Consider the following 56,896-nt stretch of genomic DNA (forward strand, 5'->3'; position numbering starts at 1 on the left):
AGGGTGCCCGCATGGAACCAGTTCAGCGCGGTTCGATACGAGACACCCTGCTCACGTGCCCACTCCTTCAACTTCACGCGCAAAGTTTAGCACGCGTTGACACAGACTTACTCGGAACCAGGAACAGTCTCCAACCCCCGTCATCACTACCGCCGAAGTCTAGTTGCAATTCATTTGCAACAGTTGTTTGGCGGGGTCGGTGCTCGTGGCAGCGCCGCAACCACCCACGCGGAATTCGGGCAGCCCGAGGCAGGTCGTCTACTTCGGACGGCCGTGGGCCGGCACCCGGACGTCGGTGGGTGCCGATTTCAGTGCCGACTTCGCGCGAAATCGGCGAGAGCCCCCTCCCCGCGGGCCGGTCACCGGGCCAGGCGGCCGAGGAGGGCCGAGGCGATGCTGATCATGGTGCCGGCGGCGACGACCAGGACGGCGAAGTCCAGCGACAGGTGGTCGGGCGTGCCGATCAGGAGGCCGCGCAACGCGTCCACCTCGTAGCCGAGCGGGTTCGCGTAGTTTGCCACCTTCAGCCACTCCGGCATCAGATCGACCGGGTACAGGGCGTTGGAGGCGAAGAACAGCGGCATCGTGATCGCCTGCCCGATCCCCATCAGTCGATCCCTGGACAGCACCAGTCCCGCGATGGTGATGGACAGGCAGCAGAAGAACGCCGAGCCGAGGACCACCACCACGGCCATCGCAAGCAGGTTCACCGGGTTGGCGGTGAGGCCGACGCCGAGCAGCGCGGCCAGCACCAGCACCACCAGCGCCTGCACCAGCGCGCGCACCCCGGCGGCGAACGCCTTGCCGGTGACCAGGGCGACCCGCGGCGTGGGCGTGACCAGCAGCTTCGCCAGCACGCCGGCATCCCGTTCCCAGATGATCTGGATGCCGTAGAAGATCGCGATGAACAGCGCCGACTGCGCGAGGATCCCCGGCGCCAGGTAGTCCAGGTACGGGATGTTCCCGGTGGGTATGGACCGCAGCCTGGTGAACACCTCGCCGAAGATCAGCAGCCACAGCGCGGGCTGGATGGCCCTGGTGAATAGCTCGGTCCGGTCGTGCCGCAACTTCTGCAGCTCGACCAGGCACATCGCCGCCACCCGCGCCAACAGCAGGCCCGGCAGACTGCGCCGCACCGGTTCAACCGAGGCGGCTGGAAGTACGTCGGGCCGCGCGGACATCTCGCATCCCTTCCCCCGTTTCGGCGCCGAAGGCGTCGTCGCTGATCGTCCGGAAGACATCGTCGAGCGTGGCGTCCGGCCCCACGGCGGCCTTGAGCTTCGCTGGAGTGCCGCGCGCGCGAATCCGCCCGCGGTGCATGAGGGCGATCTGCTCGCAGTGCTGGTCCGCCTCGTCCATGTAGTGCGTCGTCACCAGCACGGTCATGCCGGTCTCGGCACGGATCTCGCGGATCCGGGCCCACACGCTCTCCCGGCCGATGGGGTCGAGGCCGATCGTGGGCTCGTCCAGCACCAGCAGCTTCGGCCCGCTGACGAGCGCCTGGGCGAGTTCCAGGCGGCGCACCATGCCGCCCGAGTAGGTGTTGGCCAGGCGCTCGGCGGCATCGGCGAGCCCTGCCGCGTCAAGCGCGGCGCGCACCGCGGATCGCCGTTGCGCTCGGGGGACGTCGAAGAGCCGGGCGAACAGCGCGACGTTCTCCCGCCCGGTCAGCGACCCGTCGGCCGAAAGCTGCTGCGGCACATAGCCGATCAGCCGTCGCGCCGCCAGCTTGTGGCGCGCCACGTCGACGCCGAAGACCTCGACCGTTCCCGCTTTGGTGGGCAGGAGCGTGGTGATCGCCCGGATCGTGGTGGTCTTGCCTGCACCGTTAGGCCCCAACAATCCGAACACCTCGCCGGGCCGGACGTCCAGATCAACCCCGTCGACCGCGATCTGGTCGCCGAACGCGTGCCGCAGATCCCTGCACCGCACGGCCATCCGCTCGGTCACCGGCGCCACCTCCTTCCAGGACCTCGACCAACGCGTGCAAACCGCGCAGCGCACCGGAAACCGCCTCCTGGTCTGCTGTGGACAGTTCGGCGAGCGCATCGCCAACGAGGCCGGTTCTCGCCTGCCGCCAGGCCGCGAGCCGATACGCGGCAGTGCCGGTCAGGTTCAGCCGGATCGCGCGGCGGTCGTCGGGATCGGTTTCACGGCGCAGCAAGCCGACGCGGGCGAGCTGGTTGACCAACGTGCTGACGGAGTTCGCCGCCATCCGCAGGTGCAGGGCGGCGGCGGTCACGCTGATGCCCGGCTGCGCTTCGACGACCCGAAGCAGTTCGACCTGGGCACCCCGCAGGTCTGCCGTCGGTAGCTCGGCGCGAAGGCTGCGCCGCACTGTCCGCCGCAGCGCCGCGATCACGGTCATCAGCTCGTCGGCGACGACCCGCGCGTCCACATAGCCCACACGACCACGTTACCTCGCATTGAGAGGTATTCGCGCAAACAAGCGTTTTCCAGCCTCAGCTCGAATAGCGGTGCAGGTAAAGGCGCAACGCGAGTTGCAGAAGTGGTTCTTGTTAAACCGAGGAGAAAATTGGCCAGTGGTTAAGCGTTTCCGAACACCCTGAAGGTCGCAGAGTTGGCTCGGCGCGCTGCCCTTCGCCCTGCTGGGCTTGGTCGTCGGCTTCCAGGCCGGGCCGAATGCCACGGCGGCCACGACCGGGGCTGGCTCTGACAGGTCGCGTGCTTTTGGTTGCTACAGGGAGTGGCTTGTTGTTCCACTGCGCTTGGGATCCTGGAGCAGGGGTTGTTGATACGCCGAACAGGTGGTTGCCGGGACGCTATTTCCAAGCGGTATCGGCTAGCTCTGGCAGGTCCACTGCGCGGGTCTGAGGAGGGCGCTTATATTAAAGCAACTGTCGTACCGTGTGGAGCCGGTCATCGGTTCTGGCTGAGGGCATGGCTGCGGCGTAGCGCTGTGCCCGTTCGATAGCTTCGCGGGCGGCGTCCAGATCACCGGTTCCGGCGTAGGATTCAGCAAGCCACGAAAGATAAAGTGCTACCTCCCTAGCATGATCGGGAGGGTAGTTCGCGACAGCGTTCGACAGGAGTGGTTCGGCATCGTGGGGCCTGCCCAGCTCGATCATGCAGCGACCCGCCATGATGTCGATCTCGGATCGGTTGAGCCAATAAACCCATTCTGGCTCAGGTCCGTCGTCGCCTCGTCGTTCGTATGAGTCGTTCACGGCACCAAGCGCCTGCCAGGTGCCATGGATGTCTTTGGCCTTGACCGAGGCCCATGCCAGGCGTTCGAGCAGGAGTGCGCGAACAACGGGCGTTGCCCCGTCTGCACCCTTCACCGCAGTCCGAGCCAAAAGCACCGCATCCCGTGGGTTACCGACGTTTGCGACCTGATAGCTCAGGCTCGACAACAACTGGGCTCCAAGAACGCGATCGGGCGCTTCACCGGCCGCACCCACGCCTGAGATGTACAGCCGCTGCGCTTCGGCGTAACGGCCCGCATCGCTTGCGATCCAGCCAGCGAGCTGGGCCAGTTCTCCAATGGCCGTGAACAGACGTTGGCCCACTGGCTCTGAGAAGCTCGCCGACCGCACAAGCCTGTCGGCTTCCCCCAGTTCTTTCGACACAGCAGGCAAGAGATCCTGGCTGCTCACCACATCATCGAGATGACGAAGCTCGATCACGCGGGTTTCCAGCTCCTCCGCCAGAGAATCACCCACCCGCCGACCGGAGCGGAATTGAACGGCAATCGGTGACTCGGAAACCAGCCATTCATGGGCGATCCGCAACGGATCACTCGGAGCGGGCCGCAACGGCACGCCGAGCACCTGTTCGTAGGCGTCGACCACATCCGGCGCAACCGACCTTTTCCCGGTTTCGACCATGCTCAAGTACGACTTGGCGAAGTGCGTGCGATGCGCCATCCGAGACAAGCTCAACCCCGCAGCATCGCGCGCAGCCCGCAAGTCCGCGCCCGTCATCAGCCTCGCCCCCGTTGTGAACACCAGTGAACAGCCAAACCCTACCGCTTACTGTCCGTGCCTACGAAACTACTTACAGGCAGTCCTCGCTGATCGTTTCACTTTCAGCGTTTTCCTCCGGAAGTGTTCCCCCGACCGATTGGCGGGGACTGCCCCACCAACTGAGCATCGCGAAGCAACGACCGACGGCACCACGAATAGAGGCTCCCATGACGACGACGCAGGCAGCATGGCTGCGCTACTTCTGGCGACCAGTTCCGGACGACACGAGTACCTACGGCCTGGTTCGGCATGCGTTCTTCGGCGCCAGCGCGAACGCGGGCCCATCCGCGATATCCGTCTGCGACGAGAGTTTCGCCCTCGCTAAGCCGTCCGAAATCGACTGGATTCACGCTCCGACCTGTTCGCGTTGCAACGAGGCCCTGAAGGAGATGAAGGTTCATGCGCCGATGACGACGCATACCTTCCACCACCATCGTGGATGACTGAACATGTTGGAATGGGCTGATATCTCTGCCGTGGCCGTGCCGGAGACCGTTACTTTCCACAACGGGAAGTCGATCACGGTTTACCGGATACCCGCTATGCGGAAAGGGCCGCTGATGCGTCGGGACCGGCGCGGTGCGTACCTGGTTTACCTGTACTCGTCGTCCGTATTCCGCTGGTATGCAGGAGAAAGCACTGTCCGGATCTACCACGGCGACATCGATTGCTCCGACGAGTACCCGCTGCCCTGGACCGTCGAGATCGACACGGCCTGGGACCCCACCACCCTCACCCACCGCGCTGCGCAGTGGGTCCGAGCCCACTGCGCGCAGTTCGAGAAGAAGAAACGAGGCTGAAATGCTCGGCGACGACCGCTGGACCGACCCCGACGGCACTGTGCACATCATCCGGCCCAACACCAGCCCGGCGCTCACCGTGTGCCGTCAACTCGCCGAAGGCGAACCCGCTCGGGCCCGCATCGGTTGCGATGCCTGCGTGCTGACCACCGCTGTGGAGCTGGAGAACCAACGACTGGAGCAGATCCGGACCCGGCTCGTGCAGGAACGCGAAGCCGTGCTCAGCGAAGGAGCGTGAGGGTGCCGTTTCGGCTGGCATCAGGTCCCGTGAGAGCTTCTGAGGGCCGTTGAGGTTGTCTTGGAACTGGCCCTGCCGGGCGGTTCCGCTGCCCGCCCTAGCGGGAGTGGTCTGGCTCTGCCTGGCCAACCGGTGTGAAGCGAACGGCCTGTCCACTCAGGTAGGTGACACGAACGGTCCGTTCGCTCCGTTCTAGGCGCCCTACCGGGTGTCGCGCGGATGCGGACGTGGTGTCAGGGCCGCCGCGAGGGGCCTCGTCTCCTCGTTGGCCGCGCGCACCGCGTCGGCCACGATCTCGTGGTCCGGCGAGAGGATGCAGACCGGGTCGGTGCGGGCGGCGTCCCCCGTGAGCAGGAAAGCTTGGCAGCGGCAGCCGCCGAAGTCGATCTCGCGACGGGGGCAGCTCCGGCACGGCTCGGGCATCCAGTCGGTGCCGCGGAAGCGCTGGAACACCGGCGATTCCGCCCAGATCCAGGCGAGCGACTTCTCGCGCACGCTCGCGCGCGGCAACGGCAGGGTGTGCGCGGCGGGGCAGGGGAGGACGTCGCCGTTGGGCGTCACGGTGAGTTGTCGCCGTCCCCAACCGTCCATGCAGGGCTTTGGATACTGTGTGTAGTAGTCGGGGAGGATGTAGATGATCGTTGTCTTCCCCTCCAGGCGCTTGTTCGCTGCGCGCACGACGGCCGCCGCCCGATCGATCTGCTCCCTGCTGGGCAGGAGCGCGGAGCGGTTGTGCAAGGCCCAGCCGTAGTACTGGGTGTTCGCCAACTCGATGCGGTCGGCGTGCAACCGCTCGGCCAGGGCGATGATGTCGGCGATGCGGTCGATGTTCATCCGGTGCAGGACGATGTTCAACGTCAGCGGCCAGCCCAGCTCCTTCACCAGCCGAGCAGCCGCGATCTTGCGCTCGAAGGAGCGCGTGCCCGCGATGTTGTCGGACGCGGTTGCCTCGTGGGCCTGGATGCTGATTTGCACGTGGTCGAGACCGGCAGCCCGCAGCTGTTCCGCGCGGCGCTGCGAGAGACCGATCGCGCTCGTGATGAGGTTCGTGTACAGGCCCAACTCGTTGGCGCTGCGCGCTATCTCCACCACGTCCCGGCGTTGCAGCGGCTCGCCACCCGACATGTGGACCTGCACGACGCCCAGCTCGCGTGCCTCGGTCAGCACCCGCCGCCACTGCGCCGTGGTCAGTTCTTCCCCGTAGTCGGCCAGGTTGAGCGGGTTGGAGCAGTACGGGCAGTGCAGCGGGCACGCATACGTGAGCTCGGCCAGCAAACCGAACGGGCTAGTCATCGTCGACCTCCACGTACCGCTTGGCGGCGAGGCGCGTGAGGAAACCCAGCACCTCGTCGCATGCCACGTGGTCGGACTGGCCACGCAGCTCGGCCACGATCTCGGCGACCGTTCGCCGCCCGTCGCACAGGCCCAGCACGGCCGCGCCGGTCGGGTTCAGGACCGATACTGACTCCGGTGCCAACAGCATGTGCCGCTTGCGCACCTGGTCGAAGACCAGGCGCACGTACGACGCCATCCTGGGGCGGCTCGCCGATTCCACTGCCGTGCTCATAGCGCTCCCGCATCGCCGGAGTCGGGAAAAGCTTGGTCGATGGCATCGAGGACGCTCCACAGAACTTCGCACTTGAATGACAGCGCCGCCACGGCGCGCGCCTGCTCGTCGGCCGAGCGGCAGTGCTCGGTCACCACCTGCAAGGCGTGTTCGGCGTCGCGGGGCGCTTGGGCCAGGCGGGACCGGAAGTAGCCGAGGCCGTCGCGGTCGATCCAGGGGTAGAGGTGTTCGAACGCGGCGAGCCGGTCGGCCATCAGCTCCGGTGCGAAGAGCTCGGTCAGCGAGGACGCCACCGCCTCGACCCACGGCCGCGTGCGGGCGAAGGTCACGTACGCGTCTACGGCGAACCGCACCCCGGGGACGAGATGGCGCTCGTCGAGCACCTCCGCCCGGCCCAGCCCCACCGCCTCGGCCAGACGCAGCCAGGCGCCGATGCCGCCTTCGTCGCCAGTCGTGCCGTCGTGGTCGAGGACTCGCAGGACCCACCGCCGACGCACTTCGCGGTCCGGGCAGTTGGCGAGGATGGCGGCATCTTTGCGGGGGATGTTCGCCTGGTAGTAGAAGCGGTTGGCCACCCACCCCCGGATCTGACGACGGCTCAGCCGCCCCTCGTTCATCTTGACGTGGAACGGGTGCTGGTCGTGGTAGCGCCGCGACTGGGCACGCAGCTGCGCGGTGAAGCTGCCGGTTCCGGTAAGCGTCGTCACGCCACTCGCACCTCCAGTCCGTCCGCGGCCACTTCCATGCCGCGCTGCTCGACGGCACGCCGCTCGGGTGCGTCGTCCAGCAGGATCGGGTTGGTGTTGTTGATGTGGATGTAGATCTTGCGCGCGATGGGCAGCGGTGACAGCTGTTCGAGGCTGCCCCCGGGGTCACCGATCGGAAGGTGCCCCATGTCGCGCGCCGTCTTCCGGGCCAAGCCGAGCCGGATCAGCTCGTCGTCGTGCCAGCAGGTCCCGTCGACGAGCAGGCAGCTGCAGTCGTCGAGCTCCGAGCGCACTTCGGCGGTGAGCTCCTGCACCCCCGGCAGGTACACCACCGCCCGGCCGCTGGACTCGCTGGTCAGCCGGTAGCCCACGACCCGCCCCTGCTCGCGGCCTGCCCTGAATCGGGGCGGTTTGCTGGTGGGGACGTTGAAGGCCCGGTAGGAAAGCCCGCCCTCCAAGGGCACGTCGGCGCCCGGAACGACCGGTCGCCAGGTGACCTGGCAGTAGGCCTCAAGCGTGCGCAGCACTGCTGTCCCATCGCACAACGTCTCCTGCACCGCGGGCGTGGCGTGCAGCTCGATGGCTTTCGCCTCCCGCAACAGCAACATGCCGAGCGTGTGGTCGATCTCGGCGTCGGTGAGCAGCACCGCGCGCAGCGGTGTCGCCCGCCCGCCACCCGGCTGCAGGGCGGCGAAAACCTCGATCTGGGCCCGGATGTCGGGAGATGCGTTGAACAGGAACCACTTCCGGTAGTCACCGCTCACCGCGATCGCCGACTGGGTGCGCGGCCGGCAGGGCCGGGAACCGTCGCGGACGGCGCGGCAGTTCGGGCAGGCGCAGTTCCACTGCGGAAAGCCGCCGCCCGCTGCCGATCCGAGTACCCGCACCCACATTCCGCTCCTCCGCCCATGCATTCGGAACCAGTGCCGATCGCGGCTGTGAGCTTCTGGCCTGTAGCAACCCAGAAGCCTCACGACCCGGGCGCCGGACTCGACCCCGGCGCCCGTGCCTCAGCCACCGGTCCTCCGGCTGCTAGTCCTCCCATCGCGCGACGTACATGTACATCGTCACTTCGGATGTGCACTGGAGCTCCTCGAACTCCGGTGGCTCCCAGTCGACTTCGGCGAACTCGGGGGGCTCCCATTCAAGAGTTGGCCGAGTTGCAACGGATTCCATGACTGCACCTCCTCCCTGCGGACGTCCGACCCGAATCCGGGACTATTCCTGCGGAAGCGCGAAGGCGAAGAGGGCGTCCCCGTGGGGAGCCCCGAGCATCCCGGGGAGGAATCCTTCGACCCATGCGCCCCACCCGACCGGCACGGCCAGGTACTGCCTGCCGTCGATGCTGTAGGTCGTGGGGTTGCTGTGGTGGCCGCAGCCAGTCTGGAACTGCCACAGCAGCTCGCCGGTGCGCGCGTCGAAGGCGTTGAACTCCCCGGTGGGTTCGCCCGCGAACACCAGGTCCCCGCCGGTGGCCAGCACCGAACCGCACATCGGCACCTCGTTGCGCCAGCGCCACACCTCGTTGCCGTTGGACAGATCGAATGCCGATACCGACCCCGCCATGTCGTCGGAGTCCACGGTGACGCTCGCACCCCAGTAGGGGATGCTCTCCTTGAACTCCCGGCGCCGACGCGTGACCGCCGCGCCGACGTCTTGGACCGGGACGTAGCACAGCTGCGTCCGCGGGCTGTACGCCGCGTGCGTCCATTCCTTTCCGCCAGCCGGTCCCGGCCAGAAGTGAACCTCTTCCCCTTCCTTCTCGGGATAGACCTTGGGCGTCACCTTGCCGTTCGGGTCGATCTCGCCCCACGTGATGCGGTCGACGAAGGGCGCCACCCGGACCAGTTCGCCGTTCGTGCGGTCGAGGACGAAGAAGTACCCGTTCTTGTCGAAGTGCGCCAGCAGCTTGCGCCCGTCCAGCTCGAAGAGGATGTGCTCCATCGTGCTGTCGTAGTCCCAGAGGTCGTGCGGGTTGTACTGGTAGTGCCAGCGGATCTCGCCGTTGTCCGGGTCCACGGCGATGACGCTGTCGGTGTAGAGGTTGTCGCCCTCGCGGAGGCCCCCGTCGAAGTCGGGTGCCGGGTTGCCGGTTCCCCAGTACATGAGGTTCAGCTCCGGGTCGAAGGTGCCCGTGACCCAGCAGTTGCCGCCGCCCCGCGTCCAGGCCGGACCGTCCGGCCAGGTTTCGGAGCCTCGTTCGCCGGGCTTCGGCACGGTGTAGCACCGCCAGACGTGCCGCCCGGTGTCCAGCTCGAAGGCATCGAGGTGGCCGCGCACGCCGAACTCCCCGCCGGAGCTCCCGACGACGACCATGTCCTTGACGACCAGCGGCGCGACCGTGGCGCTCTCACCGGCCCGCACGTCGCCGTACGTCACGTCCCAAACGAGCTCGCCGTTGGTGGCGTCGAGCGCGATCACGTGGGCGTTGAGCGTGACGACGAAGACCTTCCCCTTCGCCACCGCGACCCCGCGGTTGACGTTTCCACAGCACAGCGACGTGTCGTAGGGGATGGCGTGCTTATACCGCCACAGCTCCTGCCCGGTCCGGCCGTCGATGGCCCACACGAAGCCGTCCCACCCGGAGACGAACATGATGCCGTCCACGATGATCGGGGCGGCCTCGAACGAGTAGGTCGACGGACCCGCGTGGAGACCGGCCGACCCGGACTGGAACACCCATGCGGGGACGAGGCGCTTGACGTTTTCGGTGTTGATCTGGTCCAGCGGGCTGTACCGCTTCCCGTCGTAGGCGCCGTAGTAGGTGAGCCAGTTCTGCGGTTCCGAGCGGGCCTGCAGAATCCGGTCGTACGTGACGTCCTGGACCACCGGCGGCGCAATGCCAGCCAGACCGCTCAGCGATGCCTGGCCGACGGCCCGCCCTGCATCCACGTATTCCGTCATCACCCGCTCCTTCCTATGGTCGTGGCTGGTCCGGGCGGTCGAGGCGAGCCTGCTGCGGGACATCCCCCAGCACGACGATCACTCCGATCAGGCCGCGGCCCTCGTCGTTGCCGATGGGCGAGCTGTACCAGTAGTAGCCCGGGCCATCGAGGTTCAGCGCGGCGGTTGCCCGGGATTGGACCGGCAACCAGACGAACTGGCTGTCGCCGTTGCTCGGAAAGAGCGCGCAGTGCGTGTTCAGGTCATCGTTGAAGATCTCGAGTTCCAGGTCGCCCCCGTGCGGCAGGACGAGGATCTCGGGATCCCAGACCAGCTCGTCCGGCGGAATCCGGATCTGGGCGTGCATGCGGCCCTCGGCGCCCTCTTCGGCATAACCGAGGTTGCCGTGTGTTGCCAGCCGGCCGAGTGCCGCCTTGTTCTGCCTGTCCAATCCGATCTTGCTCACGAGTGCCGACAGATCTTCTGCGGTCGCCATCGGCTTCATCTCCTAATCCCGAATGCTCCACCGTTGGGGTGCTGCCGCCGGTGGACGACGGGTTCTTGCTTGCTTCCCAGGTGACTCACCTGGTTCCGGGTGGCGGTCGATCTGGCCTGCCACGCGGAAAGTGGTTTGTGGGGAACGAGAATCATCCCACACCCGGTCGCCGCGCCGTTCCCCGAACCGGCTTCCGGCGTTGAACCACGCCGAGGAGTTTCAGCGCAGAAACCGGTTTCCGCCCAGCCGCCAGCAAGCGGCACGGTCGGCTCAGTCGAGAAATCCCCAACGGCAACCGCGCAGCGAGCGGGCCGGGTATCGCCGCAAGGCCACCGCTACCGGTTGCGCCCGGCGCAACCCGCACGGCCAGCCTCGTCTGGACCACCCGACACCTCCCGCCGCGTGTGTCCTACCGCAGGTGAAGGGTAACTCCGCCGCCGCGCTTGCGTAAGTCGCACAAGCTGGTGTGCACGCGGGCGCACGGGCCGGATTGCCTGCTCCCACAACATCATTCGCTCGCGTCGCGGGGTGGATCCGCTGGCTGGAGCTCGACCGGCGCGGGTCCCGGCACCGCGGCTTCCTCCTGGTGCGCTGGTGGGATGGCACGGGGCGGGGCGGGTTCCGGTGGTTCGGCGTAGACGTACTTGCCGCCGCGCAGCCAGGATGCGATCGCGGCGACCAGGCAGGCGGCCACCGCGAATCCGAACGCCATGGTCAGCCCCTGGGAGAACGGCGGGGAGATCAGCGCGGGGAAGAAGCTCCGGCCGGTGAGGTACGCGGCGTGGTCGGCGGGCAGCTGCTGTAGCGCGCTCGGGCCGAGCAGGGATTGGATCGGGTTGTAGCCGAGCAGTGCGGCGAACAGGACCGCAACAGGCGGGAGGTCCGCCACACGCGTTGCGTCAGCCGCGGGCACGCCTTGCGCGATCAACCCGCTGGACAGCGTTTGCGGCAGCGTCTGGGCCAGACCGGAGATCATCAGGCTGAAGAACACCCCGATGGAAAGCACCATCGCCGAGTTCTGGAACGTCGTGCTCATGCCCGCGCCCACGCCCCGCCGCTGCGGCGGCAGACTGTTCATGATGGCTGCGCGGTTCGGCGAGGCGAACAGGCCCATGCCGATCCCGTTGAGCAGCAGGATGCAGGCGAACGCCGGGTAGGGGAAGTTCGCCGGGAGCAACGCCAGCAGCACGAAGCTCACCGCTGCCAGCAGCATCCCGCCGGTGGCGAAGGGCCGCGCTCCCCACCGGTCGGACAACCACCCCGACACCGGGCCCGCCACCAGGAACCCGATGGTCATCGGAAGCATGTAGATGCCCGCCCACAGGGGAGTGGACTCGAAACCGTAACCGTGCTGCGGCAACCAGATGCCCTGCAACCAGATCACGAGGATGAACATCAGCCCGCCGCGGCCGATGCCGGAGAGCAGGTTGGCGATGTTCCCGGCGGTGAACGCCCGAATCCGCAACAGCGAGAGGCGGAACATCGGTTCCGCCACGCGGGTTTCGACCACGCAGAATACCGCCAGCACCAGCAGCCCGGCGGCCATCGTGGCCAGCACTCGCGGATTCGTCCAGCCCATGACGTGGCCGTCGTAGGGCTGGATGCCGTAGGTGATTGACACCAGGACGGCCACCAGCCCGATCGCGAAGGTCAGGTTGCCCCACCAGTCCGGCCGCGAATGTTCGGTGGTGCCGGTGTCTCGCAGCTTCCAGTACGCCCAGCAGGTGCCGAACAACCCGACCGGAACCGACACCAGGAAGACCAGGTGCCACTGCACCGGCGCCAGCAGCCCGCCGAGGATCAGGCCGATGAACGACCCCGCGATGCCCGCCACCTGGTTCAGCCCCAACGCCAATCCGCGTTGCTCTACGGGGAAAACGTCGGTGAGGATCGCGCTGGAGTTCGCCATCAGCATCGCGCCGCCGACCCCTTGCAGAACGCGCATGCCGATCAGCCACAGTGCCCCGGCCGTGCCGTGCATCCAGGTAATCGACAGCAACACGGAGAACACCGTGAACACGGCGAAACCGGCGTTGTACATGCGGACTCGGCCGACCATGTCGCCCAGCCGCCCGAAGGTGACCACCAGCACCGCGGTGACCACCAGGTAGCCCAGGATCAGCCACAGCAGCAGGCCGGTGTTGCCGGGCTCCAACGGGTTGATCCGGATGCCACGGAAGATGTCCGGCAACGCGATGATCAGGATCGACATGTTGATCGTCACCATCAGCACGCCCAGCGTCGTGTTGGACAGCGCGATCCACTTGTAGCGCGGGCCGACCGGGTCCGCTCCGACCCGCAGACATCGTGCCGGCAGCGAGTCCACCGGCAGTTCGGCCGGCTCCGATGACGATGCCATCGCCATCACTTCCCTCACCAGGAGAAGTATTTACTGCACGAAACTAACCTTACTGTTGGTTGCGTCGTGCAACAAGTGGGCGCGGTGATCAGCCGTGCGGATATGGCACCAGCTCGCCCAGTGCTTTGTCCGCGGCCGCGAGTTTCGTCAGACGCCACAAGGCTTTGGTGGCCCCGTCGACCTCTCGTGGATCGAGCTGCCCCAGCAGGCGGGAGAGGGTTTCGCGCCGGGACGCTAGCACTCGGTGTACCAGCTCGTCGCCCGCCGCGGTGAGGGCGAGAGTGACCACGCTGCGGTTGTCCGGCTCGCGGGTCCGGGAGAGCAGGCCGACGAGCTCCAAGCGGTCGCCGAGGCGCGTCACCGATGAGGCGTTCAACCCCAGGGCTGCCGCGGCCCGCGAAGACGGAAGCGGCCCCCTGTCCGCGAGCGCCGCGAGGAGCCGGAACTGCGGGAGGGTCACGGTCTCGCTCGCCAGGCTGCTGGTCGCGAGCCCCACCAACATGCGCGTCGCCGCTTCGAACGCGTCGATGGCGTCCGCGTGGCGCTTCCTGGGCGCGGCATCCCGGGAGGGCGAAGGCTTCATGGAAGCAAGACTTGCACATTGCAAATACGCATGTCAAGCTGGGTCTAGCACCGAAATGTACTTGGGAGGTGCATCATGACGAGCCAGCAGATTCCCATCGCGGGACATCCTGATCTGACGGAACTCCGGTCCCGCTACGAGCACATCGCCGAGACCCCCATCGCGCAGGCTGCGTACGGCTTGATGATTTTGGCCGGGCTGTACGTCGCCCTATCGCCGTGGATCGTCGGCTTCGCGGGCATGAGCCCGCTCGCGATCAACAACCTGATCATCGGTCTCACCGTCGCCGGGCTGGCGGTTGGCTACGCCTCGGCCTTCGGCCGGCTGCACGGCGTCGCATGGCTGGTCCCCATCCTCGGGGTCTGGACGATCATCGCGCAATGGGTCATCAGCGGTGCCGTCGCGACGATGCCGGTCGTGATCAGCAACGTGGTCAGCGGCGCCATCGTGGTGCTGCTGGGGATCGCAGCCGCAGGCCTTGTCCTGCAGCACCGCTGAAGCCCGGCGAAGCGGTGCGCCCGGTGACCGCCGGCATGCGAATGCCGGTGGTCACCACCGTGATCGCCACGTCCCGGGTGCAGCACTCCGCGCCGACGACGCGGACCTGGGTTCGGGCCGACGAGTTCGGGGACGATGTCGCCGCCGAAGTAGTTGTCCACGCCCAGTTCGGTCCTGCTGAGCCAACCGAAGTCTCCGCAGGGCACGTCGGCGATGGACCGCACGCCGCGCCGGCGAAACAGGGCCGGGATCTCAGCGCGCAGACGTGCCGTGGCGGCGTCCTCCGAGCCCTGCCCGGACACCGACTCCGGGCTGCCCCACAAGTTGTGCCGGTAGATGTAGCGGAACACCTCGCCCGTTCCCTGCCGGACGAGGTGTTCGCGATGTTCGCGGAAACTGACGTTCGTAGTAAGTTCCGGACGTCGCCACACCGCCTCATAGGCCCCAACGCATCATCCTTCCTGCCGCGCGAACACGAAGCATCGCTACGGCAACCCGCACACCCAGCGTGGTCGAGATTCCGGTTGTCCCATACCGCCCGCCGTGATCTTGGACGTCGCGGCCTCGAGCCGGTGATCATGCCCACCAGCCGACCTGGGCTCCGTGCGTTCGCGAGATCGTGAGGGCGAAGCTCGCCGCCTACGACATCGTCATCGACTAGCTCACCCCCGGTCAGCGCGGGTACTCACGTCCCGGCAGTTCGGCACCTGATCCGCCCGTGTTCGGGGGCGTCCGAGCGGGCGGGGACCGGCTGTCCCCGCCCGCTCGGAAACCGCTCGGATCGGATACCTCACCCGGGCAGGGGTGAGCGGCGATTCCGCGTGGAATCGCCACCTGGGACACCGGGTTCCACGCGGATCGTTACCTCATCTGCCACTGCTGCGCCGGGTTCGAGGGGTCGCAGCTGAACAGCCGCACCTGCTCTTGGCCGAGGTTGCCGAGGCAGCTGTTCGTGGCCGGGTGGTAGATCAGGCTGCCAGAGTCGGCAGGCTCGACCCGCCACCGCTGGCTCGCGTCGTAGGAATCGCACGCGGAAAGGCGCACGTTGGGGCCGTCAACCTGGCCCAGACAGCTGTTCGTGCCGTTGACCCGGAGCAGCTCCGCGTTTCCGAGGTACTCGCGGGACCAGTTCTGGCTCGGGCTGCTCGGGTTGCACTCGGCGAGTGCGACCCCGTAGCCGTCCGAGCTGTACAGGCACCCGTCATCGGCCACGTTGTGCAGCGGGGTTTCCCGGGGGGCGGGCTCCGCCGCGGCAAGCGGCAGCGCGACCGAGCCGCTCAGGCACAGCGCACCCAATGCCGCCAGGGACCAGTGGCACACCTTACGCAATGAACTCACCTCGTAGAATGTGTAGGAGATTCATGTAGCACGCGTCGTTCGAGCACGTGTGTCACCGAGTTCACTGCTATCCCAGCGGAAAATGCCCAATTCACACCACTGTGGGCGAGCACTGGCCCGCGAAGCGCGAACCGGGTACAACCGGGCTGCCCGGCTGGCAGGATTTCCGCGGTCTTGGAGAAACGTGAAGCATCTGATCGTGGTCTACGGTGGTCGCTGTCGCACCGGATCCGCTGCCGATGGTGTGCCGGGAAGCCTGGTCGGCGTGACGTAGTGGTTCGAGGATGGAGCTGTCATGCCGGGCGCGGACGTGTGCTGATCGCGGGTGCCGGATTCGCGACCGCGTTGCGGTGGCGGCGCAAGAACTCCTCGCCTCTTCGAACACCATCTCGTCGATTCCTCGGGTTTCCCGGGGGAGTTGAGTAGTCCCGGAGCCGTCGATCACGGGCAGCTCGAAAGAACTCGCGGAGATGAGCAAAGCGGGGCAGGAGACACCACTGTTGGGCCGATGGCTATCGTCGCGATCGACCAGCATGAGGAGGTTCCGCTGGCCCGGGATGAGCTGGTGTACCGACTGCTTCCGTTTGGTGTGAAGGCTATCGCTTCGTGCTCTTCGCCAACTGGTGTGCAGCGAACGGACTGTTCACCTCGGTAGACGACACGAACGGTCCGTTCGCCCCAACCGGCTGCCCGCAATTTCCGTTGAAATCGAAGTTCTAATCTCAATGAGCGTTTTCCGGCCTCTTCTTGCGTTTCAGTGCGGGTGGTGAAGCCTCAACGGTCCTCTTGGCTGTGGATCCCGGAGATGTGCATGGACCAGACCGGACTTGTGCATGGACCAATACGTGCGCCCAGGCTGTCCTCGCGAGGGGACCGCTGAGAACCCGCGGCGGTGCCGGTTGCAAGGGTAGGCCAAGGCGGCTACGTCGCTTGCGGATGTCCCGGACCGTGAGACTTCAGGCCTCGCGGTTGTGATGGGCCAGGAAAAGGGCTCAATGTGAATTGCGGGACCACAAGAAACGTTGTTCGCTGTGGATTGTGTTCAGCGGGTGATTCCGGTGTGGCCTATCGAGAATCGGCCGGGCTGCGGCCACACGCATAGGCCGTGCGGCTCGTTGCCGACCGGGATCTTCTTGAGCAGCGAGCCGTCGGCGGTGGACAGCACGTACACCGCGCGGTCGTAGCGGCCGGACAGCCACAGCTGGGAGCCGTCGGCGGTGACGTTGCCCATGTCCGGGCTTCCGCCGCCGGGGATTCGCCACTTGGTGATGGCCGCGCCGGTGCGGGCGTCGAGCACGCTGACGCTGCCCTCGTGGCGGTTGCTGACGTAGAGCTGCCGCGCATCCCGGGAGAGGTAGAGCCCGTGTGCGCCCATGCCGGTCGGGATGAAGCGCAGGACCCTCGTCGCCGCCACGTCCAGCACCCACAATCCGTTAGCGTCCGAGTCGGCTATGTAGTACACCGATCCGTCCGGTGCGAGCTTGATGTCCTGCGGGCCCATGCGGGTGTGCCGCTGAGGCATCGGGATGACCCGCAACAACTCGTGCGATGACACGTCTAGCATGACCACCGCGCCGGCGAACTCGCAGGTGAACACCGCCGTGCGGCCGTCGGCGGAGAAGTCGGCGTGGTCGATCCCGGCGCACTCCGCAACCCGGGTGGCGGCCAGCTGAGCCCAGGTGTGCGGGTCGTACCAGACCAGCTCGCGCCTGGCCTCGGCCACGGAGATGGCGGCGGTCCCGTCGGGCGTGAAGTACATGTTGTAGACGCCGACGACCGGGATCCGCCGACCCGGCAGGCCGGTGCGCGGATCGAAGGCCAGCAGGTGGTCGCCCCGGTCGTCGGTGGCGTAGAGGGTGTGCATGTCGTAGGACGGCACGACGTGCTGGATCTCGGTACCCGCGGGGTAGATCCCGACCACGGCGAAGGTCGCCGGATCGATCACCCACACGTCCCCGGACCCCGCGTGCGGCACGTAGACCAGCGGCTTGGCCTCCTTCGCGGCGGGGTGAAGCATGTTTGCCCCGGCGGCCGCGTAGAGGTCGGTCCTCGGCGCCGGCTCCTCGGTCGGGTGCGTTCTGGCTGGCGGCTCAGGGCGGGGAGCGCCCGGTCCGAGCGCGGGTGTTGACGAGCACGCCGACATCAACAACACGGTGGCGCAGAGCAGCGCCGGTGTGGCGGCGCGTAATCCCACGCTCAGAGTTTCCCTTGCGCGGTAGGTGGATATCAAGCGCACGAGCGCGGTGGAGGTATTGCGGGCGGCGCTGCGGGGTACCAGAAACGTGATGGGCGCGCCGAGGGGCGGCGCGATCGACGTCTATCCGCTTGCGGTTCTCCCCGGTGCCCGTCGCCGCGATGGAGAGCAGCCGAACCCGGAATGCGCCGCAGTTGTTTTCCGCATCGGAGGTGGTCGATGGGAACGCCGTCCCCGAAGCCAGGGGCCGCCACGCGGCGTGTCTACGCCCTGGGTTCGCTGGCCGCGATCCTGTTCGGCTACGACAACGGGATCATCTCGGCCGCCATCCTGTTCATCCCGCACGAGCTGCCGCTGACGCCGCTGCTCAAGGGCGCCGTGGTCAGTGCCACGGTCGTCGGGGCGATGGTGGGAGCGCTGGCCAGCGGGCCGGCCGCCGACTGGCAGGGACGGCAACGCCTGCTGCTCGCGGCCGGGGTCGTGTTCACCGTCGGGGCGCTCGGTGCGGGTGTGGCACCGACAGTGGCCACGCTGGTGTTGTTCCGGTTCATCATCGGGCTGGGGATCGGCATCGCGTCGGTGGTGGTGCCGCTCTACCTGGCCGAGATGGCGCCCGCCGGTGGCCGCGGCTGGATCACCTCGCTGAACCAGTACATGATCATCGTGGGCACGGCGCTGGCCGCCGCCTGCGGGTACGCGCTGGCCTTCTCCGGCTCGTGGCGCTGGATGATTCTCATCGGCGTGTTACCCGCACTGGTGCTGGTCTTGGGGTTGCTGGCCGCACCGGACACGCCCCGGTCGCTGGTTCGCCGGGGATACCCCGAGCGGGCACGCGTGCTGCTCGTCGGCCTGCGCGGTGACCAGGACGCCGCAGACCGGGAACTCGCCGAGATCACCGAGCTCGAACGCCAGCAGCGGGACGCCAGGCTCGGCGCCCGCATGTCCGCGCCGTGGGTGCGCCGCCTACTCGTGCTGGGCGCGCTGCTCGCCGTGTTCCAGCAGATCACCGGGATCAACACGATCGTCTACTACGCGCCCACCGTGCTGACGACCTTCGGGGTTTCCGACGTCACGGCACTGCTGTTCACGTTCCTGAACGGGCTGGTGAACATCGCGACGATCGCGGTGGTGGTGCGGCTCAAGATCGTGGATCGCTGGGGTCGCAAGCCAGTACTGCTTGCCGGCCTGGTGGGCATGTCGGCGAGCCTGTTCGTGGTCGGGGCGGCGGCGTCGCTCTTGCCTCCCGAGTCGCCGGCGCTGTTCGGGATCGCGGTCGCCGCGTTCGTGGCGTACACCAACACCTTTTCCGCCACCTGGGGCCCCGTGCTGTGGGTGGTGCTGGCGGAGATCTTCCCGCTGGCGATCCGCGGCGCGGCGATGGCCGTGGCCACGTTGTTCAACTGGCTGACGGACTTCTTCGTCGCGCTGACCTTCCCCACCTTCACCTCGCTGGTGGGCGCGGGGATCGTGTTCATCGCCTACGCGGCGGCGGGGGTGATCATCTTCCCGATCGTCTGGTGGATGGTGCCGGAAACCAAGCAGCGCAGCCTGGAATCGCTGGAGAAGGCCTTCCGCCGGAGCAAGCGGTTCCGCCTCTCGGAAGGACCGGACCGATGATTTCAGGAGTTGCACGATGACCGTCGACTACGGTCCGCACGGATCCAGCCTGCGCGACCTGCCGCGCCTGCGGAGCAGTCGCCGGGGACGCGCGTCCAGCTGGGACCGCAGCGGGGGCAACGACGACCGCCTCACGATCGAACCGGGCCAGACCGCCACCCTCGCCGATATCCACGGGGCCGGGAGCATCAACCACATCTGGGTGACCGTCGCGAACGAACGCATGGTGCGTGATCCCTGGATGCGCGAGCCGGACTACCTGCGCAAGCTGGTGCTGCGCGCCTACTGGGACGGCGAGCGGAGCCCGAGCGTCGCCGTCCCGGTGGGCGACTTCTTCGGCGTCGGGCACGGCCGCACGACCAACTTCATCTCCGCACCGCTGCAGATGAGCCCGCAGGACGGCAAGGCGTTCAACTGCTTCTTCCCGATGCCGTTCGGCTCGGATGCGCGGTTGGAGGTCACCAGCGAGCTCGTCCACGAGCGCGTTTTCTTCTACTACTACGTCGATTACGAGTACTTCGACGAGCTCGGCGCGGACATCGGCCGGTTCCACGCGCAGTGGCGGCGCAACAACCCCTGCCCTGGAGTCGACCAGGGCGCGGAGAGCAACGACCGGTTCCTGCTCACCGGCACGAACCTCGACGGCCTGGGCAACTACACGATCCTCGAAGCGGCCGGGCGCGGCCACTACGTCGGCTGCGTGCTCAACATCCACAACTTGCGCGAAACCAACGAGTGGAACTGGTACGGCGAGGGTGACGACATGATCTTCATCGACGGCGAGCACTGGCCGCCCGCGCTGCACGGCACCGGGACCGAGGACTACTTCAACACCGCCTGGTGCCCGTCGCAGACCTACCACGCGCCGCACCACGGAATCACGCTTCCCGGCGGCGACAACTGGTCGGGGCAGATCAGCCTCTACCGCTTCCACATCGAGGACCCGATCCCCTTCCGGCGGTCGATCCGGGTCAGCATCGAGCACGGCCACGCGAACAAGCGTTCCGACGACTACTCGTCGGTGGCGTACTGGTACCAGGAGGAGCCGCACGTCCCGTTCTCCCTCGCACCCGTCGAGCAGCGCATCCCGCGGGCGCAATGACAGCCCGGGGTGGTGTGAACCGGCGCCAGTTCGTGAAGTTCTCACTCGCGGGCGCGGCAGCGGTGCTGTTCGGGGGCGCGCCGCGCACCGTCGACGCCGCCGTCGGACCGACCGTCGTCGACCCTGCCAGCAAGTTCTTCGCGACCGCGTTCACCGAGTACGCGGCCAGCGTCACCAGCGACAGCACCGGGGACCTGTGGCCGACCTGCTGGGCGGACGACGACTACGTCTACACGGCCAACGGGGACGGGCAGGGCTTCGGCAACGAGCCGATGGCCGCGATCGTGGTGAACCGGATCGCCGGGATGCCGGAGACCGGCCTGCGCGGCGAGCGCCTGGCCGCTGGTGACGCCGTCGCTAAGGCGCACGCTGATTCCAAGCTTTACAACGCGAAACCCACCGGGATCGTCGCGGTCGACGGCAACGGCGACGGCCGCGACGAGCTGTACCTGGCCGTGCAGGACCTGCGCTACGCGCCCGCTGAGACGGCGTTCGACGACGCGCCGAACGCGACCATCGTCAAGTCGGAGGATTACGGGCGCACCTGGCAGCAGCCGTCCGGGCCGATGTTCACCGACCACATCTTCACCACGATCATGTTCCTCGACTTCGGACGTAGCCAGGAACACGCCCGAACGCTCGGCGCGGAGGCCGCCGGGTACGTGTACGCCTACGGCCTGGACCACAACTGGCGGGACTCCTACACCAACACGGTGCCGTCCCCGACGAGCCTCTACCTGGCCCGGGTTCCCGGGAACGCGATCCAGCAACGGGACGCGTGGCGGTTCTATTCCGGCACCGGGCAGGACGGTCGTCCGCAGTGGAGTGCCGACATCGGGGCGAAGGCGCCGGTGCTCACCGACGAACGGCGGCTCTACACCGACCTGCTCGGCGAAGGCCGTCACGACCTCAGCGTGATCTCCCAGGGCGGTGTCCTCTACAACGCCCCGATGCGCCGGTTCCTCTACACCTCGTGGAGCGAGTACACCTTCGAGTTCTACGAGGCGCCGACGCCCTGGGGGCCTTGGCAGCTGTTCATGTCCAAGGACTTCGGTGCCCAGCCCTGGTTCGGCCATCCCGGCCGCGTCCGGATCATTCCCGTGCCGGGCGGCCACGACATCCCGACGCCAGAGGCCGGCGAGGGCCAGCCGGCGTGCGCCGGCCCGAAGAACGGCGGCTACGCCCCGACCATCCCGGCGAAGTTCGTCTCGGCCGACGGAACGCGGATGTGGGTGCAGTCCAACTGGTTTCTGAACGTGGCGTGCGGGCTGCCCAACTACCGCTTCTCATTGCGGCAGCTCCACCTGTCCGCCCGCCAGCTGGGCGATCCCGCCAACAACCCGCCGAACCCGATCGTCAACCTGGCCCGGCCGGACAGGGGCCCTTTCCCCATCGAGAAGACGGCTCACTACGGCCGCGGCGACTACTTCAACAACGGCATTTGGGAGGAGAGCGAGGACAGCTTCGACGGCTCCCGGAAGCAAACCGATTTCTGGGGCTACACCTGGAGGGACGAGTACTGGGTCGACCGCGTCGTCTACACGACCGGCAGCATGTTCTCCGACGGCGGCTGGTTCGCCCGCGACCTGGCGGTGCAGGTGCGTCAGGGAGCCGACTGGGTGAACGTCACTGGCCTGACGATCACCCCGGCGTACCCGTACGACAACACGGCGGGACCGAACAAGACCTACGCGCTGATGTTCGACCCGATCGTCGGCGACGGCATCCGGATCGTCGGAGTCCCCGGAGGTTCGTCCACGTTCACCTCGATCGGCGAGCTGGAGGTGTACTTCGACGGCAGACCGCCCCGGTGACCCGAGACCACCCAGCCGTGAAGCACGTGGTCAACGCTACGCAACGCCCACCACAGCACGCCATGAACTGGTCCTTGGCACGCCGTTGCCCGTCCCCTTCGTCGGCCTCGTCATGCTCGCCCTCGGCGGACGGGTCGGGTGTCATGGCGATCGGGGCGACGGTCCGCGGCCGGGCGCGTGAACGGCTTGTGGGCACCGCGGCGGAGGAGTTCTACCGGCGCGGGTCACCGCCAGCGGCGTGGACACCATCAGCAAGGAATCCGGGGTTTCCAAACCCACGCTCTACAGCCACTTCCGGGCCAAGAGCGAAAGCGGCACAAGACGTGGTGGCGGGAGACCTTCGCGGAACTGGCCGCCGAAGCAGGCCTGGCGGGAGCCCCCCGAGAGCGGCGAACGAGATCGCTACAGCCGATCGGTTCGGTTCGGAGATCTTCCAGCTGGTGCCCGTGGTCGATGGTCGTGATGTTCTCGCTGAGGCAGTCGCGGCGGCACGTGAGAATGGGGATCGCGGGCCCCCGGTGCGCGAGCCGAAGAGGTGTTGGGCCAGCTGGCGCGAAGCGATCCGCGCCACCTGCCGGAAAGCCGCGTCATGGCACGCCCGTAGTTCGAGGCGCCGAGGCGGCATATCGCCTTGCGATGAGGGGTGGTTCGAGTACATCGAACTCCGAAGTCCATAATGGATTCTTGGAGCCCTCTGCGCGGCCAGCGCTGCAGATAGCAACGTGATGTGTGAGGGAAGACGAAGCGGGGTAGTTCGAAGGAGACGACTCCCTGCGGATCGGGGCCACCTGCCGGACCGCCCGGCGGCCCCGATGCCGTTGAGTCGGGAGTTTCCCGCTGAGTGGGGGTGTTCTTCGTGATCGTGCTAGGGGTAATCCTATTGCTCCTCGGTTTCTTCCTCAACATTTCGATCCTGTGGACGCTGGGAGCCGTGCTGACGGTCGTGGGCGTCGTGTTCGCCGTTAGTGGTGCCAGCGGACGTGCAATCGGTGGCCGGAAGCACTGGTTCTGATCGATCGCAGGCGGATGTGTTGCCGGAGCGTTCGGCCGGGTAGCCACGGGGCATTGATCGTATGCGGACTTGTGGAGCCGCGCACGCGTTCACCCGGAGATGAGGAGCGCAACGATGGAACTGGTGACCTTGCGCCACGTGTACGAGCAGGAGGGGCCCTTCGCGACGGTCTGCCTGGAGGCCCGCGTCCCGGGCGAGGACGCGAGTAAGCAGGTCGAACTGCGGTGGCGGGCGCTCCGCGATCGGCTCCACGCGGCAGGCGCACCAGCGGAAACGCTGGACACCATCGAGTCAGAGTTGGGCGACGCGACGGGGCATGAGCAAGCCTGCGGCCGGGTGCTCGTGGCAGCCGGCTCCGCCGTGCTGCTCGACGAGGAGTGGGACGCAGAGCCCGGCGTCGGCGACGACGCGTTCTGGGATCCGCTGCCGCAACTCGGCACCTACGTGCGGGAGGCCGCGCGCTCGGTGTCGGAGCTCGTGGTGATCGCGGATCAGGAAGGCGCCCAGGTGCGCCAGTATGTGGTGACCGAGCACCCCGGGCCGCGCGAGGTCGACACCGATGTCGTTGAAGGCAGCGACCACGGTGGCGTGCACAAGCCACGTCACGGGGCGTTGTCCCACAAGCGCATCCATCGCCGCGCCGAGGAAACGTTGCGGCGCAACGCAAAGGATGTCGTGGCCCACCTCAATGGTGTCGCTGCGAAGTTCCGGCCGCAGGTGTTGGTCCTCGCCGGTGGGGTGCAGGCGCGGACGGCGGTGCGGGAGCAGCTTTCGGCTGAGCTCGCGGAGCTTGTCGTCGAGACCGAACGGGGCGGACTCGCCTACAACGCCTCCGACGAGGCGCTGGACGAAGAGCTGGTACGCATCGCTGGCGAGGAGACCAAGCGCAGAGCTGCGGACAGAGCCGCCCGGATGGAGGCGGGCCGGACGCACGGCAGGGCGGTCCAGGGCGACGACGCGGTGGTTCGGGCGGCCGAGCGTGCAGCGGTGGAAACCTTGCTGTTGGAGGAGGACGTTCCGGCGCGGGACGAGGAGTTCCTGCTCAAGGCTTGCGCCGAGACCGCCTCCGAGGTCGAACTCGTGCCCGCGGGGACCGGGCTGACCGATGGGGCGGGCGCGATCTTGCGCTTCCCGGTGCTGCAGTGAGGTGAGCGGGCGGAGAGTTGGTCGTCATGGGGGAAGCCGACGGACAGCGCGATCGGCACGGCAGCCGTCGTGACGAGCCCGAAACGACCATTGTGGACCAGCGGCAGACCCGGCGAGCCGTCGCCGCGGCCGCCATCGGCAACACGATGGAATGGTTCGACTTCGGCGTGTACAGCTACATCGCCCTCATCATCAGCCAGGTTTTCTTCCCGCCTACCAACGCGATCGCGCAATTGCTGTCCACGTTCGCCACGTTCGCGGTGGCGTTCCTGGTCCGGCCGCTGGGCGGGTTCTTCTTCGGGCCTCTAGGCGACCGCATCGGCCGCCGGAAGGTGCTGGCCACCACCATGGTCACGATGGCGTTGGGAACGCTGGCGATCGGGCTGATCCCGAGCTATGCCACGATCGGCATCTGGGCGCCGGTGCTGCTGCTGGTGGCGCGGCTCGTCCAGGGGTTCTCCACTGGCGGCGAGTACGGTGGCGCGGCCACGTTCGTCTCGGAGTACTCGCCGGACCGGCGGCGCGGATTCATGGCCAGCTGGCTGGAATTCGGCACGCTGACCGGATACTCGCTCGGTGCCGCGCTCGTCACAGTGCTGACCGTGACGATGGCCTCGCAGGACCTGACGGCCTGGGGTTGGCGGATTCCGTTCCTGGTGGCCGGTCCGCTCGGGATCATCGGGCTCTACCTCCGGTTCCGGTTGGAGGAAACCCCCGCCTACCGAAAGATCTCCGAAGACGAGCAGCCGCAGGCGGCGGCGACCTGGCACAGCCTGCGCACGATCTTTGGCCGCCATTGGCGCCTGATGCTGAAGTGCGTCGGCCTGGTGCTGGTGTTCAATGTGACGAACTACCTGCTCACCGCCTACATGCCGACGTACCTCTCGGCCGTGCTCGGCTTCCAGCACACCAGCTCGCTGATCCTCGTCCTGGTGACGATGGTGCTGGTGATGGGCTTGATCGTGGTGCTGGGCCGGTTCTCCGACCGGATCGGCAGGCTGCCCATCGCGGGTTTCGGCAGCGTCGCGCTGATCGTGCTGTCGTTCCCGGCGTTCCTGCTGATCGCCCAGGGCAGCGTGGGTGCGGTGCTGGGTGGCCTGCTGATCATCGGCCTGACGTTGATCTGCTTCAGCGCCACGATGCCCTCGACGCTGCCTGCGCTGTTCCCGACCGAGATCCGCTACGGCGCGGTGTCGGTCGGATTCAACATCTCGGTCGCGCTGTTCGGTGGCACGACGCCGCTAATCGCCGAAGCGCTCGTCGCGGTGACCGGAGTGAAGTCGGTCCCGGCGGTCCTGCTCGTCGCAGCCGGAGCGGTTGGGCTGGTAGCTGTGTACTTCACGCGTGAACCTGCCGGCCGTTCCCTCCCCGGATCGCGGCCCACCGCGGCAGAAAGCGCGCAGGCGCGGCGGCGCGTCCGAGATGAGCGCGGGGAAGATCAGGATTAGCGCCTCGGCGCATTGGGTAGGCCGTGCGTGCGGCGTTGCCGTCGAGGGGGTCAACGGCGTGGCCCCGGGGGGTTTGTGTGGACTCCGCCGACCCTCACCAAGCGGTTGGGACAGCACGAGGCAGGTGGGTGGCGGGAGGAACCCCGGCCGAGTAGCCGACGGTACCCGCCATGGAGAAGCACCAACGCAGCGAACGGAAGGAGTGCCTCAATGTCTGCCGAGGACAAGGCGAAGAACAAGGCAGAAGAGTTGAAGGGCAAGGCGGAGAAGAAGGTCGGCGAGGCCACCGACAACGAGCAGCTGGAAGCGGAGGGCAAGGGCAAGGAGGTGAAGGGGGGCCTCAAGCAGGCCGGTGAGAAGGCCAAGGACGCCTTGACCGGTGACGAGGACAAGAAATGAAACAGCGCGCATGGTGTCCCATGTGCGCACGGTGAATCGAGCAGAGGCCACGAACTCGGAGTTCGTGGCCTCTGCTGGTGTCCGGGTTCATCTTCGGTGGTGCCTGCGGCGTGGTGTGTCCGGCGGGACCCTGGGGCCCGTGTGCAGAAGCGGGTCGGATTCGCGTCCTGGCGCAAGCGCTCGCCCTCCGGCGCCCGGTTTAGCGCGCGAACGCCCGAATCGCCTGCGCAGTTGCGCCGCGATGCTCCGAAGTCGCGTGTTCCACATCAGGTCGAAGTCCTCCCCGTTGCTGGGATCAACTGCCTCAACACGAGGGTTTACCCGTGCACGAGCGCGAAAACCGCAACGCTAATCCGGATCGGCTCGGTCAGCGCGAATTGCCTGGTTCCCTGGCCGGGGCGGCGGGCGTCGAGAGCCGGATGGCGGATTCGAGCAGCAGCGCGTGGACGAAGGCCTGGGGCAGGTTACCGCGCAGCTGACGCTGCTGCACGTCGTATTCCTCCGAGAGGAGGCCGGGTGGGCCGCAGGCGGCGCGGTTGCGCTCAAACCAACGCAGGGCGTGTGTTTCGTCGCCCTGTTGGTGTTCGGCGAGAGCCATGACGAATCCGCACAGCAGGAAGGCGCCTTCGGCCTCCCCAGGATGCTGGGTGGGCTGCGGGAACCGGTAGAGGTAGCCGTCTTCGGCCAGGGTGCGGCGCACTTTCGTGAGCGTGGCCCGGGTGCGCGGGTCGTCTCCTGGCAGAGCACCTCGCACCGGCGGCAGCAGCAGCGCCGCGTCAGGGCCGGTGTGCTGGGAACTCCGTTGCCAGTAGCCGTTCGGGTGCAGGCACCGACGCGTTGTTTCGGCCAGGATGCCTTCGGCCAGCGAGGTCATGCGGTCGCAGTCCTCGTGGGTTGGAGCAGCGGGCGCAGCGGCTCGCAGTCCTGCGACGCACGCGAGCCGGGAGTGCGTCCACCACTGGTCGTCCAGTTCCCAAAGGCCGGCTTCGGGCTGCTGCCAGCGCCGGTCGATGGCCTCCGCCGCGACGCGGATGGCGCGCGCGCCGTCGGTATCGAGGTGCCCGTGGTGCGCCGCCGCGGCCAGCAGTTGGAGGAGTTCGCCGAACGCGTCGAGTTGGGTTTGCCTGGTGACCTGGTTTCCCCGGACGACCTCATGACCGCCGGGGTAACCGGGCAGGTCCAGCGGCCTTTCGTCGGGAACGGCGCCGCCGTCGATGGTGTAGGCCGGGTTCAGGGCTTCGCCGTCGTCTAGCAGGCGGGCGGTCAGGAAGGACACGGCGTCGTCCAGGAGCGGGAAGGGACCGGCAGCCGCGATGGCTACGCCGGCGTAGCACTGGTCGCGGACCCAGGAGTAGCGGTAGTCGTAGTTGCGCCCTTGCTCGGCCCGCTCGGGCAGGGACATGGTCGCGGCAGCGGCCATGCCACCGTGCGGTGACGTCATCCCGCGCAGGACGGCGTACGCGTGCTCGGTATCGCGCGGCGCGATGCTCTCGCCGAGATCCGGGATGTCGCTGCGCCAGGCGTGTTCCGTGCGATGCCAGGCGAGATCGGGATCGATGGGTGGGCCCAACGAGGCACGCGTGATCTCCAGGACCAGGTCGTGACGACCACCGGCGGGAACGGCGATCTCCATGCGCAGCGCGCCATCGCTGCCGACTACGGCGTTAGCACCGCCGCTCCAGCGCAGCCGCAGATCGCCGCTGCGAGCGACCCACCGGCCGTGCTCGTCCAGGTGCGGCTCGGTCATCGGATGCGTCCCGAATCCCGCTCGCACGTCCAGTTCGACCCGCAGCACGACTTCGCGCTCGATGGCTTCGACGCGGCGGAGCAGCATCACGCTGTTCGGGTTCCCCGGATACGCGAGGGCGTCCCGGCACTCGACGATCGTGGACGTGGTCACCCACCGGTTGCGCCAGATCAGCGACCGCGGTTCGTAGTATCCGCCCCAGGTGAACGGCTCGACGGGCGTGACCGCGTAGACTCCGGGGCCGCCGAGCAGGGCTGCGAACACGGCATCGTCGTGCCAGGTCGGAGCGCATAGCCACACCAGATCGCCGTGCGGACCGCAGATCGCACCGCGACGCCCGTCGGCCAGCAGCGCGTATTCCCGCAGCGCGTGCGGTGGGAAGCGATGTTGGATGTGGTCGCTGATGCCGTCAGGTCCAACCATGCCGCTGCCTCGGTCGTTGTCCTTCCCGGATCGTTTCGGTCACGCGGACTGGCCGGGGGCATTCGCGCTGCGGCCGGCCGAAGTCGGCTTGAAGCCCACGGATGACGTGGGATTTCTCCTTGCGTCACAACGATCGTGCCCCACGAACACCAGTGCAGCGGGTGTTCACCGGGACTTCTTCCATGGTATTGGCCGTGCGAGCCCCCGGCAGCGCCTCAGGCGTTGAGGTGGGCGTCGAGCCAGTCCACGATCTCGTCGAGCACCTGTTCCTGCTCCGGCTCGTTGTGCGCCTCGTGGTAGAGCCCTTCGTAGATCCGCAGGGTTAGGTCCGACGACCCGGCGTGGGTGCGCACCAGCTCGCTGGCGGCCGGTGGCATCAGCCGGTCCGCGCCGCCGTGCAGGACGAACAGCGGCATGGTCAGGCGTCAGGCGCTGCGGCATGGCCTCGACCGCCAGCATGATCTCGACGGCGGTCCGCGCTCGCATCTTCCCGGCGTGGTTGAGCGGGTCGGTGAGGTAGTCACGCACCACATCGGGGTCGCGGCTGATGGTGTTCGCGTCGAGGCTGCGCACACCGAGGCCGGGTAGCAGTTTGGACAGCAGCGGTGAGACGACCTTCTCCACGGCTGACACCGCGCCGGTGTTGAGCGCCGGGGCGGAGATCACGGCACCGACGATTCGGTCCAGCGGAGTCCCGGTGAGATACTGCAGGGAGATCAGCCCGCCGAGGCTGTGCCCGTAGACGAACAGCGGCACGTCCTCGTGGCGCTGACCGGCCAGCCGCGCCAGGACGTCGACCCCCGCGACGGCAGCGGCCATGCTGCCGATGTTGCCGCGCGTTCCCGGCGAGCGGCCGTGCCCGGGATGGTCGAGGGTGTAAACCGCGTAGCCGGCCGAGTTGAGTCGTAGCGCGACGTGACGGTAGCGACCGCTGTGCTCGTGCACACCGTGGACGAGCACGACCACCCCCGCAGGCTGATCGACGGTCCAGCCCTGCCAGTACTGCCCCGAGGACAGGGTTCCTTCGAGGTGCGATGCCGCCGGCCGTGCATCGTCGTTGGGCTGCGTCATCGCATACCTTCCTGTCCTGCCATGCGTGCTGGTCGCCTTCGCGGAACGCCCGGTGCTTGCGAGCAAGCCTCATCCGTTGATCGGATCTCGGTAACCGTGAGCCAGGCGCCTGCAAAGGTACGCGCAGCCCGGGCGAGGTTCGGGCACAAGCCGGAAACATGTGTGGCACATTCCGGGATCGAGCAGAAGCACCCGCCGGCGTTCGGTGCACGGGAGAGCGCTGCCGATCGCGACGTCAGCGCAGGCCGGTGGCGCGGGCGAACGCCACCCAGCGGATCAACTTGAAATTGGTGTCGGTCCGCCTCGCCGTTCGGGCCGGTGCTCTCCGGGGTGTTCTGGCCGTCGTGGACCACCAGGAGGCCCTGCGGGAACTGGTCGCCGAGCGGCTCGGTCGTCACTGTGGCACCGTCGCGCGCACCTCACCCAAGCCGTCGGAATTCTGGGCGGCCCCAAAGGTGCGCTGGTCACCAGTGCGAGCGCACCGACCGCAACGAGAAGCCGAGCCGGACTCGCCAATACCCGGTCGAGTCGAGGGGCGCTGCGTCCTCAAGGGAGGATCCGCTGCCGCGCACGAGGCGCGCTCCAGAGCCACCGTCGTAGGTCACGTCGATGTCCGGTCCGCTGAGTCGGAAGTTCGGCTCGTTCATCGGGTATCGAGCCTGGAAGTCACGAAGTCGTCGATGGGGTTCCTGCACCGGCATCGCCAGCACATCGTTGATGACTGTCGTTCGGACTTCGGCGAAGACTCCGCGAAACCACGTGACTGCTGGAAGTGTTGAGCGAAGGGTCCTTAGTCACGGCTCGGCAACTCCGCCTGCTGCGCTGCCAGGGGGGTTCTCGGGACAGGTTCGGTCGGGCTGATTTGATGTCCCTTGTGGATATCCTGTTGCTTCATTCTGCGTTCGGCTTGCGGCCTTCCGTGCACGCCGCCGCCGATCGGTTGCGCGCCGCCGGACACGAGGTGCACGTTCCCGATCTGTTCGACGGGCGGACCGCCGAGACGGTCGAGGACGGCATGCGCATCAAGGACGAGATCGGCAGGGACGAGCTGTTGCGCCGTGCCGTGCAGGCAGCGGCGCCGCACAGCGAACCGGGGCTGGTGTACGCGGGTTTGTCGCTGGGGGCGGCCCTCGCCCAGAACCTCGCGCTGGCCGACGAGAACGCCCGTGGTCTGCTGCTCCTGCACGGCACCTCCGACATCGCCGAGGGCGCGACCGTCGACGACCTGCCGGTGCAGCTGCACGTCGCCGACCCCGACCCGTTCGAGCCGGCCGACTGGCTGAACGCCTGGTACCTGCGGATGCGGCGTGCCGGGGCGGACGTGGAGATCTTCCGCTATCCGGGCGCCGGGCATCTGTTCACCGATCCGGACCTTCCGGACTACGAGCCGGAAGCCGCCGAGGAGGCGTGGGTCGTCGCGCTCGCGTTCGTCGAATCGCTGTGAGCCATCTCCACGAAGACCGATTCGAGCTGTCCGCAGCCGGCAGCGTCGCCTCGTTTTGCGAAAGGCCGCGCATGGTCTTGGGACCTCGTAACGAGGGGTCCGGACGGGCCTGCCGTCGGCAATCGCACCCCCGCCCCGTCTCGCCCCGCTTGTTTCAGACGCTGCGCAGTACCGAGACGACGGTGCCCAGCACGACGGCGGTGTCACCGTCGATGACCTCGTAAGCCGGGTTGCGAGGCTCCAGGTAGACGTGGCCGTTGCGGCGGCGGTACACCTTGACGGTCGCCTCGCCGTCGATCATCGCGGCGACGATCTGTCCGGAATGCGCGTCGCGCTGCTGCCGGACCACCACGATGTCGCCGTCGCAGATCGCGGCGTCGATCATCGAGTCACCGCGCACGCGCAGACCGAAGACGTTGCCGCGACCGGTGAGTTCGCGGGGCAACGACAGAACGTCATCGATGTGTTCTTCGGCCGCGATGGGCGTTCCGGCGGCGATATCGCCGACCACGGGCACCCTCACCGAATCATTGCCGGACTGCCGCGCCGAGGACCCCAGGAAGGCCCGCACGTCGATCGGCCGGGACATCGTCGTGCTGCGTCGCAGAAAACCTTTCTCCTCCAGGCTCGTCAGGTGCTTCGACACCGACGAGGACGACCGGAGTCCGACGGCATCGCCGATCTGGCGCGTGCTCGGCGAATATCCGTACCTGGTCACCCAATCCCGGATCGTGGCCAGGATTGCCTGCTGACGCAGCGGCAGGGTCGAGGGGTCCAGGTGCTCGAACGCGTCGAGATCGTCGTAGGCGGCCACCTGCGGAATGTTAGAGGTCGACGCCCGCGACCAAGCCACCGGCCCGCACCGGCGACTGCGCCAGCCAACCGCGGCCACCGGGCGCGCGGCGTTCCCCTCCGTCGTGGATTTCCCGTGCGGGACGCGCTCGGAGGTGTTCTCGTGATCGCATCGGATTGCGGTTCGCAGCCGAACTAATCCGTTCCGCACCGGATTCAACGCCGTCGAGGATGGGCATGCAGCCCGGGCAGCTTCTCCGCAGCCCTTTACCCCGCTGGCAGCGCCCAGATGGTCGCGGCCCGGTTCTTCGGCGAGGACGGCGGGTGCCTGAACGCGATGCACCCCGACCGCATCGGCGCGATCCTCGCCGGGCGGGAGCTGCCGGCCTACCCGAAACACCGGTGGAAGCCGCCCGCGTCTGTTCGCCGAGGGAGGTGCCCTGGCCGGCAAGCTCGACTACGGCAGCCGGCGGGTCGTGACCGCGACGATGGCCTACAAGGACCGGCCGCTGGACCACGACGTGCCACGCGCCCAGATCACTAAGCCGGCCTTCGCGATCGAGGCAGTCCCGGAATGCACGGCGGACTGCGCGGGCGCGACCTGGTTGGGCACCGAGACCACCGACGCCACCGACATCACCGACAAGCGAGGGGCAGGGGCCGCCAGGCCGCAACTGATGGCGCCGTTGGCCGACCTGCCCGAGCTCGAAGGCGTCTCGGCCTCCACGTGCTGACCGACCACACCCTCGTGCCGGTCACCCCAGTGCACGACTACCTGCGCTCTACGCTGCATTTCGGAGACGAAGGGCTGAAAGTCCTCGTCGCGGTGCCGGAAGTGCGGGGATACTTGCTGGTAGGTTGATATCTAGTGACTTCTGGTCGGAATACGAGGCGCACCGTGTTCGAACCCGTAGCGCGCTGGTGTGCCGGAGAGTCAGATTGGCATCCCCTCGCCGTGTACGAGATCCTTCTCGAACGCAATGGTCTCAAGTGGCAGGTGATTTACCTGATGCACGGCGAGCGGCATGCCTGCATCGGCTTCGAAAGCGAAGCCGATGCTCGACGCGACGTCGAGTACCTGATGAACCGTGGCCCGGCCGGGGAGCAGTGGCACAAGGCCTCCCTGGATCGCTGAGCTGCGGCACGCGAACCCGGAATGGAGAGCGGCGGGGGAGCCGTTGGTCTGCCAGACTCACCTCGGGGTCCGGCGACGTACCCGGGGGGCGGGAGATGGCTTCATTCCCAACCGCGTTGGGCTTGACCGCGGAGCAGACCGAGGAAGTGGTGCAGCAGGCCGGCTTGGCACCGTCGTTGCACAACAGCCAGCCATGGCGCTTCCGCCTTTCGGAACAGGTGATCGAGCTGCACAGCGACCCGCAGCGGCGGTTGCCCGCTGCGGATCCGGCCGACCGTGAACTGCGGTTGGCCTGCGGTGCGGCGTTGTTCAACCTCCGCCTGGCATTGGAGCACTTCGGCGTGCGGCCGGTCGTCGCGCTGCTGCCGCGGCTTGCCGGGCCGACCTCGTTGGCCGAGCTGCGCAGCGGGGGACAGGTGAAGCAAGCGCCAGAGGAACTGGCGCTTTACCAAGCGATCCCCAAGCGACGCAGCAACCGGCGCCCATTCCTGGAGAACCCGGTTCCGACCGCGCACCGGCAGGCGCTGGCCGCCGCGGTGCGTCACGAGCAGAGCTCGTTGCGCGTGATGACGCGCCCGGAGTTGGGGAGCCTAGAGGGCTTGGTGCACCGCGCGCACCGGATGCAGATGGCGGACGGGCGCTTCCGCGATGAGCTGGCGAAGTGGACGGGGCGGCCGAAAGGCGCGGCCGAAGGAGTTCCGGCTGACACGGCGGGGCCGCTGCCGGAGCCCCAGGACCAGTGGGTGCTGCGGGACTTCTCCGGTGGTCAGGCGCGTGCGCGGGTTCCCGGCAAGGACTTCGAGTCCGATCCGCTGCTGGTCGTGGTGTGCTCGAACCACGACAGCAGGCTCGACGACCTGCACGCGGGGCAGGCGATGCAGCGCATGCTGCTCACCGCGACGGCACTTGGCCTGGCGTCGTCGCTGCTGTCGGCGGTCGTGGAGGTCGAGCAGACCCGGGATGAACTGCGGCGGCTGCTCGGCGGAGGGATGCAACCGCAGGCCGTGGTGCGGATCGGCTACGGCTCGCCAACACCCGCGACCGCACGTCGTGACCTGCGGGAATTGCTGATCGACGGCTAGTGCTTCCAACGGGTTCCGCCGTGAGCGGCTGAGCGGGAGGATGCCGGATGCAGGCGTTCGACGTGGTGGGCATCGACGGCTCGGACGTCGCGGTGGATGCGGTCAGGTGGGCCGCAGCGGACGCCGCGCTCCACCGGGCAGCGTTGCGGCTGGTATGCGTAGTTGCTGGTGGGGCAGATGATGCCGGTGATCGGATGCCGACGTCGCCTAACGTTCTCGACGTCATCGAGAACGAGCGCCGTCGCTGGCTGTCGCAGGCGGCGGAGACCGCTGCGACGGTCAGCGACGTGGCGATCACCCAGGAACTACGCCGCGGGAGGCCGGCTGCGGTCCTCGTCGAGGAATCGGCCGGGGCTCGGCGGGTCGTCGTCGGCACCCGCGGCTTGGGTGACGCTACGGGCGTGAAGAGGGCGTTGGGGTCCACGGCGGAAACCGTCGCCATGCTGGCGCAGTGCCCGGTGGTCGTCGTCCCGGCTCCCCGGACGGATCCCGACGTGGTAAGAACTCGGCCGGTCGTCGTCGGGGTGGACGGATCAGCGGTCAGCGAGCGTGCCCTGGAGGCTGCGTTTGAGGAAGCGTCCGTGCGGCGCGTTCCGCTGGTGGCTCTCCACGTGTGGAGCGACACCGCCATCGACGAATGGTTCGCCCTGGACGCGGAACGTGACTGGGATGCGATCGAGGCAAGAGAAGGCATGCTGCTCGCCGAGCGGCTGGCGGGGTGGCAGGAGCAGTACCCGGACGTGCAGGTGCAGCGCGTCGTGGAGCGGGACCGACCGGTGCGGTTCCTGGCCTTGCACGGCGCAGATGCGCAGCTCATCGTCGTAGGTAGCCGTGGGCGCGGAGGCCTCACCGGGATGCTCCTGGGCTCGACCAGTCGTGCCCTCGTCCACTCGGCGCCCTGTCCAGTGCTCGTGGTGCGCGCTGGATGATCTCCGAGTCACGCGCTGCGCCGCGTGCTGGAGGTGAGCGACATGACCAGTGCCGGTGATGCGGCTCGATCCGATGTGGCGCAGCCCGGACCGCGGCGGTTGCCACGTGCCACCTACGAACGCGAGCTCTTGCGACTGCAGGCGGAGCTCGTGAAGCTGCAGGAATGGGTCCGGACCGAGCGCGAGCGGCTCGTGGTGCTGTTCGAGGGGCGCGATGCGGCGGGGAAGGGCAGCACGATCAGGCGCGTCGCGGAATACCTCAACCCCCGGGTGGCCCGGATCGCCGCGCTGCCCGTCCCGACCGAGCGGGAACGAACGCAGTGGTACTTCCAGCGCTACGTCGAGCAGTTGCCCGCGGCGGGGGAAATCGTGCTGTTCGACCGGAGTTGGTACAACCGCGCCGGGGTCGAGCACGTCATGGGGTTCTGCACGGAGGACGAGCACCGGCGTTTCCTGGAGCAGTGCCCGATCTTCGAGCGGCTGCTCGTCGACGACGGGCTGCTGCTGCGCAAGTACTGGTTCTCGATCAGCCGCACCGAGCAGGAGCGTCGACTGCGCAAGCGCGTCGAGGACCCGATGCGTCAGTGGAAGCTCTCGCAGGTGGATCTGGAGTCGGTGACCCGCTGGGACGATTACTCCCGCGCGCGGGACGAGATGCTCGCGGCGACGGATACCCCGCAATCCCCTTGGTACCTGGTGGAAAGCGAGGACAAGCGGCGTGCGCGGATCAACATGATTGCTCACCTGCTGTCGAGCGTGCCGTACCACGAGGTGCCGCGCCCCCGGGTGGAAATGCCCGTGCAGGCGGGCGCCGGAGGCTACCGGCGTCCACCCCGCGACGCGTTCAGGTACGTGCCCGACCACGCCGCATCGCTGGAATGATCGAGGCTTCCGAAGGCCGCGATTGGTCAGGACTCGCCGCGGACCACGACCACGGGGCAGCGAGCGTGGTGTACGCAGTGCTGGCTGACCGAGCCGAGGAGCGCCTCGGTGAATCCGCCGTGACCCCGGTTGCCCACAACGAGCAGATCCGCGTTGGACGACTCGGCGGCGTCCAGCAGCGCACGCGCCGGGTGCCCCTGCGCGACTTCCCTGCTGATCTCCACCTCGGAGTCGCCGGCAACCTCCTTGACCACCTCGTTGAGGTTCTTGGCGGTGGTGCTGGCGAAATCTTCGAGCCCCGAGACTTCCCAGTTGTAGATGAGCGGAGCGTCCCAGGCCATCAGGGCGGTGATGCCGCCTTCGACCAGACCTGCCTGCCAGACGGCCCACCGCAAGGCCGCCTTGGAAGCGGGCGAGCCGTCGACGCCGACGACGACGGTGTAGCGGTGCTCGTTCATTTTGGCCTCCCCGTGCTGACTCAGAGCTGCGAAGCTCCCTCGCACATGAGGAGTACCCAACCTGCCGGAGATGTCAGCACCGCGTTCGTGGCCGTCCTCGCCCGCGCCGGGTATCTGCTGATCGCAGCACGGAGGTGGGATCAGGCGGCCACGTCACCTGCACGGGCCGCTCAGCCGGGAGTGCGGCCCCAGGCTTTGTTGACGGCGTCGACGATGTGCTGGTATTCCGTGCAGCGGCAGAGGTTTTCAGACAGCGGTTCGCGAATCGAGGCGTCGTTGGGTGATCATCGGGGTCGACGGGCGGACAGCGGCACGACGAATCCCGTTGTGCGCAAACCGCATGGAGTCCGTGGCAGTCCTTGAAGGCCTGTTTCACCGGGCTCAGGTGATCGTCGGGGGTGATGCCTTCCACCGTAGTGACCTCGGTGCCGTCGGCCAGCACGGCCATGGTGATGCGGGAGCGCGCGGGTCCGCCGTCGATGAGCACGGTGCAGGTGCCGAAGATGCCGTGTTCGCAACCGGCGTGGGCGCTGGTGTGGCCGAGGCCGTCGCGCAGGAAGTCCACGAGCAGCCGGCGCACCGGGACGAGGCGCTGGACCTTCCGGCCGTTGACGGTGAGCGTGATCTCGCGGTGTGCGGTGGGGGTGTCAGCCATGCGCCACCTGCTCCAGGGCTCGCTGCGCGGCCGCCCGCAGCGCGGCGCGACGGGTTGCGCGGTCGGCGTGGAGGCCGTCGGGCGGGCTGGCGGAGTCCGCGGCGGCCCGGTTCGCTGCGTTGATGGACTCCGCTGTGAGCGCCCGCCCGCGCAGCGCCTCTTCGGCTTCGGCGAGTCGTGGGACCGTGCTGCCGATGCCCAGGCCGGTCAGCCGCGCCCGAGTCACGGTCCCGCCGTCGAATTACAGCGCCGCGGCGGACTCCTGCGATGGCGAAATCGCCGGACCGCCGGGTGATCTCGGCGAAGCCGAAGCGGGCGGTTTCGCGAATCGGCAGGCGCACTTCGGTGCGGATTTCTTAGGTGGCCAGCGAAGTTTCGTAGGGCGCGAGGGACAGGTCGGTGGCGGCGATGGTGCGTCGTCCGCCGATGCCGGTCACCACGACATCGGCGTTCAGTGCGCGAGTGGCCGCGCATAGGAGAGCATCTTGGTTCGCTAACCTTCCGCGATCTCGAACGCGTTGCGCGGACGGGTTGGCGCATTCCACGGACTTGTGGGCGGACCGGAAGCGTGAGCTGACCGTCGAGTCGTCGTCGCGGTGGCGGGCAGCATCACCAAGGCCACATATGATCAGTGGGCTCTCGCGCGGCGCTGCCAGCTCGCGCATATCGAGTCCTTCGAAGCGGGCATCCGCATCATGGGCACATCGTCTTTGCCTGCGGCGCCTGTCGTTGTAGGAGTGGTGGCTGTCATAGTGGCGATCCCTCGGGTAGCGTGCTGCAACCACGGTTCGCGCAATCCAGCGCAAGGATGGCTCGGACACTGACTGGGTGACCCAATCCGCAGGTGGTCCTGCAACAGCACGTGGCTCCACAAAGGACGTTCCGGGTTCGCGGAACGAGGCCGCGGTGCTGGTCGCAGCCATCAGCGAATTGCTGTGACCCAACGCCTTCGCTGCAGATCCAGATCGCTTTCACCCATCCTTGGTCGCACGGAGCGAACAGACCTGCGTGACGCGTTGCCTGCGGGGAAGCGGAAATGACCGCGGTTGTGCTCGTGCAGGAACTCCAGGCGCAACCCGGCGTCGGCCAGGGCGCTGACGACCGGGGCGGCGCAGGTGCCTGGTGCGTCCTCGACGATCGGGTCGCGCCCGGAAGTAGTGGTGCTGCACGGTTCGGCCATCCTCGGTGAGGACGTCGGCGAAGGGGCCTGGACCTCGGCCAGGTAGGAGACGCCACCGCGGGCGACGAGCGCTTCTCCGGCGCTGAAAGGTCATTCCGGCACAAGCCTCCGAAACCGGACAGTCAGGTCGTCGGCTGCGGGGCGGGGCGGGGCGGGACGGCTGCGGATCTCGCGGCGCTGCTCGGCGGCGTGCAGTGAACGGAGGCCCCGATGATCGGCCGCAGACGCCACGGCTAGCGCGTTCGCTACGGCCGGCTGCCGGAGGGTGATCGGCTGACCGCGGGCAGTCCGACGTTGTCCCGCCGCAAACGCGGGCCGTCAAATGAGACGTGGATCACTGAAATTGCCGCATCGAGGCAGTCGGGAGGGCCGCCGATCGGGTCGATTTGGCGATGCCCGACGATTTTCGGGGCGCACCACGCCGTAGTTGCGACATATCCATACCAACCGGTAGCCAGGAAGGTGTGCTTAGCAGGGTGTTGTTGTTGTCCCCAGGAGAGAAAGCTGCAGGAGGTCTGCTCGGTGTTCAGTCGTGTTGCGATCATCAATCGCGGGGAAGCTGCGATGCGGCTGATCCATGCTGTGCAGGAGGTCGCGGCGGAAACCGGGTCCCGGATCGAGACCGTGGCCCTCTATACCGACGCCGACCGCACGGCCGCCTTCGTGCGCCAGGCCGATCTGAGCTATGACCTCGGCCCGGCGCATGCGCGTCCCTACCTGGACCTCGGCGTCCTAGAACGGGCGCTGACCGAGACCCGAGCCGACGCGGCGTGGGTCGGTTGGGGGTTCGTCGCCGAGGACCCGGCGTTCGCCGAGCTCTGCGAGAAACTAGGCGTGACCTTCATCGGGCCGAGCCCTGAGGCGATGCGCAAGCTCGGCGACAAGATCGGCGCGAAGCTGATCGCCGAGGAGGTCGGCGTCCCGGTGGCGCCGTGGAGTCGCGGCGAGGTCGCCGACCTGGACGCGGCGATCCGCAGCGCGAACGAGATCGGCTATCCGCTGATGCTGAAGGCGACCGCTGGTGGCGGCGGCCGCGGTATCCGGATGATCAACGATGAGCAGGAACTGATCGACGCCTACGAGCGCACCCGGATGGAGGCCGAGCGCGCCTTCGGCAGCGGCGCGGTCTTCCTCGAAAGGCTGGTCACCGGCGCCCGCCACGTCGAGGTCCAGGTGATCGCCGACGGGCAGGGCACGGCGTGGGCGTTGGGGGTGCGGGACTGCTCGATCCAGCGGCGCAACCAGAAGGTCATCGAAGAATCGTCCTCCCCGGTGCTCAGCGCCGAGCAGAGCAGGGAACTCAAGGCCGCCGCCGAGCGGCTCGCCCTCGCCGTGGGCTACCGGGGCGCTGGGACCGTGGAGTTCCTCTACCACCCCGGTGAGCGGCTGTTCGCCTTCCTGGAGGTCAACACCCGCCTCCAGGTGGAGCACCCGATTACCGAGGCCACCACCGGCGTCGACCTGGTCAAGGCCCAGCTGCACGTGGCAGGCGGCGGCAAGCTGGAGGGCGAGCCGCCCGCCGAGAACGGACACGCCATCGAGGCCCGGCTGAACGCCGAAGACCCGGACCGCGACTTCGCCCCGTCCCCGGGCAAGATCGTCCGCCTCGACTTCCCGGCCGGTCCCGGCATCCGCGTGGACACCGGGGTCAGCGAGGGCGACACAATTCCCGCCGACTTCGACTCGATGATCGCCAAGATCATCGCGTTCGGCCGGGACCGCGATGAGGCGCTGGGCCGGCTGCGCCGGGCGATGGCGCAGACCACGGTCATCGTTTCAGGCGGCGCGACGAACAAGAGCTTCGTGCTCGACCTGCTCGACCGGCCCGAGGTGATCGAGGCCACCGCCGACACCGGGTGGATCGACCGGGTGCGTGCGCAGGGCGAGCTCCAGGCGCACCGGCACTCCGCGATCGCGCTGGCCGCGGCCGCCATCAAGGACTACGAAGACGCCGAACTCGCCGAACGGCAGCGGTTCCTGGCCGCCGCGCACGGCGGCCGACCCCAGGCGCGCCACGAGAGCGGTCGACCGTTGGAGCTCAAGCTGCGGGGCGTCGGTTACCGGGTGCGGGTGGCGCGCGTAGGTAACCAGCGGTTCCGGGTCGGCATCGCCACCGCAAACGGCGGTGACTTCCACCCCGCAGACATCGAGGTCGAGCGGTTCGACTCGCACGCCGGGCAGATCGCGGTCAACGGGCAGCGATTCCGGCTGGTCACCGACACCCACGGCCCCGTGCACCTGGTGGAGGTCGACGGCGTAGCCCACCGGGTCAGCCGGGACGAGGGCGGTGTGCTGCGCGCACCGGCACCTGCCTTGGTGGTCGCCACCCCGCTGGAGGTCGGCGCCGAGGTCGAAGCCGGTGCTCCGGCGATCGTGCTGGAGAGCATGAAGATGGAGACCGTGGTGCGCGCGCCGTTCCGCGCGAAGCTGCGGGAATGCATGGTGCGGGCGGGCAGCCAGGTCGAGACCGGCGCGCCGCTGCTGAGGCTGGAACCGCTCGGCGACCAGGACGAGGCCGACTCCGAGCAGCCCACGGGAGAAGCCGCCGCCGACCTCGCCCTCCCCCCGGGGCCCGACGGTCTCAGCGCGCAGCAGCGGGCGACCCGCGGCCAGCAGGATCTGCGCAGCCTGCTGCTCGGGTTCGACGTGGACCCGCACGACGAGCGCCGGGTGCTGACGGACTACCTGACCGCCCGGGCGGAACTCGTCGAGGCCGGGCAGCGCCCGCTCGCCGAGGAGATCGAACTGCTGGCGGTTTTCGCCGACTTCTCCGAGCTGAGCCGCAACCGGCCGGTGGGGGAGGAGACGAAGGCGGACTCGCGGGTGCACAGCCCCCGCGAGTACTTTCACACCTACCTGCAGAGCCTGGACGTCGAGCGAGCCGGGCTCTCCGAGACCTTCCAGCAGCGCCTCGTCCGGGTGCTCGGTCACTACGGGGTCCAGGAGCTGGACCGGATGCCCGAGCTGGAAGAGGCCGTCTTCCGGATCTTCCTCGCCCAGCAGCGCGCCACGACGGACGCGGCGGTGGTGACCGCCCTGCTGCGGCAGTGGCTCGCCGAGGCACCCCCGTCCGGGGCGGCTCGCCAAGCCGCAGGACTGGCGCTGGAACACCTGATCGCGGCCACCCAACTCCGGCTCCCCGCCATCTCCGACCTGGCCCGCACCGTGGTCTTCCGCTGGTTCGCCCAGCCCATGCTGCGGCGCAACCGCGCGGAGGTCTACGCGGGCGTGCGCAAGCACCTGCGCCACCTCGACGAGCACCCGGACGCACCGGACCGGGCGGAGCGCATCGCCGCCATGGTCACCAGCGCCGAACCGCTGGTCCGGCTGGTCGGGCAGCGCATCGGCCGCGAGGGCACCGACCCGGCGCCGCTGCTGGAGGTGCTCACCCGCCGCTACTACGGCAACCGGGAACTCGAAGACGTCCGCACGACCCGCGTCGCGGGATGCACGTTCGTCAGCGCCGAGCACCGGAGCGCGCACTTGCGCGTGGTGGCCACCGCGGTCGACTTCGCAGCCCTGCCCGATGCCGTGCGGGCGTTGGCCGAACTGGCGCCGGAAGGCGACCTCGTCGCCGACATCTACCTCGTCTGGGCCGATCAGCCCGAAGACACCGACGCGATGGCGGCAGAGCTGGCCGAGGTGCTCGCGGCCCAACCGCTGCCGGGCCAGGTCAGCCGCATCACCACCACAGTGGCTGGCCGCAGCGGCGCGGTGATGCACCACCACTTCACGTTCCGCCCGTCGCCGACCGGCTTCGCCGAGGAACGCCTGATCCGCGGGCTGCACCCGCTCATCGCCGAGCGGATGCAGTTGGAGCGGCTGAGCGAATTCGACCTGACCCGCCTGCCTTCGGCCGATGAGGAGGTCTACCTCTTCCGCTGCGTGGCGCCGAACAACCCCGCCGACGAGCGGTTCGTGGCGCTGGCCCAGGTGCGGGACCTGACGCCGCTCCGGGACGACGACGGCAGGCTCGTCGCGCTACCCGCCGCGGAAGGCGTACTCACCGCGTGCCTCGACGCGGTCCGCAAGGCGCAGGCGAAGCCCGGTGCGAACAACGGCAACAACGGGTCCGGCACCAATCGGATCACCATCTACGTGTGGCCGCCGAGCGAGCTGTCCACGGACGAGCTGAACACCGTCGCGCAACGGGTGCTGCCCACGACCGCGGGGGCCGGGCTGGAGGAAGTGCTGTTCCTCGGGCGCCGGCGCGACCGGGATACCGGTGAGCTCAGCGAATTCGCCGTGCGGATCGGCTACGACGCCAGCACCGGGATGCAGCTGTCCGTCATCGAGCCGCCGACCGAACCGGTCGAGCCGCTGGACAGTTACCGCCAGAAGGTGCTGCGCGCCGCCAAGCGCGGCACCGTCTACCCGTACGAGCTGACCGGCATGCTCGCCGGGCTCGACGGCACCTTCGTCGAGCACGACCTTGACGAGACCGGCGTGCTGGCACCGGTGGACCGCCCGAAGGGCCAGAACTCGGCGGCCATCGTCGCCGGTGTCGTCAGCACGCCGACCGAACGCCATCCCGAGGGCGTGACCCGGGTGGTGCTGCTGGGCGATCCGACCAAGGCGCTCGGCGCGCTGTCGGAAGCGGAGTGCTCGCGCGTGATCGCCGCCCTGGACCTGGCCGAACGGTTGGAGGTGCCGCTGGAGTGGTTCGCGCTGTCGGCGGGTGCCCGGATCTCGATGGACTCCGGCACGGAGAACATGGACTGGGTGGCTGCCGCGCTCAAGCGGATCGTCCAGTTCACCCAGGACGGCGGCGAGATAAACATCGTGGTGGCGGGGATCAACGTCGGCGCCCAGCCGTACTGGAACGCCGAGGCCACGATGCTCATGCACACCAAGGGGATCCTGGTGATGACGCCGGATTCGGCGATGGTGCTGACCGGTAAGCAGTCGCTGGACTTCTCTGGTGGCGTGTCGGCCGAGGACAACTTCGGCATCGGCGGGTACGACCGGGTGATGGGACCGAACGGCCAGGCCCAGTACTGGGCGCCGAACCTGGGTGCCGCGCGCGATGTGCTAATGGCGCATTACGACCACACCTACGTCGTTCCGGGCGAGGCCGCGCCGCGGCGGGCCGGCACCGCCGACCCGCATGACCGGGACATCTCGGACTTCCCGCACGCGTTGGCGGGCAGCGACTTCACCACGGTGGGCGAGATCTTCTCGGCGGCGAGCAACCCCGACCGCAAGAAGTCCTTCGACATCCGCACGGTGCTGCGGGCGGTCGCCGACCAGGACCACCTTGTTCTGGAGCGCTGGGCAGGGATGGCCGACGCGGACACCGCGGTCGTGCAGGACGCGCACCTCGGCGGCTGGCCGGTGTGCCTGCTCGGGATCGAATCTCAGCCGGTGGCGCGCCGTGGTTTCCCGCCCACCGACGGGCCGGACTCCTACACCGCCGGCACGTTGTTCCCGCGCTCGTCGAAGAAGGCGGCGCGGGCGATCAACGCGGCCAGCGGGAACCGACCGCTCGTGGTGCTGGCGAACCTGTCCGGTTTCGACGGCTCGCCGGAGTCGATGCGGAAGCTGCAGCTGGAGTACGGCGCCGAAATCGGCCGGGCCATCGTGAACTTCCGTGGCCCGATCGTGTTCTGCGTGATCTCCCGGTACCACGGCGGCGCCTTCGTGGTGTTCTCCAAGGCGCTGAACCAGAACATGACGGTGCTCGCAGTGGAGGGTTCTTTCGCCTCGGTGATCGGCGGCGCGCCGGCGGCCGCGGTGGTCTTCGCAGGCGAGGTCAACGCGCGGACGGCGAACGACCCCGCGGTGCGCGAGCTCGAAGAGCTCGTCGCCGAGGCCGACGGCACCGAGCGGGCGACGCTGAACCTGAAGCTGGCCGATGTCCGGGCGGCGGTGCGCGCGGAGAAGCTAAGCGAGGTGGCGGCGGAGTTCGACCGGGTGCACAGCATCCAACGGGCTGTCGAAGTCGGCTCGGTCGACGCGATCGTCCGCGCCGACGAACTGCGCCCGCGAATCATCGATGCCCTCGAACGCGGAATGCGCCGCGGGTGACCAATCGTGAGTGCGAAAGCCGGTTCTTAGGGCTTTCGCACTCACGACCGGTAGTGGTACCGGTTCACCAGACGGACGCCACCGGCCCGCACCACCCCTTCGCAACGCCGCAATTTCCAATTGAAATCGAACCTTCGATTTCAATTGGAAATTGCGCACCATGGCGAGGTACCGGCAGCGCATCGAGGACATCGCCGACGAACTGCTGGACGAGGCGATCGAGCGCGGCAGCATCGACCTGGTCCGCGACTGCGCAAGCCTGGTGGTGTCCGGATCGTTGGACGGGCCCGCTCGACCAAGCGGCTCCGGCAGATGCGGGAAATCCTGAACGAACTAAACGCGATATTTTGCCCAGGCTCAAGAGCAGCGCAGGGAGGCGCCGCGTTGGGACCCGTCCGTACAGACGACCGGCCGTATCGTGCACGAACCGCTCGAGCTCGCCGACCGCCAGCTGCGCAAGGACACGCCGGTGCTGCTGGCCTCGGCCGGGACCCTGCGAAGCACGAGGATCCTGGTCGCTTCGACATCGCAGGGAGGTCCAGGGCGAGACCTGCATTCTCCTCGGGCGGCCACTACTGTCCCGGCGCCCCGCCGGCGTGGATCGAGGGGAGGTCGCGTTCCGCTGCCTGACCACCCGAGTGCCCGATATGCGCCGCGCCGGACCCGTGGTGCCCCGCCCGACGTCGGTCGTCCGGCCTGGCATCCTTCCCGGCCGTTGCGGGCAAGATCGGTAAGCGCCTGAACCACCCCGTCAATCATCCTGGCCGTAGTGCGCGGCGATGTCTTCGGAGCTGGCCCACCGGCTGTAGGTGGGACCTTGCGGCCAGCCGTCGGGCGAATCCTGCCACTCCTCCTGCCGCCCGTACGGCAGCAGATCGACCAGCGCGAAAGTGTGGCTGATCTGCTCGGTGCCGCGACCGTTGGTGTGCCAGGTGCGATAAACGGTGTCGCCGTCGCGCAGGAAGACGTTGACGGCGAATCCTCCGCCGGGAGGTGCGCCGACATCGGTGCCGAATGGACTGTTCGCAGTGGAGTACCAGGTCATCTTGTTCCCGACCCGCCGCTTGTATGCGAGGGCCTCGTCGATCGGCCCTTGGGTGACGATCACGAACCGGGCGTCCCAGTTCGCCAGGAACTCCAACCGGGTGAACTGCGAGGTGAACCCGGTGCAGCCGGGGCACTGCCACTGCTTCCCGGGGAACCACATGTGGTTGTAGACGATCAGCTGCGACATGCCGCCGAAGAGGTCCGCCAGCCGGACCGGTCCCTCCTCGCCATCGAGGGTGTAGTCGGGCATCTCGACCATCGGCATGTGGCGGCGCTGGGCCGCGATCGCATCGAGTTCTCGGGTCGCGGCCTTCTCCCGGGCGCGCAACGCATCGAGTTGGCGCTGCCAGGTGTCGGCATCGACGACGGGAGGTAGTGCTTTGGGGCTCATGGATTCCCTCCTTGATCACGCTCACCGCTTGCGGTTCGCAGGTATAGACCTGGCCCGGTTGCCGAACTCATCGGTCCTGACTTCTGAAATGCGGATACAGCTCACGCACCCGCTGCATCGAGGCGGTCTTGACTACTCCTGTGGTGTCGCCGGGAAATCCGTTGCGCCCTCCGCGGCGGCGAACGTACGGGCGACGCCACCAGCCAAACGAACTTGTGCGTTAATCGAACATTCTGCCGCCGCAGGAGCAGGCGAGCGGCGTCCACGCTGTCGAGCACGGCGACGGAACAAGCCTCCTGCACGTGCGCGCAGATCCGGTCGCATACGGGTTGCACGACGGAGCCAGTGATGCTGGAGGTCACGTATCCGGCGGCCAGCCGCAGGATCTGCGGGCTGAGCTCGTACACGTGACCATCGGCGACGAGATACCCGAGGTGATCGAAGGTCAGCACGGCGCGCCGAACCGTGGCGCGAAGGCCGAGCTTGCGGGCGAGGTCGGCCTGCGTCAGCCGCCGGTTCTCATCGTTGAAGGCGGCCAGCACGGCCATGCCCCGCGCCAGAGCTTCGGAGAAGTCCGCGGCGCTGGGAGCGTTGGCGAGCTTCCGCTGCTGTCCTTGTCCACAAGCTGACCCATAGCACCATCCCCGTCAGGCAACGATGGTTATGGCCAATTTACGACCCCGAAAACATGTGGGCGAACCCGGCACCTGCACGTTTACCGGGACCTGATCCTTCTACCGGGACTTCAAAAATTGGTGCCGAGTGCGTTCTTCTCTTCACACTCCTTCAGTCGAGCGGTGAGTTCTTCTCGGCCGTATTCGGTGAAGGCTTTCTGCAGTAATGAAACCAGGCGTGTCCGGACCGCCTCGTCTGAAGTCTCCAGAAGTTCGTCGAGGAGTTGTCCAGCGGTGTCCGGTCGCTTCTCGGACGCCAGAATGCCGCGCAGTTCTTGGAACGTTTGCGCGATAGCTACCAGCTGCTCGGGATTTTCCCGATTGTCGAGGAGCCACCACGCGGTCGCGCGGAGTGGGTCGAGGAGCAGCGAGCACATTTGCTCCTCTTGATGTCTGCGCTGATGGCTTTGCCAGGAGACGACCGTTTGACGACGAATTGCGGCCTCCCGTGCCTCAACTGCAGCGACGTACTCCACGTCGACGTCGATCGACACGCAGTGGCCTCGTGCATGGACGGCCGTTCCAGGGACCGGCTCCCAGCGGAGGAGCGTCGTGTTCAGCTCACCTCTTAGCCGTTCGGCCTCGGTCAATGTGCGCCGTCTGCTCGCCCCTTCAGCGCGTCGTGAGATGCCTTCCAGCGCAATGTCGAGCAGGGAGGGCGGGGCGGGTTCGGTTCCAATCCATCTGGCTTCGAAGTGAACACTTGCGTCGAAGTGAAGACCTTCATCCTCACTGGGCAACGACAGGGAGCGTTTGCCGCGGACAGGAGCTGCCGAGCCGAAAGTCGCTACCTCGCTCCCGCTGGCCACTTTGTCCCGGACCTCCCGCGCGTACCGGCGCTGCCGCAGCCGTCGCCATCCGAATTCCGCCACGCGCCTTCCCTTCTACTGCCAGATGGGGTCGACTTCATCCAGCCGTGTCCAGAGCTGGTGCACGGCTTCTGCCACCGGATCGTCTCCGAGGTGGCTCAGATCCAAGAATGTCCGGCCGAACCGGCTGGCGGACTGGACCTGTGCGATTCGCACAGACTCAGACTTGGTGGCCGCCACGAGCGGTTCCACCATGCTGTCACGCTGGTCTGGTGGCATGGCAGAGACCGTGCGGAGCCAGTTTTCGACGAGCAGTCGGAGATCCGGTGGCGGCATGGTGTCAAGCGCCTGGTTCCAGAACGGCGCAGCCGCATCCGCCTCGATTGCTTCGGACTGCTCAGCCAGTACTGTAGAAACGGCTTCTGACAGAAGGTGCAGACGTGTCGGGGGAGCACCGTCGAACCATTCGGATAGGTAACGAAGGAACCGCGAGGCACCGAGGTCGGTGCCGATCTGCTGCGCGGCAGTGAGCACCGACGTCCGTACGAGGTCGTTCTCCGAGCTGGCCAAGTGTTTGAGCCGGGTGAGCGCGATTCTCGGGAAGGACTGCCCAAGCCCACCGCACACCTCAGCCGTGAGTAGCTGAAGATCGGCGTTGGAGTCCCGAGACCAGTTCCAAAGCTTTTGCCTGACGTCCTTGCCCAGAGCTGAATCCGTGGCGGTCGTGGTCAACAAGCGGACGGCGATCGACCGCCGGTAGCGATCTGACCAGTGGTTGGATGTCTGAGTGCCCTTCGACTCCTCGCCGGCCCTGGTCCTCGCCCAGTTGTCAGCGAGCGCAGTAGCGACTCCGGCGCCGCCTTCGGTTGCGAGTTCGGCAGCTCGGTCAGCGATCCGTTCCAGCTCGTCGCGCGTGAGGTCGCGGATCATTCGAGGCAGCTCCCCGATCCAATCCAGCATCGTTTCGTGGAGGTCGGGGTGCTCGTGCCAGAAGTGCCGGAGTACTTGCGTTCCGAAACCGCGGGGCTGGAACAGCCGGGTCTCTTTGTTGAAGCGTTCGTGCTCAAGGTGCGACAACCGGGCGAACGGACTCAGCCTCAGCAGCGGAACAGGTCTTTCCGGCTGCAGCTCGTTGTACGCCAGCATCTGATCGGACGCGTCCACGACATGCTTGGGGGAAGCGCCCTCCAAGACGGCTGCGGCCAGCAGCAGAGCTAGCCATTCGGAGTCGCCGGCTTCCTGCTTCTCGCGGATTTCTTGCCGCAAACCGGCTGTCCAACTGTGCAGCTCATTCTCCAAGACGCTCTGGAGTGCCTGTTGCTGACTTTCGCCATTGCTGATTCGATCGGCAACAGCCTCCGCGAGTTCCTTGACCTTCGGCGGCCATAGGCGCTCCAGTCGGTCGGCAGCGCCTGTTTCTTGAACCAGCGCGTGAACGTCCATCTCGGTGAGGTGCCTTGCGAGGACCTCGACAGACGAAGGCTTGAGAAGTTTATGCACTCGGCCGGGAAAGTGCTCGTCGAAGCTGCGTACCTGCGCATGCGGGATGATGAGGATCAGGTAGCTCCGGTAGTGCTGGAGCTGGTTGGTGAACTCGACGAGTCCCCGACGTACGGCCAGCAGGTCGTCCCCGCCTGAACCGCGGAGGTCGACGAGTACAGTGGCTGGTTCGTGTTCGACCAACAAGGCGTCGGCCTGGAGCCGGAATCCTGGGTCGATGAGTTCTTCGCGGACAATGAGTTCTTGGTATTTGTTCTGCAGCTCGAAACCAAGGCGTCGACCGGCGGCGAGCTGGCCGCAGTCACGTCCTTCCGCGCCGATGAGCAGAACCCTGCGCTTTTGCAGGATCTGGAAGGCAGTCTCGGGCTCTCCCTTGGGTGCCTCTCCGAGAAGGCCTGGTGGCGGGACGTACCTCTCCGCTAGCCTCTGAAGTGCCTCGCGGTCCTGAAGGCCGCGCTCGCTCCGTTCCAGGACGCGCGCCTGTGCGAGCCATTCGGCTGCATCTGCTACGGCTTCGCTCATCATGACGAAGGTTTTGTCGCTGCGAACTTCGAGCTTGTCATGCGACTGGTCGATGCCGCCCCTGACACTGACCGTGCCGTTGCCCGAGGCGGAGATGCCCGGCTGTTGGGGCGCAGTTTCGTCGGTGTTCGCGGTGGTATCGGGATGGGGTTCGGGTTCGGGTGGTTCAAGGATGCCGAATGAGTCGACCTCGTAGGGGGCCACCGTGCTCACCGTCCTGCCTGGTCGTTGTCAGTGCCGATACGGCGACCACTGGACGGGCCAAAGTTGGAGTCGCCTTGGGTCAGGAAGGTTCCCGAGAAGTCCTGCTTGCCCGACGACTGGTCGATGTCGCCCCCGACGTTGACCGAACCACTGCCGCTCACGGCGATACCACCGCTGACGTCTCTCGTGGAGTTGTTGTGAACTCCGCCGTGCACAGTCCCGGCCTGCATGGCATTTTCAGCGCTGCCGGAGAAGGTGTTCGACGTCGGAGCACCGAGGTCTGACCGCTGTGCGGTCGTACTCTCCGACTCCGGTTCGGGTTGCGTGCGCAGGAGACCCAAGCTGAGCAGCTCACCGGACGGGGCGGGCACACGCAAGTATCCCGTGCCCGAGTACTCCTTCGCCTCGACCTGCAGCGGCGCTTCGACGAATTCGCTCGGTTGCCGCGTAGTCAGACCTGCTTCCACTACCTGCTCCATAACCGCGCGGGACAGCACCGAAGCCACGAACGTGACGTTGGGGTCGGAGTGGTCGAGCAGCGCTCGAATGGGCTCGGCGTCAACCATGCGGCCGGTGTCGACCATGAACTTTCCCGACGGGGAGTCTTCTATGAGAGCGTTGAACGACTGCACCGGGCCGAGGTGCACGCTGGTGCGCAGTCGGAGTTCGATCTCAGCCGCCCGGAACTCGCCGGAGCGGCGGCGCAGCTCGTTCTGCAAGGAGTCGAAGAACCTGTCCACCACGGCACTCGCCAGGTCCGGATGTAACCCGATGAGGTACCCGTCACCGCGGAAAGCTCGGAAGACGTGCTCATCCCACAACTCCGCGATGCCGACCCGGCTCGTGGCCTGCTTAATAACGTCGGGTAGCATCTCCACGATTGTCTTCTGCTGAGCGTTGTTGTGCTTGCTGAAGCTGCGGACATCGACCGCGAGAATTCCGGTGTATTCACCTAGTGGGCGGTTGCGGTCTTGGAAGGCCTCGTTCACCGTTGCTCCTTCTAGCGTCGCGTGTGGGGATGACGCGTATGAGGTTGCCCGGAGTTCAGGTGTCGTTTTGTCCAGAAGTGGACAGATCTCGCCGGGTGATTTTGCGAACCGCCAACGTGTCGACGACTTCGAGCCTTCCTCGGGAGATCCGGACCAACTTTGCGGCTTTCCACTCCGAGAGGACAGGTGTGATCGCCGAGCGCGCCAACCCCAGCGCTGTTGCCAACTCCTCTTGGGACATGGCGATGGTGGTCGGGCAAGGGTGGTCAGGGCCTGCAGCGTCGACGAGTGCGATGAGGAGGGAAGCAAGCCGTATTGCGGTGGTGCGGTGTGCGAGCTGCCAGGCGTGCGCAGCGCTCTCGCGCAACTTGCCCATGATGTAGGTGTTCAGCTGCGATCCCAGCCGAAAGCGCTGGACGAGTTCGCTGAACCGCTCGTCGGAGAGCTTGCAGGTGATGCCGGGTTCGATCGCCTGAACTGTGGCCGACCGAGGTTGGCCGTCCCGCCCCGAGAACTCGCCTACGACGTCCCCAGGGCCGCGTACGGCGAGCATGAGCTCTCGACCGTCGGGTTCGGCGTACACGATCTTCAACCGCCCAGACAGGCACAACAGCACCCAACCGCCTGGGGCACCTTGGTGAAGTAGACGTTGTTGCGCACGGTGTGCAGTACGAACCCCCTGCTGTGCGATCGCGGCCCAGACGCTGGCAGTGATCAGAGATCGGAAGCCGCGTGGTGGACGAAATTTGTTGGTTTCGCTCACAGCTTCGTGTGTAGTCCCTGGTCGATCCGCCGCGGAACGGAGTGCGACAAGATCACCCGAAGAGCCTTGTTATAGGTACGTTGGGTGACGGTTGCGTGTTACCCGTTGAGGAGCTTGCGAAGGGCCTGCCGACTGAACCGCATAACCGAGTGCACCAAGCCAGGGTGGCAGTCCAACGACGGCTTGGGAGCGCCTGATACGAGCGGCACCGCCCTCGCCGTGTTCACCCAAGACGTGCTAATCCTGCCCCCAACGCGACGATGAGGGAGGCGCCGAACGTCCAGATGGCGGGTGTCACCGCACGGAACTTCCGTTGTGCGACCCTGCTCGTTGCCCACACCTGTTGGCAAAGTGATAGCTGCAGCCGCTCGGCATCTTCCAGGAGGTCTCGGTACGCCGATGTGAAGGCGTTCGACGTCGAGTACCAGCTGGCGGCATTGTCGAAGAAGAGCGGCGATCGAGATTCGTCTGCGTTGAGCCGGGGCACGAAGACCCAGAGCGCGAGGAGGATGCTCACGCTCACCAAACCGAGGCTGACAAGCAGTGAACCCGTGTAGAGACCCCTCGTCGTCCAGTCCTGCGGTGCTGGAAGAGCTCGTACCAGCACTCCGCCGAGCACACCGCTGGCGGCAAGGACGGCTCCAGCTTTGGTATCCGCGGCCTTGATGAGGTCCGTGGTCTGTTGCAGTGCTTTCCAGGCGTCCTCGATGTTGACCATGATCCCGAGTCTGTCCTGGTTCCGCTCGAGTACCACCCACATCAGAGTGAGACGTTGCTGACGGTGCATCGCAACCGCGTCTTAGTCGCTGGAGAACCAGTTTCGGGGAATGTGAAAATCCAGGTCACAAGACTTGACCTTGCGGGTTGAGCGCACGTCCGAGGCGAGCGGCCCCCGGCCGCGCGGGGCGCGGGGTGGCCGCGCCCCGCGTTGGGGCTTTCAGCGATGGAAGAAGCGGCGGTATTGGTGGTTGATCGTTGCTGGTTCTACCGCCGTGTTCAGGAACATCAGCGAGTCCATCCGGCAGTTGCACGGGTTTCGCTCCGCCGTGTTCTGCGGGAAGCTGCCGCCGATCTTGATTCCTCGCGGGTTCGTCTTCGTCGTTCCAGACCCGTCGAGCTGCCATGGGTCGCCCGGGACTGTGTAGAAGCCCGGGAGCGGCTGGCCGTTGCGGTAGAGGGTGATTTCGCCGGTTGTATAATCGAACGTCGCCGCCAGGTGCACCCATTCGCCGGGCGGGAGGACCTCGCGCCAATTCTGCTGGGCGGCGAACGTCTGGGACCTGCCTCCGTCGATGCGGCGGCCCAGTCCCACCAGTCGCAGTTCACCGTCGACCTGGATCAGCTCCAGCAGCGCCCGGACGTCGTGGCCGTCGGAGTTGCCGCTGAGGATACCGGCCAGGCTGACGGCGTTGTACCGGTCGCCCGGGTCCGGTGTGTTCGAGTTGGGGCTGGGGTTCTCGCCGGTCATCTTGAACCAGCCCATCACGGTCGCGCCCTCGGTGCCATTGAACGCGCTGAGTGACGAGACGCCGTTGCGGTCCCAGACACCGGCCTTCCAGTCGTCCTTGCCGGCCACTCCGGGGTTGACCTGCTGAGCTTGGAGGGCGTTGTTGCTGCCGGGGAACGCGCCGTCGGCCACCCGTATGTCCGCACCGCCGCCCAGCAGGCTCAGCAGGGTGCGCGACGAGCCGCGGTCGAGCTCGCGGGAATCGTCGGCGGGGAAGGGACGCTCGAAGTCGTAGTAGGCGACCAGGTTCCGCTGCACCTGCGGGGTGACCTCCGAGCCGGGGGCCATCCGCGTTCCGGTTACCTTCCAGATCTTGCCGTTGGCCTTGGCGAGCAGGTACAGGTTGCGCTGCGAGTCGGTGCCGAAGCGCAGGTCCACCCGGCTGTCCCCGACGAGGTCCGTCATCCGCATCTGCTTGCCCGCGGTGTCGAACAGCTGTAATTCGTGAAGGGGCGCGCGCTGCGCGCCGCGCTTCATCTGGTCTACGTTGGTGTAGAACACGCGGCCGTCCACCAGGTCGCCGAAGACGTACTTGCCTCGCAGCAGCGGAAATTGCACTCCCCGGTATACCTGCCCGCCGGAGATCGCGTGGCCGCTGTCGGAGTTGCACGGCCAGCCCTGCGGCGGATCGTGGTCGTAGGCGGCCACCGGGTAGACGTAGCCGTACTTCTCGTCGTCCGCCGGTAGCGGGTACAGGTAGCACTGGTTCTCCGGGCGGAAGGTGAAGTCACCCTCGCGCTCGCTCCACCCGAAGTTGTCCCCGGCGCGGACCTCGTACACCGCTTCGATGGCGTGCTGGCCGATGTGGCCGAGGTACATCGCGTGCTGACCCTCGGGGTCCCAGCTGAACCGGTGCGGGTCGCGCATGCCGACGGCGTAGATCTCGCCCAGCGCGCCGGGTGTGCCGACGAACGGGTTCGACGCCGGAATGCCGTACTGGCCGTTGGGTGCGTCCGTGCCCGCCGGGTCGATACGTAGGATCTTGCCCGCCGGGGTGCTCATGTCCTGAGGCACGTCGGAGTCCAGACCGATGCCGCCGTCACCGACTCCCAGGTACAGCAGGCCGTAGTCGGGGTCGCCCGGCTTGGCGGTGGGGTTGAAGTCGATCTGCTGGATGGCGTGGAGTTGGGTGGTGAACCCGAACCGGAAGATCTCCCGCTGGGAACCGGTGAACACGTCGGCGGCCGGATCGTCGGCGGTCCACTCGGTCACCACGCTCTGAACGGACGCTTTCGGCTGGTTCGGATAGGTCGGTTCCTCGGAGTCGATGGCCGCCTTGTCCTCGCTGTGCACCGTGTAGAACTTGCCGTTGCGCGCGAAGTCGGGGTGGAAGGCGACGAAACCGAAGCCGCTGCCCATCCCGAGCCCGGAGAAGAAGTGCTCGAAGCGCGCCTTGAAGTCCAGGTACACGTGTCGCTGACCGCCGTCCAGCAGGTACAGCGGGCCGTTGAGGTCGGGCACGAACATCCGGCCGGAGCCGTCGGGCACCTCGCCGATGTAGTTGATCCGGTTGTGCCGGATCAGCCGCGGGTCGGTCGCCGGGGGCGTCGCCTCGGACGCGGGCAGCTGCGCGACTTCCTGGAGCACCAGGCCGAGCCGGGACTGCTGCGGCGCTTCGGGGATCGGATCGGTGATCGGTTCGTCGGCGGGACCGGCCGCCGGTGGTGCTAACAGGGTCGCTGCGGCCACCACTGCGGTGATCGCGGCGCCCCAGGATCTGCGCACGCGCATGGTAGGACTCCATCCCTCGCCGTTGTGGCTTGGTCATGCATCGCAGGCCGCCGGTGGAAAGCGGTGGACTGCGGGAGAAAATCCGGAAACCGCTGTCAGGGGAGCGGGAGTGCCGATGATGGTGACGTCGCGGACGCGCCCGTAGTTGTCGTTTGTTCTTCGTCTCATGTGGACTCCTCCTGGCGGCTAGAGGTGTGGCTAGAGGTGCGGCTCCACGAACTCGACGTACCGGCGGGTCAGGGTGGCGACAATATCGGAGCCGGGGGCGGCCCAGAGGTCGGCGTTGAAGATCTCGACCTCGACGTCCCCGCGGTACCCGGCAGCGGAAACCGCGCGCGTGAGCGCTGCGAAGTCGATGTGGCCGTCGCCCATCATCCCGCGGTTGAGCAGCGTGTCCGCGGGTAGCGGGGTGATCCAGTCGCAGATCTGGTAGCTGACGATCCGCTGCCCGGCGCGCGCGATCTGCTCCAGCACGCCCGGCTCCCACCACACGTGGAACGTGTCGACCACGACGCCGACCACGTCCGGCGGGTGCCGCTCTGCGATGTCCAGGGCCTGGGCGAGGGTTGAGATGACCCCTCGGTCGGCGGCGAAGATCGGGTGCATCGGCTCGATGCCCAGTCGCACCCCGCGTTCGCGCGCGTGCGGGACCAGTGCGGCGACGGCATCGGCCACGCGCTGCCGGGCACCGGTGAGATCGCGGTCGCCCACGGGCAGCCCGCCGGGCACGAGCACCAGCGCGTCGCAGCCGAGAACTGCGGCCTCGTCGAGGGCGGTGACGTTGTCGCCGACCGGATCGCCGGAGGTGAACAAACCCCCGCGGCACAGCGAGGAAACCCGCAGTCCGGCATCGCGAACCATCCGCGCGGCGACCTCCAGCCCGACCTCCGCGACCGGTTCGCGCCAGACCCCGATGGAGCCGAGCCCGGCGGCCACGCAGCCCTCCACTGCTTCGCGCAGCGACCAGTTGGCGGTCGTGCGCTGGTTCAGCGAAAGCCGGGCCAACCGCGGGTCACCGGGCTGCGGAGTCGGTACCCGGGCCGGTGCGCTCATCGGCACGTCGCGCGCGCTCATGCAGCGGCCCCCGCAGCTTCTAGCCACAACCGCATCCGGTGCGCGGCGAACTCCGGATCGACCAGCAGCTGCGCATCGTTGGCCAGCGCGAAGATCCGGGCCAGGTGCACGATGCTGCGCGCGGACTGCAACCCGCCGAGCATCGTGAAGCCCGGCTGGCGGCCGTTGAGCCAAGCCAGGAAGGCGATCCCGGTCTTGTAGTGGAAGGTCGGTGCGCTGAACACGTGCCGTGACAGCGGGAGCGTTGCAGTCATTTCCGCGTCGTAGGTCGCGAGATCGCCGTCATCGAGCGCGGCCAGCGCGGCCGACGCGGCTGGAGCGATCGCGGCGAACGCGCCGAGCAGCGCGTCCGAGTGGTGTTGCGAGTCGCCGCGGATCAGCTCCGGGTAGTTGAAGTCGTCACCGGTGTAGAGCCGCACGCCGGCTGGTAGTGCGGCGCGTAGACCACGCTCGTGCTCGGCCGACAGCAGGGACACCTTCACGCCGTCGACCTTCGCGGCGTGGTCGCGGACCAGATCGAGGAAGGCCTCCGTGGCGGTGGTCAGGTCGGTCGAGCCCCAGTAGCCGGCCAGGTACGGGTCGAAGACCTCACCGAGCCAGTGCAGGATCACCGGCTCGGCGACCTGCCCGAGCACCGTGTCGTACACCCGCCGGTAGTCGTCGGTGCCGCCGGCGATGGCGGCCAGCTGGCGGGAAGCCATCACGATCACCTGCGAGCCGGCCCCCTCCACGAGTCCGACCTGCTCCTCGTAGGCCGCGATGACCTCGTCGAGGGTGGTGGCCCCCGCCCGGTGGTCGGTGCCCGCCCCGGAGGCGATCCGGGCGCCGAATGAGCGGGCCTGCTCAGCGCTGCGGCGGACGAGTTCCTGCACCGCGGGCCAGTCCAGGCCCATGTTGCGCTGCGCGGTGTCCATCGCCTCCGCCACCCCGAGCCCGTAGCGGAACAGCTCCCGCCTGAAGGCCAATGTGGACTCCCATTCCACTGCCGCGGGTGCCCCCGGGGTGTTGTCACCGAGCGGATCGGCGACCACGTGCGCGGCGGCGAACGCGACCCGCGAACCGTATGGCTGCGGATGTTGCTTCCACTGCCTGGGTTCGCGCAGCACGACCTCCGCCCAGGTGCCCTGGTCGGTGGGCAGTTCGATCGCGCTCATGCCGCGCCGCCGGTGGGCAGTTCGATGCGGCGGCCCTCGGCAGACGAGGTGAGCCCGGCGTGGGCGAGCCGGAGGCCGCGCACCCCGGCCGCCAGGTCGTAGGGGTGCGGCCTGCCGTGGTGCACGTCCAGCAGGAAGCGTTCCCACTGCGCGCGGAAACCGTTGCGGAACTCCGCGTTGTCGGGGATCTCGTCCCACTGGCCGCGGAAGTCCTCGGTGGTGGGCAGGTCCGGGTTCCACGACGGCCGCGGGGTGCGCACCCGCGGCTGGACCCGGCAACCGAACAGGCCCGCGACCGCCGATCCGTGCGTGCCGTCCACCTGGAACTCCAGCAGTTCCTTGCGTTCCACCCGCACCGCCCACGATGAGTTGATCTGCGCGATGACCCCGCCGTCAAGCTCGAAGATCGCGTAAGCCGCGTCGTCGGCGGTGGCGTCGTAGCGCTGCCCGTCCTCGTCCCAGCGCTCCGGGATGTGGGTGACGGCCTTCGCGGTGACCGCGCTGACCCGGCCGAAGATG

Annotated in this window: 53 protein-coding genes and 1 pseudogene (1 of these 54 cut by a window edge); 21 read left to right on the forward strand and 33 right to left on the reverse strand. The window is 67.5% G+C overall.

Features of this window, described 5'->3' with window-relative positions; genetic code table 11:
• Positions 1-359: 359 nt before the first annotated feature.
• The 4 genes from ACWDKQ_RS08695 to ACWDKQ_RS08710 form a co-directional block, all read right to left on the reverse strand.
• Positions 360-1,181, reverse strand: coding sequence for an ABC transporter permease (locus ACWDKQ_RS08695; protein ID WP_450138148.1), 822 nt, complete (start codon positions 1,179-1,181; stop codon positions 360-362).
• A complete protein-coding gene (locus ACWDKQ_RS08700) occupies positions 1,141-1,950 on the reverse strand; it encodes an ABC transporter ATP-binding protein (RefSeq protein WP_450138149.1) in 810 nt (269 codons plus the stop codon). The genes ACWDKQ_RS08695 and ACWDKQ_RS08700 overlap by 41 nt, the downstream gene beginning before the upstream one ends.
• Positions 1,874-2,407 carry a MarR family winged helix-turn-helix transcriptional regulator gene (locus ACWDKQ_RS08705; RefSeq protein WP_450138150.1) on the reverse strand — a complete coding sequence of 178 codons (534 nt, stop codon included), beginning with the start codon at positions 2,405-2,407 and terminating at the stop codon, positions 1,874-1,876. The genes ACWDKQ_RS08700 and ACWDKQ_RS08705 overlap by 77 nt, the downstream gene beginning before the upstream one ends.
• Positions 2,408-2,849: 442 nt before the next feature.
• Positions 2,850-3,944 carry a helix-turn-helix domain-containing protein gene (locus ACWDKQ_RS08710; protein WP_450138151.1) on the reverse strand — a complete coding sequence of 365 codons (1,095 nt, stop codon included), beginning with the start codon at positions 3,942-3,944 and terminating at the stop codon, positions 2,850-2,852.
• A gap of 209 nt (positions 3,945-4,153) precedes the next feature.
• On the opposite strand from ACWDKQ_RS08710, the gene ACWDKQ_RS08715 reads away from it, so the two are divergent.
• The 3 genes from ACWDKQ_RS08715 to ACWDKQ_RS08725 are packed head-to-tail and all read left to right on the forward strand — an operon-like array spanning position 4,154 to position 5,024.
• Complete coding sequence (locus tag ACWDKQ_RS08715; RefSeq protein ID WP_450138152.1) at positions 4,154-4,429, forward strand: hypothetical protein; 276 nt, start codon at positions 4,154-4,156, stop codon at positions 4,427-4,429.
• Positions 4,430-4,435: 6 nt separating this feature from the next.
• On the forward strand, positions 4,436-4,786 hold the full coding sequence (locus ACWDKQ_RS08720) for a hypothetical protein (RefSeq protein WP_450138153.1): 351 nt from the start codon (positions 4,436-4,438) through the stop codon (positions 4,784-4,786).
• A 1-nt stretch (position 4,787) separates the two neighbouring features.
• The gene (locus tag ACWDKQ_RS08725; protein WP_450138154.1) at positions 4,788-5,024 is read left to right on the forward strand and encodes a hypothetical protein; all 237 of its coding nucleotides are present in this window, start codon (positions 4,788-4,790) and stop codon (positions 5,022-5,024) included.
• Positions 5,025-5,225: 201 nt separating this feature from the next.
• On the opposite strand, the gene pqqE is transcribed toward ACWDKQ_RS08725, so the two are convergent.
• The 9 genes from pqqE to ACWDKQ_RS08770 form a co-directional block, all read right to left on the reverse strand.
• A complete protein-coding gene (gene pqqE / locus ACWDKQ_RS08730) occupies positions 5,226-6,317 on the reverse strand; it encodes a pyrroloquinoline quinone biosynthesis protein PqqE (RefSeq protein ID WP_450138155.1) in 1,092 nt (363 codons plus the stop codon).
• Positions 6,310-6,591 carry a pyrroloquinoline quinone biosynthesis peptide chaperone PqqD gene (gene pqqD / locus ACWDKQ_RS08735; RefSeq protein WP_450138156.1) on the reverse strand — a complete coding sequence of 94 codons (282 nt, stop codon included), beginning with the start codon at positions 6,589-6,591 and terminating at the stop codon, positions 6,310-6,312. The genes pqqE and pqqD overlap by 8 nt, the downstream gene beginning before the upstream one ends.
• Positions 6,588-7,298: a pyrroloquinoline-quinone synthase PqqC gene (gene pqqC / locus ACWDKQ_RS08740; RefSeq protein ID WP_450138157.1), complete on the reverse strand. Its 711-nt coding sequence runs from the start codon at positions 7,296-7,298 to the stop codon at positions 6,588-6,590. Before pqqC ends, pqqD begins: the two co-directional genes overlap by 4 nt.
• Positions 7,295-8,191 (reverse strand): pyrroloquinoline quinone biosynthesis protein PqqB, encoded by an 897-nt coding sequence (gene pqqB / locus ACWDKQ_RS08745; protein WP_450138158.1) that lies wholly within the window; start codon positions 8,189-8,191, stop codon positions 7,295-7,297. The genes pqqC and pqqB overlap by 4 nt, the downstream gene beginning before the upstream one ends.
• Before the next feature lie 139 nt (positions 8,192-8,330).
• Positions 8,331-8,474 (reverse strand): pyrroloquinoline quinone precursor peptide PqqA, encoded by a 144-nt coding sequence (gene pqqA / locus ACWDKQ_RS08750; RefSeq protein ID WP_190823534.1) that lies wholly within the window; start codon positions 8,472-8,474, stop codon positions 8,331-8,333.
• 42 nt (positions 8,475-8,516) lie between these two features.
• Positions 8,517-10,202 (reverse strand): PQQ-dependent dehydrogenase, methanol/ethanol family, encoded by a 1,686-nt coding sequence (locus tag ACWDKQ_RS08755; RefSeq protein ID WP_450138159.1) that lies wholly within the window; start codon positions 10,200-10,202, stop codon positions 8,517-8,519.
• A gap of 13 nt (positions 10,203-10,215) precedes the next feature.
• A complete protein-coding gene (locus ACWDKQ_RS08760; RefSeq protein ID WP_450138160.1) occupies positions 10,216-10,677 on the reverse strand; it encodes an MSMEG_3727 family PQQ-associated protein in 462 nt (153 codons plus the stop codon).
• Positions 10,678-11,185: 508 nt separating this feature from the next.
• Positions 11,186-12,904, reverse strand: a complete 1,719-nt coding sequence (locus ACWDKQ_RS08765) for an MFS transporter (RefSeq protein ID WP_450138211.1) — start codon at positions 12,902-12,904, stop codon at positions 11,186-11,188.
• A gap of 220 nt (positions 12,905-13,124) precedes the next feature.
• Entirely contained in the window at positions 13,125-13,619 is a 495-nt protein-coding gene (locus ACWDKQ_RS08770) for a MarR family winged helix-turn-helix transcriptional regulator (protein WP_450138161.1), read from the reverse strand.
• Between the two features lie 75 nt (positions 13,620-13,694).
• Between ACWDKQ_RS08770 and ACWDKQ_RS08775 the strand changes: the two genes are divergently transcribed.
• Positions 13,695-14,117, forward strand: coding sequence for an SPW repeat protein (locus tag ACWDKQ_RS08775; protein ID WP_450138162.1), 423 nt, complete (start codon positions 13,695-13,697; stop codon positions 14,115-14,117).
• 861 nt (positions 14,118-14,978) lie between these two features.
• Here ACWDKQ_RS08775 and ACWDKQ_RS08780 read toward each other — a convergent pair.
• Complete coding sequence (locus ACWDKQ_RS08780; protein WP_450138212.1) at positions 14,979-15,437, reverse strand: RICIN domain-containing protein; 459 nt, start codon at positions 15,435-15,437, stop codon at positions 14,979-14,981.
• A 1,060-nt stretch (positions 15,438-16,497) separates the two neighbouring features.
• Positions 16,498-17,649 (reverse strand): YncE family protein, encoded by a 1,152-nt coding sequence (locus tag ACWDKQ_RS08785; RefSeq protein WP_450138163.1) that lies wholly within the window; start codon positions 17,647-17,649, stop codon positions 16,498-16,500.
• Between the two features lie 219 nt (positions 17,650-17,868).
• Here ACWDKQ_RS08785 and ACWDKQ_RS08790 point away from each other — a divergent pair, with 219 nt between their 5' ends.
• The 8 genes from ACWDKQ_RS08790 (at position 17,869) to ACWDKQ_RS08825 (ending at position 26,187) form a co-directional block, all read left to right on the forward strand.
• Complete coding sequence (locus tag ACWDKQ_RS08790) at positions 17,869-19,266, forward strand: sugar porter family MFS transporter (protein WP_450138164.1); 1,398 nt, start codon at positions 17,869-17,871, stop codon at positions 19,264-19,266.
• 16 nt (positions 19,267-19,282) lie between these two features.
• Positions 19,283-20,368, forward strand: a complete 1,086-nt coding sequence (locus ACWDKQ_RS08795; RefSeq protein ID WP_450138165.1) for a glycoside hydrolase family 172 protein — start codon at positions 19,283-19,285, stop codon at positions 20,366-20,368.
• A 32-nt stretch (positions 20,369-20,400) separates the two neighbouring features.
• Positions 20,401-22,182, forward strand: coding sequence for a hypothetical protein (locus ACWDKQ_RS08800; protein WP_450138166.1), 1,782 nt, complete (start codon positions 20,401-20,403; stop codon positions 22,180-22,182).
• A gap of 238 nt (positions 22,183-22,420) precedes the next feature.
• A complete protein-coding gene (locus ACWDKQ_RS08805) occupies positions 22,421-22,645 on the forward strand; it encodes a TetR family transcriptional regulator (RefSeq protein ID WP_450138167.1) in 225 nt (74 codons plus the stop codon).
• Positions 22,646-23,029: 384 nt separating this feature from the next.
• Positions 23,030-23,194: a hypothetical protein gene (locus ACWDKQ_RS08810; protein WP_450138168.1), complete on the forward strand. Its 165-nt coding sequence runs from the start codon at positions 23,030-23,032 to the stop codon at positions 23,192-23,194.
• A 114-nt stretch (positions 23,195-23,308) separates the two neighbouring features.
• Positions 23,309-24,340 carry a baeRF2 domain-containing protein gene (locus tag ACWDKQ_RS08815; RefSeq protein WP_450138169.1) on the forward strand — a complete coding sequence of 344 codons (1,032 nt, stop codon included), beginning with the start codon at positions 23,309-23,311 and terminating at the stop codon, positions 24,338-24,340.
• 26 nt (positions 24,341-24,366) lie between these two features.
• The gene (locus ACWDKQ_RS08820; RefSeq protein WP_450138170.1) at positions 24,367-25,788 is read left to right on the forward strand and encodes an MFS transporter; all 1,422 of its coding nucleotides are present in this window, start codon (positions 24,367-24,369) and stop codon (positions 25,786-25,788) included.
• A gap of 210 nt (positions 25,789-25,998) precedes the next feature.
• Positions 25,999-26,187, forward strand: a complete 189-nt coding sequence (locus ACWDKQ_RS08825) for a CsbD family protein (RefSeq protein ID WP_450138171.1) — start codon at positions 25,999-26,001, stop codon at positions 26,185-26,187.
• Positions 26,188-26,554: 367 nt separating this feature from the next.
• Here the strand turns inward: ACWDKQ_RS08825 and ACWDKQ_RS08830 are convergent, their stop codons facing one another.
• The 3 genes from ACWDKQ_RS08830 to ACWDKQ_RS08840 all read right to left on the reverse strand — a co-directional run bounded on the left by ACWDKQ_RS08830 (position 26,555) and on the right by ACWDKQ_RS08840 (position 30,075).
• A complete protein-coding gene (locus ACWDKQ_RS08830; protein WP_450138172.1) occupies positions 26,555-28,357 on the reverse strand; it encodes a glycoside hydrolase family 15 protein in 1,803 nt (600 codons plus the stop codon).
• 165 nt (positions 28,358-28,522) lie between these two features.
• Complete coding sequence (locus ACWDKQ_RS08835) at positions 28,523-29,428, reverse strand: alpha/beta fold hydrolase (RefSeq protein WP_450138173.1); 906 nt, start codon at positions 29,426-29,428, stop codon at positions 28,523-28,525.
• 464 nt (positions 29,429-29,892) lie between these two features.
• Positions 29,893-30,075, reverse strand: a complete 183-nt coding sequence (locus ACWDKQ_RS08840) for a hypothetical protein (protein WP_450138174.1) — start codon at positions 30,073-30,075, stop codon at positions 29,893-29,895.
• Between the two features lie 239 nt (positions 30,076-30,314).
• Here ACWDKQ_RS08840 and ACWDKQ_RS08845 point away from each other — a divergent pair, with 239 nt between their 5' ends.
• Positions 30,315-30,872: a dienelactone hydrolase family protein gene (locus ACWDKQ_RS08845; RefSeq protein ID WP_450138175.1), complete on the forward strand. Its 558-nt coding sequence runs from the start codon at positions 30,315-30,317 to the stop codon at positions 30,870-30,872.
• 154 nt (positions 30,873-31,026) lie between these two features.
• Here the strand turns inward: ACWDKQ_RS08845 and lexA are convergent, their stop codons facing one another.
• Entirely contained in the window at positions 31,027-31,686 is a 660-nt protein-coding gene (gene lexA / locus ACWDKQ_RS08850) for a transcriptional repressor LexA (protein ID WP_450138176.1), read from the reverse strand.
• Positions 31,687-32,104: 418 nt separating this feature from the next.
• Here lexA and ACWDKQ_RS08855 point away from each other — a divergent pair, with 418 nt between their 5' ends.
• From ACWDKQ_RS08855 to ppk2, 5 genes are all read left to right on the forward strand, one after another.
• Complete coding sequence (locus tag ACWDKQ_RS08855) at positions 32,105-32,398, forward strand: hypothetical protein (protein ID WP_450138213.1); 294 nt, start codon at positions 32,105-32,107, stop codon at positions 32,396-32,398.
• A gap of 164 nt (positions 32,399-32,562) precedes the next feature.
• Positions 32,563-32,799, forward strand: coding sequence for a hypothetical protein (locus ACWDKQ_RS08860; protein WP_450138177.1), 237 nt, complete (start codon positions 32,563-32,565; stop codon positions 32,797-32,799).
• Between the two features lie 95 nt (positions 32,800-32,894).
• Complete coding sequence (locus tag ACWDKQ_RS08865) at positions 32,895-33,881, forward strand: Acg family FMN-binding oxidoreductase (protein ID WP_450138178.1); 987 nt, start codon at positions 32,895-32,897, stop codon at positions 33,879-33,881.
• A 47-nt stretch (positions 33,882-33,928) separates the two neighbouring features.
• Complete coding sequence (locus tag ACWDKQ_RS08870) at positions 33,929-34,810, forward strand: universal stress protein (RefSeq protein ID WP_450138179.1); 882 nt, start codon at positions 33,929-33,931, stop codon at positions 34,808-34,810.
• A 42-nt stretch (positions 34,811-34,852) separates the two neighbouring features.
• Positions 34,853-35,692, forward strand: coding sequence for a polyphosphate kinase 2 (gene ppk2, locus ACWDKQ_RS08875; protein ID WP_450138180.1), 840 nt, complete (start codon positions 34,853-34,855; stop codon positions 35,690-35,692).
• A gap of 26 nt (positions 35,693-35,718) precedes the next feature.
• Here ppk2 and ACWDKQ_RS08880 read toward each other — a convergent pair whose 3' ends face one another.
• The 3 genes and pseudogenes from ACWDKQ_RS08880 to ACWDKQ_RS08890 form a co-directional block, all read right to left on the reverse strand.
• Positions 35,719-36,150, reverse strand: a complete 432-nt coding sequence (locus ACWDKQ_RS08880) for a universal stress protein (protein WP_450138181.1) — start codon at positions 36,148-36,150, stop codon at positions 35,719-35,721.
• Positions 36,151-36,223: 73 nt separating this feature from the next.
• A complete protein-coding gene (locus ACWDKQ_RS08885) occupies positions 36,224-36,805 on the reverse strand; it encodes a (2Fe-2S)-binding protein (protein WP_450138182.1) in 582 nt (193 codons plus the stop codon).
• A pseudogene (locus ACWDKQ_RS08890) lies at positions 36,798-37,034 on the reverse strand (hypothetical protein); the annotation flags it as partial. The pseudogene ACWDKQ_RS08890 and the gene ACWDKQ_RS08885, both read right to left, overlap by 8 nt.
• A gap of 807 nt (positions 37,035-37,841) precedes the next feature.
• Here ACWDKQ_RS08890 and ACWDKQ_RS08895 point away from each other — a divergent pair.
• The 3 genes from ACWDKQ_RS08895 to ACWDKQ_RS08905 all read left to right on the forward strand — a co-directional run bounded on the left by ACWDKQ_RS08895 (position 37,842) and on the right by ACWDKQ_RS08905 (position 44,340).
• A complete protein-coding gene (locus tag ACWDKQ_RS08895; protein WP_450138183.1) occupies positions 37,842-37,994 on the forward strand; it encodes a hypothetical protein in 153 nt (50 codons plus the stop codon).
• Positions 37,995-38,507: 513 nt separating this feature from the next.
• Complete coding sequence (locus tag ACWDKQ_RS08900; RefSeq protein WP_450138184.1) at positions 38,508-44,012, forward strand: ATP-binding protein; 5,505 nt, start codon at positions 38,508-38,510, stop codon at positions 44,010-44,012.
• A gap of 160 nt (positions 44,013-44,172) precedes the next feature.
• Positions 44,173-44,340 carry a hypothetical protein gene (locus tag ACWDKQ_RS08905; protein ID WP_450138185.1) on the forward strand — a complete coding sequence of 56 codons (168 nt, stop codon included), beginning with the start codon at positions 44,173-44,175 and terminating at the stop codon, positions 44,338-44,340.
• Positions 44,341-44,763: 423 nt separating this feature from the next.
• Here ACWDKQ_RS08905 and ACWDKQ_RS08910 read toward each other — a convergent pair whose 3' ends face one another.
• From ACWDKQ_RS08910 to ACWDKQ_RS08960, 11 genes are all read right to left on the reverse strand, one after another.
• Positions 44,764-45,450 carry a DUF899 domain-containing protein gene (locus ACWDKQ_RS08910; protein ID WP_450138186.1) on the reverse strand — a complete coding sequence of 229 codons (687 nt, stop codon included), beginning with the start codon at positions 45,448-45,450 and terminating at the stop codon, positions 44,764-44,766.
• A gap of 101 nt (positions 45,451-45,551) precedes the next feature.
• Positions 45,552-46,010 (reverse strand): helix-turn-helix domain-containing protein, encoded by a 459-nt coding sequence (locus ACWDKQ_RS08915; protein ID WP_450138214.1) that lies wholly within the window; start codon positions 46,008-46,010, stop codon positions 45,552-45,554.
• Between the two features lie 185 nt (positions 46,011-46,195).
• Complete coding sequence (locus tag ACWDKQ_RS08920) at positions 46,196-46,996, reverse strand: hypothetical protein (protein ID WP_450138187.1); 801 nt, start codon at positions 46,994-46,996, stop codon at positions 46,196-46,198.
• Positions 46,997-47,008: 12 nt separating this feature from the next.
• Positions 47,009-49,159, reverse strand: coding sequence for a hypothetical protein (locus ACWDKQ_RS08925; protein ID WP_450138188.1), 2,151 nt, complete (start codon positions 49,157-49,159; stop codon positions 47,009-47,011).
• 5 nt (positions 49,160-49,164) lie between these two features.
• A complete protein-coding gene (locus ACWDKQ_RS08930; RefSeq protein WP_450138189.1) occupies positions 49,165-50,148 on the reverse strand; it encodes a hypothetical protein in 984 nt (327 codons plus the stop codon).
• 55 nt (positions 50,149-50,203) lie between these two features.
• Positions 50,204-50,866 (reverse strand): Crp/Fnr family transcriptional regulator, encoded by a 663-nt coding sequence (locus tag ACWDKQ_RS08935; RefSeq protein ID WP_450138215.1) that lies wholly within the window; start codon positions 50,864-50,866, stop codon positions 50,204-50,206.
• A 268-nt stretch (positions 50,867-51,134) separates the two neighbouring features.
• Entirely contained in the window at positions 51,135-51,629 is a 495-nt protein-coding gene (locus ACWDKQ_RS08940) for a Pycsar system effector family protein (protein WP_450138190.1), read from the reverse strand.
• 219 nt (positions 51,630-51,848) lie between these two features.
• Positions 51,849-54,149: a PQQ-dependent sugar dehydrogenase gene (locus ACWDKQ_RS08945; protein ID WP_450138191.1), complete on the reverse strand. Its 2,301-nt coding sequence runs from the start codon at positions 54,147-54,149 to the stop codon at positions 51,849-51,851.
• 198 nt (positions 54,150-54,347) lie between these two features.
• Entirely contained in the window at positions 54,348-55,223 is an 876-nt protein-coding gene (locus ACWDKQ_RS08950) for a sugar phosphate isomerase/epimerase family protein (protein WP_450138192.1), read from the reverse strand.
• Positions 55,220-56,377 carry a dihydrodipicolinate synthase family protein gene (locus ACWDKQ_RS08955; RefSeq protein ID WP_450138193.1) on the reverse strand — a complete coding sequence of 386 codons (1,158 nt, stop codon included), beginning with the start codon at positions 56,375-56,377 and terminating at the stop codon, positions 55,220-55,222. The genes ACWDKQ_RS08950 and ACWDKQ_RS08955 overlap by 4 nt, the downstream gene beginning before the upstream one ends.
• Positions 56,374-56,896: the 3' end of a Gfo/Idh/MocA family protein gene (locus ACWDKQ_RS08960; RefSeq protein WP_450138194.1), read on the reverse strand. Its footprint extends 632 nt past the window's final position; 523 of the gene's 1,155 nt are visible here — the last part of the coding sequence; the start codon falls outside the window, past its right edge; the stop codon is at positions 56,374-56,376. The genes ACWDKQ_RS08955 and ACWDKQ_RS08960 overlap by 4 nt, the downstream gene beginning before the upstream one ends.

The sequence above is a fragment of the Saccharopolyspora sp. NPDC000995 genome, from assembly GCF_053599315.1.

Bases quoted from the DNA above. Each gene is read 5' to 3' on its own strand.
- ACWDKQ_RS08695 (WP_450138148.1), bottom strand. From the start codon at position 1,181: ATGTCCGCGCGGCCCGACGTACTTCCAGCCGCCTCGGTTGAACCGGTG.
- ACWDKQ_RS08710 (WP_450138151.1), bottom strand. From the start codon at position 3,944: ATGACGGGCGCGGACTTGCGGGCTGCGCGCGATGCTGCGGGGTTGAGC.
- ACWDKQ_RS08715 (WP_450138152.1), top strand. From the start codon at position 4,154: ATGACGACGACGCAGGCAGCATGGCTGCGCTACTTCTGGCGACCAGTT.
- ACWDKQ_RS08720 (WP_450138153.1), top strand. From the start codon at position 4,436: ATGTTGGAATGGGCTGATATCTCTGCCGTGGCCGTGCCGGAGACCGTT.
- ACWDKQ_RS08725 (WP_450138154.1), top strand. From the start codon at position 4,788: ATGCTCGGCGACGACCGCTGGACCGACCCCGACGGCACTGTGCACATC.
- pqqE (WP_450138155.1), bottom strand. From the start codon at position 6,317: ATGACTAGCCCGTTCGGTTTGCTGGCCGAGCTCACGTATGCGTGCCCG.
- pqqD (WP_450138156.1), bottom strand. From the start codon at position 6,591: ATGAGCACGGCAGTGGAATCGGCGAGCCGCCCCAGGATGGCGTCGTAC.
- pqqB (WP_450138158.1), bottom strand. From the start codon at position 8,191: ATGTGGGTGCGGGTACTCGGATCGGCAGCGGGCGGCGGCTTTCCGCAG.
- pqqA (WP_190823534.1), bottom strand. From the start codon at position 8,474: ATGGAATCCGTTGCAACTCGGCCAACTCTTGAATGGGAGCCCCCCGAG.
- ACWDKQ_RS08755 (WP_450138159.1), bottom strand. From the start codon at position 10,202: ATGACGGAATACGTGGATGCAGGGCGGGCCGTCGGCCAGGCATCGCTG.
- ACWDKQ_RS08760 (WP_450138160.1), bottom strand. From the start codon at position 10,677: ATGGCGACCGCAGAAGATCTGTCGGCACTCGTGAGCAAGATCGGATTG.
- ACWDKQ_RS08765 (WP_450138211.1), bottom strand. From the start codon at position 12,904: ATGGTGACGATCAACATGTCGATCCTGATCATCGCGTTGCCGGACATC.
- ACWDKQ_RS08770 (WP_450138161.1), bottom strand. From the start codon at position 13,619: ATGAAGCCTTCGCCCTCCCGGGATGCCGCGCCCAGGAAGCGCCACGCG.
- ACWDKQ_RS08775 (WP_450138162.1), top strand. From the start codon at position 13,695: ATGACGAGCCAGCAGATTCCCATCGCGGGACATCCTGATCTGACGGAA.
- ACWDKQ_RS08790 (WP_450138164.1), top strand. From the start codon at position 17,869: ATGGGAACGCCGTCCCCGAAGCCAGGGGCCGCCACGCGGCGTGTCTAC.
- ACWDKQ_RS08795 (WP_450138165.1), top strand. From the start codon at position 19,283: ATGACCGTCGACTACGGTCCGCACGGATCCAGCCTGCGCGACCTGCCG.
- ACWDKQ_RS08815 (WP_450138169.1), top strand. From the start codon at position 23,309: ATGGAACTGGTGACCTTGCGCCACGTGTACGAGCAGGAGGGGCCCTTC.
- ACWDKQ_RS08820 (WP_450138170.1), top strand. From the start codon at position 24,367: ATGGGGGAAGCCGACGGACAGCGCGATCGGCACGGCAGCCGTCGTGAC.
- ACWDKQ_RS08825 (WP_450138171.1), top strand. From the start codon at position 25,999: ATGTCTGCCGAGGACAAGGCGAAGAACAAGGCAGAAGAGTTGAAGGGC.
- ACWDKQ_RS08830 (WP_450138172.1), bottom strand. From the start codon at position 28,357: ATGGTTGGACCTGACGGCATCAGCGACCACATCCAACATCGCTTCCCA.
- ACWDKQ_RS08835 (WP_450138173.1), bottom strand. From the start codon at position 29,428: ATGACGCAGCCCAACGACGATGCACGGCCGGCGGCATCGCACCTCGAA.
- ACWDKQ_RS08840 (WP_450138174.1), bottom strand. From the start codon at position 30,075: ATGAACGAGCCGAACTTCCGACTCAGCGGACCGGACATCGACGTGACC.
- ACWDKQ_RS08865 (WP_450138178.1), top strand. From the start codon at position 32,895: ATGGCTTCATTCCCAACCGCGTTGGGCTTGACCGCGGAGCAGACCGAG.
- ACWDKQ_RS08870 (WP_450138179.1), top strand. From the start codon at position 33,929: ATGCAGGCGTTCGACGTGGTGGGCATCGACGGCTCGGACGTCGCGGTG.
- ppk2 (WP_450138180.1), top strand. From the start codon at position 34,853: ATGACCAGTGCCGGTGATGCGGCTCGATCCGATGTGGCGCAGCCCGGA.
- ACWDKQ_RS08880 (WP_450138181.1), bottom strand. From the start codon at position 36,150: ATGAACGAGCACCGCTACACCGTCGTCGTCGGCGTCGACGGCTCGCCC.
- ACWDKQ_RS08885 (WP_450138182.1), bottom strand. From the start codon at position 36,805: ATGGCTGACACCCCCACCGCACACCGCGAGATCACGCTCACCGTCAAC.
- ACWDKQ_RS08895 (WP_450138183.1), top strand. From the start codon at position 37,842: ATGACCGCGGTTGTGCTCGTGCAGGAACTCCAGGCGCAACCCGGCGTC.
- ACWDKQ_RS08905 (WP_450138185.1), top strand. From the start codon at position 44,173: ATGGCGAGGTACCGGCAGCGCATCGAGGACATCGCCGACGAACTGCTG.
- ACWDKQ_RS08910 (WP_450138186.1), bottom strand. From the start codon at position 45,450: ATGAGCCCCAAAGCACTACCTCCCGTCGTCGATGCCGACACCTGGCAG.
- ACWDKQ_RS08940 (WP_450138190.1), bottom strand. From the start codon at position 51,629: ATGGTCAACATCGAGGACGCCTGGAAAGCACTGCAACAGACCACGGAC.
- ACWDKQ_RS08945 (WP_450138191.1), bottom strand. From the start codon at position 54,149: ATGCGCGTGCGCAGATCCTGGGGCGCCGCGATCACCGCAGTGGTGGCC.
- ACWDKQ_RS08950 (WP_450138192.1), bottom strand. From the start codon at position 55,223: ATGAGCGCGCGCGACGTGCCGATGAGCGCACCGGCCCGGGTACCGACT.
- ACWDKQ_RS08955 (WP_450138193.1), bottom strand. From the start codon at position 56,377: ATGAGCGCGATCGAACTGCCCACCGACCAGGGCACCTGGGCGGAGGTC.